The following is a 41,616-nucleotide window of genomic DNA, read 5'->3' on the forward strand; positions in this document are numbered from 1 at the left end:
GCAGCAATCTCGTCCGGAGTCACACACTCCCAACGCCACACCGAGCCGACAGGACACGCACCGCCCCAGCCGACCTGACCAAGCCCTACTAGTGCTGCGACCGGAAAGGTTCACCGGCTTGCGACGCCCGGAGCGGCACCTCGGCGCGTGGTCGCAGCACCCGAGTACATCCAGTACGCGGGTGATGCTCCGCCTTGCGACGCACCGCACCGGACGCCGCGAGCTTCCCGGCAAACCTTGCCGGTCACCGCACCAGCCGTACGGCCCCGGAGGCATCGCCTCCGGGGCCGTACCGCCGTCCGTGGGCTCAGCCCTCGCTGACGCCCAGCCGCTCCAGGATCAGCTCCTTAACACGGGCCGCGTCGGCCTGGCCGCGGGTCGCCTTCATGACCGCGCCGACCAGGGCGCCGGCCGCGGCCACCTTGCCGCCGCGGATCTTGTCGGCGATGCCTGGGTTGCCGGCGATGGCCTCGTCGACCGCCGTACCGAGCGCCGAGTCGTCCGAGACGACCTTCAGACCGCGCTTTTCGACGACCTCGTCCGGGGTGCCCTCGCCCGCGAGGACACCCTCGATGACCTGGCGGGCCAGCTTGTCGTTCAGGTCACCGGCGTTGACCAGCGCGGTGACCCGGGCGACCTGCTCCGGGGTGATCGCCAGCTCGTCCAGTGCCTTGCCCGACTCGTTGGCGCTGCGCGCCAGTTCGCCCATCCACCACTTGCGGGCGGAGGCCGCGTCGGATCCGGCGTCGATGGTGGCGACGATCAGGTCCAGCGCGGCGGCGTTGATGATCGCCTGCATCTCCACCGCGGAGATGCCCCACTCGGTGAGCAGCCGGTTGCGGCGGGCCAGCGGCATCTCCGGCAGCGCGGCACGGATCTCCTCGACCCACTCGCGGGACGGGGCGACCGGGACCAGGTCCGGCTCCGGGAAGTACCGGTAGTCCTCGGCCTCCTCCTTCACGCGACCCGAGGTCGTGGAGCCGGTGTCCTCGTGGAAGTGCCGGGTCTCCTGGACGATCGTGCCGCCGCCGCTCAGCACGGCCGCGTGCCGCATGATCTCGAAACGGGCCGCACGCTCCACCGACCGCAGCGAGTTCACGTTCTTCGTCTCGGAGCGGGTGCCGAACTTGTCGGTGCCGTTCGGGCGCAGCGACAGGTTCACGTCGCAGCGCATCTGGCCCATCTCCATACGGGCTTCCGAGACACCGAGCGCCTTGATGACCTCGCGCAGCTCACGGACGTACGCCCGCGCGACCTCGGGAGCACGCTCGCCGGCGCCCTCGATCGGCTTGGTGACGATCTCGATGAGCGGGATGCCCGCGCGGTTGTAGTCGAGCAGCGAGTGCGAGGCACCGTGGATACGGCCGGTCGCACCGCCCACGTGGGTGGACTTGCCGGTGTCCTCCTCCATGTGGGCGCGCTCGATCTGCACCCGGAAGGTCTCGCCGTCCTCCAGCTGCACGTCGAGGTAGCCGTTGAAGGCGATCGGCTCGTCGTACTGGGAGGTCTGGAAGTTCTTCGGCATGTCCGGATAGAAGTAGTTCTTCCGGGCGAAGCGGCACCACTCGGCGATCTCGCAGTTGAGCGCGAGACCGATCTTGATGGCCGACTCGATGCCGATCGCGTTGACGACCGGGAGCGCGCCGGGCATGCCGAGGCAGGTCGGGCAGGTCTGCGAGTTGGGCTCGGCGCCCAGCTCGGTCGAACAGCCGCAGAACATCTTGGTCTTGGTGCCGAGTTCGACATGGACCTCAAGGCCCATGACGGGGTCGTACGACGCCAGCGCGTCCTCGTACGACACCAGGTCGGTCGTGGTGGTCACGGTGAAACTTCCCTCTCAGCCCAGCAGGACGTCGTCGTCGCCCAGCCGCTTCAGCTCGCGGTAGAGGATGGCGAGGCCGGTGACGATCGCGACGGCGGACACGGTGGCATCGATCAGCCGCAGCGTGTCGTGCTCGGCGCGGGCCTTCTTGATCTGCTTGGCGACACCCACCGCGCCGAACACGGTGGTGGCCATCGACAGGTACGTACCGGACTTCGACTTCTTGAAGCCCTTGGCCTTGGACAGTGCGTTGCTCACAGCGACGGTGCCTCCTCAAGGAGCGGGTGCCCCCACTTTTCCACGAAGGCGGCCTCGACAGCGGCTCCGACCTTGTAAAGGCGGTCGTCCTTCAGCGCCGGCGCGATGATCTGCAGGCCCACCGGGAGGTTGTCCTCCGGGGCGAGACCGCAGGGCAGCGACATGGCCGCGTTGCCCGCCAGGTTGGTGGGGATGGTGCACAGGTCGGCCAGGTACATCGCCATCGGGTCGTCGGCGCGCTCGCCGATCGGGAAGGCGGTGGTCGGGGTCGTGGGCGACACGATCACGTCGACCTGCTCGAAGGCCTTCTCGAAGTCACGCGTGATGAGCGTGCGGACCTTCTGCGCGGAGCCGTAGTACGCGTCGTAGTAGCCGCTGCTCAGCGCGTAGGTGCCGAGCATGATGCGGCGCTTCACCTCGGGGCCGAAGCCCGCCTCACGGGTGAGGGAGGTGACCTCCTCGGCGGAGTGCGTGCCGTCGTCGCCGGTCCGCAGGCCGTAGCGCAGGCCGTCGAAGCGGGCGAGGTTGGAGGAGCACTCGGAGGGCGCGATCAGGTAGTAGGCGGAGAGCGCCAGGTCGAAGGACGGGCAGTCCAGCTCGACGATCTCGGCGCCCAGCTCCTTCAGCAGCTCGACGGACTCGTCGAAGCGCTGGATGACACCAGGCTGGTAGCCCTCGCCGCGGAACTGCTTGACGACGCCGACGCGCATGCCCTCGACGCTGCCGTTGCGGGCGGCCTCGACGACCGGCGGGACGGGCGCGTCGATGGAGGTGGAGTCCATCGGGTCGTGCCCGGCGATGACCTCGTGGAGCAGGGCGGCGTCCAGGACCGTACGGGCGCACGGGCCGCCCTGGTCCAGCGAGCTGGAGAACGCGACCATGCCGTACCGCGAGACCGCCCCGTACGTCGGCTTCACACCGACGGTGCCGGTGACGGAGGCCGGCTGACGGATGGAGCCGCCGGTGTCGGTGCCGATGGCGAGCGGCGCCTGGAAGGAGGCGAGGGCGGCGGAGGAGCCGCCGCCGGAGCCGCCGGGGATCTTGGTGAGGTCCCAGGGGTTGCCGGTCGGCCCGTAGGCGCTGTTCTCGGTGGAGGACCCCATGGCGAACTCGTCCATGTTGGTCTTGCCGAGGATGACCACGTCAGCGGCCTTCAGCCGCTTGGTGAGGGTGGCGTCGTACGGCGGGATCCAGCCTTCGAGGATCTTCGAGCCGACGGTCGTCGGAACGCCCTCGGTGGTGAAGATGTCCTTGAGCGCGAGCGGGACGCCGGCGAGCGGCCCGAGCTTCTCGCCCCTGGCCTTCTTCTCGTCGACGGCGCGCGCCTGGGCGAGGGCGCCCTCGCGGTCGACGTGCAGGAAGGCGTGCACCTTCTCGTCGACGGCCTCGATCCGGGCGAGGTGGGCCTCGGTGACCTCGACGGCCGTGAGCTCGCCGGTGGCGATCTTCGCGGCGGTCTCGGCGGCGGTGAGCCTGATGCAGTATTCGATCTTATTGGCCGTCATGGCTGTCTAGTCCTCCCCCAGGATCTGCGGCACCTTGAAACGCTGCTGCTCCTGGGCCGGGGCGCCGGAGAGCGCCTGCGCGGGGGTGAGCGAGGGACGGACCTCGTCCGCGCGCATGACGTTCGTCAGCGGCAGCGGGTGTGAGGTCGGCGGTACGTCTTGGTCGGCGACCTCGCTGACGCGGGCGACCGCGCCGATGATGTCGTCGAGCTGTCCCGCGAAGTGGTCGAGTTCTTCGGGCTTCAGCTCCAGACGCGCCAGCCGGGCGAGGTGGGCGACCTCCTCGCGCGTGATGCCAGGCATGCAGCGTTCCTCTGGGGTGAGTGTGGGTGGTTTGGAGCCAATCCTATGGGGCGGGGCCCGGTGACCGTGAAACGGTTTCCCCCGGGCCCCGAAACCTCGGCGGCTCACCGGCTCAGTGGCGCTGCTCCCAGGCCACGCTCTTCAGGTAGTGGTTGTCGTACAGCTCCTGCACCTCCAGAAGGCTCTCCAGGGTGACCTCGCCCAGGCGCAGGCGCTGGAGGTGGCGGAAGTACTCGAAGCGCTCCACGCCCGGTGTGATGACGATCAGGATGTCCGCGGTGCTGCCGGGGACGGCGGCGAAGGCGTGCGGCTTGCCGGGCGGGACGACGACCAGGTCGCCGCGCTCGGCGGTGACGACGTCGTCACCGGAGAGCAGTTCGGCGGCGCCGTCGAGCAGGTAGAACATCTCGGCGGAGTTGCGGTGCAGATGCGGCACGGCGCCGTCGGCGCCCTCCCCCAGCGTGACGCGCACGGTGGAGAGCGCCCCACCGGTGGCGCTGCTGTCGGCGAGCAGCTGGACCCGGGTCGGATCACCGCCCATCACCTCGGCGTCGGCCTCCCGCACGATCACGGACTCATCGAACTTCGGTACGAACAACGACATTCCAGAACCCCCTGTTGATGGACGGGCCGTCCCCCCGAGTCGTTCACACGAGGAACAGCGGCATCGTGCTGATCAGCACAACGATCGCGGTGGCGAAGTGGATCCCGTACGCGACCGCCTTCGTCCCGCCGTGGCGCAGCACCGTCAGCGGGTCGCACAGCGGCACGAGTGACACAGAGGGCCTCAACCAGGCCTCGGCCGGGGCACGGCGAAGGCGAGCAGGACGACGCCGACGACGCCGCCAATACGCGGCGATGGTCATGACAGCCCCTTGACTGCATTTCTAGCACCGCTAGAACTTGAAGCGAGGCTAGAAGCACTTCGACAGTTTGGCTAGCGCCGCTGGAATCTCCGCCGTCTCGGCTCAGGCGCGCCGGGAGCACCCGCGGGCAGAACGGGAGCGACTGATCGTCACGGCCGCGCGGAGACGTCCTGGACAGGCCTGCGCGGCGTGGGGACCCTGGTGCGGCGGCCGCCTGCCGGAATGCGCACACGAGGAAAGGCCGGCGCTCCTGGTGACCGAGCGGCGCCCCGCAGCTGGCAGTGCCCCGGACGGGCGCGGGGCTGTGTCCGATGTGCGGCTCCGCCGTGCGGGCGCGAGCGGCCACGCCCGCGGCCGCCGTCTACCCGGCACCCCCACGGCAGACGCCGGACCCCCACGGCAGACGCCGGCCTCTCCACGAAGGGTGAACGGGCGGGGTGGGCGGAGATTTACTCGGCGGCCGGCAACGCGGCCCGCGGTCGCTGCCACCCCCGCGACCCCCGCGCCCGCAGCCACGCCGTCATCTCCTCCGGCGGCATCGCCGCGGCGACCAGCCACCCCTGCACGGCGTCACACCCGAGGTCCCGCAGCCGCTCCCACGTCTCGTCGTCCTCCACGCCCTCCGCGACGACCAGCAGCCCCAGCGAATGCGCGAGGTCGACCGTGCAGCGCACGATCTCCGCGTCCTCGTTGTCCACGGCCAGCCGGGCCACGAAGGACCGGTCGATCTTCAGCTCGCTCACCGGCAGCCGCCGCAGATGCACCAACGACGAGTAGCCCGTGCCGAAGTCGTCCAGCGACATCTTCACGCCGTGCCCGGTCAGGCCCGCGAGGGTGTCGGCGGCCCGCTGCGGGTCCTCGAGCAGCACATGCTCGGTTATCTCCAGCTGGAGCGCCCCCGCCGGGACCCCGTGCCGGGCCAGCCGCGCCGCCACCGAGCCCGCGAAGCCCGGGGTATGGACGTCGCGCGGCGAGACGTTCACCGCGACCGGCACCCGCAGCCCCTGCGCCCGCCAGCGGGCGACCTGGGCGAGCGCGGTCTCCAGGACGTACTCCGTCAGATGGGGCATCAGGCCGGACGACTCGGCGATCGCTATGAACTCGTCCGGCGGTACCTTGCCGCGCTCGGGGTGCACCCACCGCACCAGCGCCTCAAGACCGGCCACCTGCCCGTCGAAGCGCACCTTCGGCTGGTAGTGCAACTGCACCTCGTGCGCGTCCAGGGCGCGGCGCAGATCGCCCAGCAGCCCCAGCCGGTCCGGGGTGTTGGAGTCCCGCTTGGACTCGTACACCTCGACGCCCGTACGGTCCCGCTTCGCCTGGTACATCGCCACGTCCGCCCGGCGCAGCAGTCCCTCCGCGTCCAGCGCGTGGTCGGGGAAGACGGCGACACCCGCGCTGGCCTCCAGGACGAGGGTGAGACCGTCGAGGTCGAGCGGCGAGGAGAGGGCCGTGACCAGGCCCCGGGCGACGCGGGTCGCGGACGTCGTGGAGTCGGCGACCGGCAGTAACACCGCGAACTCGTCGCCGCCGAGCCGGGCCGCCTCCGCACCGCGCGGCAGCGCGGCCCGCAGCCGGTCGGCTATCTGCAACAGCAGCCGGTCACCGGCGAGATGACCGAGCGTGTCGTTGACCGAACGGAACCGGTCGAGGTCGATCAGCATGAGGGCGGCGCGGGCGCCGATGCGTTCGGCGTCGTCGAGGGCGGTCCAGATCCGCTCCAGCAGCCACTGCCGGTTGGGCAGTCCGGTCAGCGGGTCGCGCAGCTGCTCCTCCGCGCGGGCCCGGGCTATCCACAGGGTGGAGTCGAGGGCGACCAGCGGGATGGAGAACAGCGGGAGCAGCAGCGGCTGGGCGACGGCGACCACGCAGATCAGCGGGGCGATGCCGAGCAGTGCGACGGCGACCAGGCCCTGTCGCATCAGGGCGGTGCGGGCGACGGTGGGCACTCCGCCGCCGCGCGGTGCGTGCAGGTACCAGAGCAGGGCGCGGGTGACCGCGAGGTAGGCCACCGCGACGAGGACGACCTCGGGGGCGGCGGCGACGCTCCAACTTGCGGGGTCCCAGGGTGACTCGACGGTCGGTACCCGGCCGAAGACGCCGAGCACCAGCGCGCCGGCGCCGATGCCGAGGATGTCCACCGCGCCGTGCAGGACGCCCTGCCGCCAGCGGTGGCGCCTGGCTATGCCGACCAGGACGACGACGGTGAGGCTGACCATGCCGGCGGGCACCCAGCCGTACAGCAGGAGTACGGCGAGGGTGAGGGCGGCGCCGGAGCCGGTGCCGCCCCACCAGCGGGCACGGCCGAGCAGCACCAGGTGGCCGACGATGATGCCGGTCAGCACGGCCAGCGACCAGCCGACCGTGCCGGACGGGAACAGGGCGTGGTTGTCGGTGAAGGCGCGGTAGAAGCCGGCGCCGAGGGCGAACGCGGCGACCGCGACGACTCCGGCGGGCAGCGGGGGCCAGGACAGGTGCCGTTCGTGCTCGTGGCCGGGCAGGTCGGGCGGCGGCTCGACGGCGGCCAGCGGCAGCGGGTCACGCGCGTCCAGTGCGACGCTCGCCCCCGGTATGCCGACGCGCCGGTCGCCCCGTACCGTCCACCGAGCCCCCCGCCACGCGCTCGCCCGGCGGCGCAGCGGCAGCCGCGCTTCCGGGGCGGCGCTCTCGGTCGGTTCCATTCCCGTCCCTCTCACAGCCGGCGGTGCCCACGCCATGCGGTCCGTGCCCTGCAGGAGCACGGGAATGCCCCAACCGCAGCTGGGCACGGCAGGCGCATATCTCAACAGTAGGCCGCAGAAGGCTTTCACGGGCAGCGGTCGTCGACGGTTGCCCGATTGAGCACCGGCCACCCGTATGCATCTGGTATGCGCCGAACGGGTGGCCTTCAACCGCTACTCCCCGGTCGGAAGGGCGACTTCCGCCGCCGCATCCGGTCCCTGCTCCAAAAGGACGACAAATCCGTCCTCGTTCAGAACCGGAACCTTCACCTGCATCGCCTTGTCGTACTTCGATCCGGGGTTGTCACCCACGACCACGAACGACGTCTTCTTCGATACCGAACCGGTCACCTTGGCTCCGCGGCTCTGCAGGGCGTCCTTGGCGCCGTCCCGGGTGAAGTGCTCCAGGGTTCCGGTCACGACGACGGTGAGGCCTTCCAGCGGACGCGGCCCCTGGTCCTCGCCGGTGGACTGGTCCTCCAGCGGGACTCCGGCGGTCTTCCACTTTCGGATGATCTCGCGGTGCCACTCCTCGGCGAACCACTCCTTGAGCGCCGTCGCGATGATGCCGCCGACGCCGTCGATGTTCGACAGCTCCTCCTCGGTGGCCTGCTCGATGCGGTCGATGGAGCGGAACTCACGGGCCAGTGCCTGCGCGGCGACCGGGCCGACGTGCCGGATGGACAGGCCGTTGAGGAAGCGGGCGAGTGGGCGGGTCTTCGCCTCCTCGATCTTCTGGAGCAGGGCGAGGGTGTTCTTCTTGGGCTCGCCCTTCTGGTTGGCGAAGACCGTGACGACCTTCTCCTCGCCCGTCTTGGGGTCGCGCTTGGGCAGCCCGCTGTCCGGGTCCAGGACGTACGCCTTGATGGGCAGCAGCTTCTCGATGGTGAGGTCGAACAGGTCGCCCTCGTCGACCAGCGGCGGTTGGGCGGGTTCCAGCGGCCGGGTGAGCGCCGCCGCCGCGACCCCGCCGAAGTGCTCGATGTCCAGGCACTCGCGCCCCGCGAGGTAGGAAACGCGCTCTCTCAACTGGGCGGGGCAGGTGCGGGCGTTGGGGCAGCGGAGGTCGATGTCGCCCTCTTTCATGGCCCGCAGCGGTGTCCCGCACTCGGGACACTCGGCCGGCATCACGAACTCCCGCTCGCTGCCGTCCCGCAGGTCGACGACCGGGCCGAGGATCTCCGGGATCACGTCACCGGCCTTGCGCAGCACCACCGTGTCGCCGATCAGCACCCCCTTGGCCTTGACGACCTCCTGGTTGTGCAGGGTCGCGAACTCCACCTCGCTGCCCGCCACCGTGACCGGCTCGACCTGTGCGTACGGCGTGACCCGGCCGGTGCGGCCGACGCCGACCTTGATGTCGATGAGCTTGGTGTTGACCTCTTCCGGCGCGTACTTGTAGGCGATCGCCCAGCGCGGCGCCCGCGCCGTGGAGCCGAGCCGCCCCTGGAGGCGGATCTCGTCGAGCTTGACGACGACCCCGTCGATCTCGTGCTCCACGGAGTGCCGGTTCTCGCCGTAGTAGGCGATGAACTCCCGTACGCCGTCGAGGTCGTCGACCACCCGGTTGTGCGGCGAGGTGGGCAGGCCCCAGGTCTTGAGCAGGTCGTAGGCCTGGGAGAGCCGGGTCATGCCCTCGAAGCCCGCCAGGGCGCCGATGCCGTGGACGACCATGTGCAGCGGGCGGGAGGCGGTGACCCGCGGGTCCTTCTGGCGCAGCGAACCGGCCGCCGCGTTGCGCGGGTTGGCGAACGGCTTGTCGCCGGCCGCGACCAGCCGCTCGTTGAGCTCGGCGAACTTCTCCATCGGGAAGTAGACCTCGCCGCGGATCTCGACCAGGTCCGGCACCGTGTCGCCGTGCAGCCGGTCCGGGATCTCGGCGATCGTACGGACGTTGGGCGTGATGTCCTCCCCGGTGCGGCCGTCACCGCGGGTCGCCGCGCGGGTGAGCCGGCCGTGCTCGTAGGTGAGGTTGACGGCGAGACCGTCGACCTTGAGCTCGCACAGGAAGTGGTACTCCTGGGCGCCCAGTTCCTTGTGGATCCGCTCGGCCCAGGCGGCGAGGTCCTCGTCGTTGAACGTGTTGTCCAGCGACAGCATGCGCTCACGGTGCTCGACCGCCGTGAACTCCGTCTCGTACGCCCCCGCGACCTTCTGGGTCGGCGAGTCCGGGGTGCGCAGCTCGGGGTACTGGTCCTCCAGCGCCTCCAGGGACTTCAGGAGCTTGTCGAACTCCGCGTCGCTGATGACGGGAGCGTCCTTCACGTAGTACCGGAAGCGGTGCTCCTCGATCTGCTCGGCGATCCGCGCGTGCTGTTCCCGTGCCTCCGCGGGCACCGCCGTCTCCGCCTGCTGCTTGTCGCCGGCCACCGTGTTCCTCCCGTTACTCTGGGTTGTCCGCGAGTGATCTCGCCGCCCGGACGCAGTGGGCGAGCGCCTGCCGGGCGTACGCGGGGGAAGAGCCCGCGAGCCCGCACGACGGGGTGACCGTCACGGCCTCCGCGAGAAGCCCTGGTTGCAGCCCCAGCCTGCGCCACAGCGTCCTGACACCCATGACGCTACCGGCAGGGTCTGACAATGCCGTGTCCGTGCCCGGCACGACACCGACGAACAGCTGGGTACCGCCCTCGACGGCCTCACCGATCGCTTCCTCGTCACGTTCGGTGAGGAGCGAGAAGTCGAAGGAGACGGCGGCGGCCCCGGCCCGGCGCAGCAACGCGAAGGGCACGTCGGGGGCGCAGGAGTGGACGGCCACCGGGCCGTCGGCGTGGACGCCCATGACGTCCCGCAGCGTCGACTCGACGACCTGGCGGTCCACGGCCCGGTGGGTGCGGTAGCCGCTGGCGGTCCGCACGTGACCGCGCAGGACGGCGGTGAGGGACGGCTCGTCGAGTTGCAGGACGAGGCGGGCGCCGGGGATCCGGCGCCCGACCTCGGCGAGGTGCAGGCGCAGGCCTTCGCCGAGTGAGGCGGCCAGGTCGCGGCAGGCGCCGTGGTCGGAGAGAACCGCCTCGCCGTTCCGCAGCTCCAGGGCGGCGGCGAGGGTCCAGGGGCCGACCGCCTGCACCTTGAGCGGACCCTCGTAGTCCTGGGTGAACTCCTCCAGCGCGTCGAGGTCCTCCCCCAGCCAGGAGACGGCCCGCCGGGTGTCCCGGCCGGGCCGGTCGCCGAGCCGCCAGCCGCTGGGCTCCACGCGCGCGTATAGCTCGACGAGCAGGCCGGCGGTGCGGCCGATCATGTCGGCGCCGGGGCCGCGGGCGGGCAGCTCCGGGAGGAAGGGGAAGTCCTCGAAGCTGCCGGTCGCGGCCTTGGCGGCCTCTCGGGCGTCGGTGCCGGGGAGGGAGCCGATGGCTGTGGCGGGGCCGAAGGAGGGGGTTGCGTTCACGTGGGAAGCCTAGGGTCGGTGGCCGACGGGGGGGGTGCGGCGGTGGTTGGTGATGTGCGGGCTGTGGGGGCTGGTCGCGCCCACGCGGCGGTAGCCGCATGTGAACACAGCCGCGCCCCTGAAAGCGCTATCCCTGACCCGGCCGGACAGTCAAGTCGTTGATCTCCGCGTCCCTCGGGAGGTCCAGAGCCGTCAGGATCGTGGTCGCCACCGATTCGGGGTCGATCCACTTCGCCGGGTCGTACTCCTTGCCCTCCTGCTGGTGGACCTTGGCCTGCATCGGGCTCGCCGTGCGGCCGGGGTAGACCGAGGTGACCCGGACGCCGTTGCCGTGTTCCTCGTGGCGGAGGGCGTCGGCGAGGGCCTTCAGGCCGTGCTTGGAGGCCGCGTACGCCGACCAGCCCGCGTTGGCGCTGAGGCCGGCGCCCGAGTTCACGAAGAGCACGTGGCCGCGGGCGGCACGCAGTTGGGGCAGGAAGTGGCGGGTCAGCTCGGCCGGCGCGACCAGGTTGACGTTCAGCTGGTGGCGCCAGGACTTCGGGGTCAGCTCGCCGATCTCGCCCAGGTCGACCACGCCCGCGATGTGCAGCAGCGAGTCGACCCGGTCCGGGAGCGACTGGTGCGAGAAGGCCCAGGAGAGCTTGTCCGGGTCCGCCAGGTCGCCCACCAGGGTGCGGGCGCCGGGGAGCCCGGCGGCCAGTTCCTTAGCGCGGCCCGCGTCGCGCGCGTGCAGGACGAGGTCGTCCCCGCGCGCGTGCAGTCGGCGGGCCACGGCGGCGCCGATGCCGGAACCGGCACCGGTGATCACATGAGTTGCCATGAGGGCCATGCTCGCATCAGCCGGCGTCCCGGGCCGCCTCCAGGTGGGCGAGTGCCTCGGCCGGTTCCTCGGCGAAGAACATCAGCTCCGCCAGGGGGCGGGGCAGGAAGCCCTCCTCCTCCATGCGGTGGAACTGCTGCTGGAGGCCGTCGTAGAAACCGGCGGTGTTCAGCAGGACGACCGGCTTGTCCGTGCGGCCGTGCTTCTTCAGCTCCAGGATCTCGGTGGCCTCGTCCAGGGTGCCGGTGCCGCCCACCATGATCACCACGGCGTCGGCCTTCTCCAGCAGGAGCCGCTTGCGCTCGGCGAGGTCGGACGCGATCACCATCTCGTCGGCGCCGGGGCGGACCTTGTTCGCGAGGAACTCGACCGAGACGCCCAGCAGCTTGCCGCCGGCTTCGTGGACACCGTCGGCGACCACTTTCATCAGGCCGACGTTGGAGCCGCCCCAGACCAGGGTGTGGCCGCCCTTGCCGATGAGTTTCGCGAAGTCTCGGGCGGGGCGGGTGTAGCGGTCGTCGAGATCTGCCGCGGAGAGGAAGACACAGATGCGCATGGGGTCAGGGTAGGACCCGTGGTGTGGCGGCTGCGGTGCGTGGGGCCGGTCGCGCAGTTCCTCCCCCAGCCTTCGGCCGGGGGTGCCCCCAGCGCCCCTGAAGGGGCGCTGAAGCAGGCGCCGGGAACAAGTCGGCGTCCGTCAGCGTCAACCTCGTATGGCCTCTGGACACACGATCACCATCGAGCAGTCCCAGCAGCACGTCCGCGTCACGCACGGGGACGTCGTCCTCGCCGAGAGCGACCGGCCCCTCGTCCTGCGGGAGACCGGGTCGCCCGTGCGCTACTACATCCCCGCCGAGGACGTCCGCCTCGACCTCCTCACGCCCTCCGAGACGCACACCGTCTGCCCCTTCAAGGGCACCGCCTCCTACTGGTCCCTGCCGGACGCGCCGGACCTGGTGTGGGCCTACCCCGACCCCAAGTCCGACGTCGCCCAGATCAAGGACCACCTCTGCTTCTACGACGTCGAGGTCACTGGCTGACGCCTGCCGTGTCCGCCGCCCGGACGGTCGACGCGATGGTCGCGGAGCCGACGACGCGGGTGTCGTCGTACAGGACGATCGCCTGGCCGGGAGCGACCCCGCGGACCGGCTCGGTGAACGTGACGCGCAGTTCGCCGCCGGCCAGCTCGGCGCGCACCTCGGTCTCGCCGCCGTGGGCGCGCAGCTGGGCGGTGTAGACGCCGGGGCCGGTGGGGGCGGTGCCGCACCAGCGGGGCTTGATCGCGGTGAGGCCGGTGACGTCGAGGGCGGCGGCCGGGCCGACCGTCACCGTGTTGTCGACCGGCGAGATGTCGAGGACGTAGCGCGGCTTGCCGTCGGCGGCGGGGGTGCCGATCCGCAGCCCCTTGCGCTGGCCGATGGTGAAGCCGTACGCGCCCTCGTGGGTGCCGACCTTGGCGCCGGACTCGTCGACGATGTCGCCCTCGGCCCTGCCGAGCCGCCGGGCGAGGAAGCCCTGGGTGTCGCCGTCGGCGATGAAGCAGATGTCGTGCGAGTCGGGCTTCTTCGCGACCGCGAGGCCCCGGCGCTCGGCCTCGGCGCGGATCTCGTCCTTGGTCGTCAGGGTGTCGCCGAGCGGGAACAGCGCGTGGGCGAGCTGCCGCTCGTCCAGGACGCCGAGGACGTACGACTGGTCCTTCGCCATGTCGGAGGCGCGGTGCAGCTCGCGGGAGCCGTCGGGGAGCGTCACGATCTTCGCGTAGTGGCCGGTGCAGACCGCGTCGAAGCCGAGCGCGAGTGCCTTGTCCAGCAGGGCCGCGAACTTGATCTTCTCGTTGCAGCGCAGGCACGGGTTGGGGGTGCGCCCGGCCTCGTACTCGGCGACGAAGTCCTCGACGACGTCCTCGCGGAAGCGGTCGGCGAGGTCCCAGACGTAGAACGGGATGCCGATGACGTCGGCCGCGCGGCGGGCGTCGCGGGAGTCCTCGATGGTGCAACAGCCCCGCGCGCCGGTACGGAAGGATTGGGGGTTCGCGGAGAGCGCGAGATGGACGCCGGTGACGTCGTGGCCCGCCTCTGCCGCACGGGCGGCGGCGACGGCGGAGTCCACGCCGCCCGACATGGCGGCGAGGACGCGGAGGGGGCGGGTGCGCTGCGGGGTGTCAGTCATAGCCCCTCCAGGGTAAGGGGACGCGGGAACCGGGGCCCGCGAGTATCCGTTGGAGATCACATGGGGGCGACGAGTGGTGATCGGGACCGGCGGATCGGGCGGCGGGCGCTGCTGGTCGGCGGGGCGGCGGCGGCCGTGGGCACGGTGGCGCTGACCAGGGACGAGCTGACGCGGCTGTACTGGCGGCTGCCGGGGGTGCGCAAGGCGCGGGTGGCGGGCGCGGTGGATTTCAGGGGTGCGCGCTGGGTGGCCGCCTCGCCGGCGAACTACCGGACGGCGGACCGGCCGGACGACTATCCGATCGACCGGGTGGTCATCCATGTCACCCAGGGCGGCTACGCGAGCGCGGTGAAGGTGTTCCAGGACCCGGCGCACGAGGCGGCGGCGCACTACATCGTGCGCAAGGACGGGCGGATCACCCAGCTGGTCCGGGAGCTGGACGTGGCCTTCCACGCGGGCAACCGGTCGTACAACGAGCGCAGTGTCGGCATCGAGCACGAGGGTTTCGTGGACCGCCCGGAGGACTTCACCGACGCGATGTACGCGGCGTCGGCGCGGCTGACGGCCGCGATATGCCGGCGGTACGGCATGACCATGGACCGGGAGCATGTGATCGGTCATGTGGAGGTGCCGGGGACGGACCACACCGACCCGGGCAAGCACTGGGACTGGGATCGCTACATGGGTCTTGTACGGCGGGTCGGACAGGCCTGACCGCAGGTTCCGCGTGTGACTGAATCGTTATCCTGTGCTCGCTCTGCGTGCTCTCTGTGTCCGTTGCGTCCCCCACCCCGGGCGCCAGCTGCGCTTGGTCAACTCCGGCTCCTTCCAAGGGAGTTAAGCATCACCAGCAACCATGGCGGCCTCACAGTCCCCCCGCCCTCTTCCTAACTTCGCCTCAGATTCCACACAGAGCTCAGGTCAAACATCCCCGCCATGACCCACACCTCAGAGCCCTCCTTCGAGACGGGCGGCAGCGAAGAGCAGGACACCCGCGGCAGGCGGCGGCGCGCCAAGGGCACGGAGCACTCCAAGGCCGAGCGCGTCACCGGGGCCGAGCACTCCAAGGAGGCGACGGCCAAGCGCGGCAAGGGCGTTCACCGGCGGAAGTTCCTCGGCGGCATGGCCGGGGTCGGCCTGGGCGCCGTCGGCGCGGCGGGCGCGACCTTCGCCCTGCTGACCGACGCGAACGGCAACAAGGCGGGCGCCGCGACCAACACCGCCACCCTCTCCGTCCCGGACCTCCTGGAGGGCACCACCTCCGACAGCACCACCACCTACACGATCGAGGCGCAGACCGGCAGCGCCGAGGTGATCAGCGGGGTCACCAGCACCACCGCGGGCTACAACCAGTCCTTCCTCGGCCCGACCATGAAGTGGACCAAGGGCAACACGGTCCTCCTGAACATCACCAACAGCCTGGGCGAGGACACCACCGTCCACTTCCACGGCGCGCACGTCCCGGCCAAGATGGACGGCGGTCCCCAGGTCGCCTTCTCCGACGGCGAGACCTGGTCGCCGACCTTCGAGGTACTCGACGAGCCCATGACGCTCTGGTACCACCCGCACGCCCTGGGCACCACGGCCAAGCAGGCGGTGCACGGCCTGGCCGGCATGATCATCGTCGACGACGACGACAACACCACCAGCGCCGCACTGCCCACCACCTACGGCACCGACGACATCCCGCTGATCTTCCAGTGCCTGGCCGTGGACGCCGACGGCGACATCAAGTACGACCTCACCGGCTACCTCGGCGGCAACCTGACCTACCCGCTGCTGGTCAACGGCACCAACGTCGACGACACCACGCTCACCTTCTCCGCGACCAAGACCCGGACCCGGTTCCGGCTGCTCAACGCCTCGCCGTCGGACATCATCACCATCCAGCGCAGCGACGGCGGCACGATGTCGCAGATCGCCACCGACCAGGGCTATCTGTCCGCGGCGACGGACGTGACCGAGATCCGGCTGGTGGCCGGCGCCCGCGCCGAGATGGTCATGGACCTCTCGGACGACGTCACCCTCCAGGCGGTCGTCACCACCGGCTGGGTGCGCGGCGGCAGCGGCACGTACGACTTCCTGACGGTCGCCGCCGGCGGCACCGACACCCCGGACGACCTGCCCACCTCGCTGCGGACCATCGACCGGTACGACACCAGCGACTTCACCGCGCGGACCATCACCCTCGGCCAGTCCGGCACGACCATGACCATCAACGGCTCGGCCGGCACGAGCATGAGCTCGATGGCCATGATCAGTACGACGCTGGGCTCCAAGGAGATCTGGACGATCAAGAACGGCACGCAGCTGGAGCACTCGTTCCATCTGCACGACGTGCCGTATCAGCTGATCTCCATCAACGGCGAGGATCCGACCGGTGTGGAACTCGGCTGGTACGACACCTACGAGGTGGTCGGCGGCGGCTCCATCGAGATCGCCATGGAGTTCACCGACTTCGCCGACGACACGTACATGTACATGCTGCACTGCCATCTCCTGCAGCACGAGGACGAGGGGATGATGGCGTCCCTCATGGTCACCGAGAGCTAGCCTGAACCTGCTCTCGGGAAGGCCGCCGCCGGCGGTGGAAGCGCCGGCGGCGGCCTTGTGCGGTCTTCCCCCCGCAGGGGGGCTGGGACCACACCCGGGCCCGACGTACGAAACACCGGCCCGGTGACCACGACGGAGTCGGTCACCGGGCCGGTCGTGGCGTCAACTCGCCTTCTGGGGAAGCGGCTTGGGTCCGATTCCGCGTGTCGCGGAGCACCGTCGAGGCGGCCGGGATCAGCTCAGTCCGGCGGCCCGGGCCCGCTCCACCGCCGGGCCGATCACCTTCGCGACGGCCTCCACGTCGGCCTGGGTGGAGGTGTGGCCGAGCGAGAAACGGAGGGTGCCGCGGGCCAGGTCCGGATCGGTGCCGGTGGCCAGCAGGACGTGGCTGGGCTGGGCCACCCCGGCCGTGCACGCGGAGCCCGTCGAGCACTCGATGCCCTGGGCGTCGAGCAGCAGGAGCAGCGAGTCGCCCTCGCAGCCGGGGAAGGTGAAGTGCGCGTTGGCCGGGAGGCGGTCCACCGGGTCGCCGCCGAGGATCGCGTCCGGTACGGCCGTACGCACGGCGTCGATCAACTGGTCGCGCAGGGCGCCGATCTCGCGGGCGAACCACTCGCGGCGCTCGACGGCGAGGTGCGTCGCGACCGCGAAGGAGGCGATCGCCGGGACGTCGAGGGTGCCGGAGCGGACGTGCCGCTCCTGGCCGCCGCCGTGCAGGACCGGTACGGGGGTGTACTCACGGCCGAGGAGCAGGGCTCCGATGCCGTAGGGGCCGCCGACCTTGTGGCCGGAGACGGTCATCGCGGCGAGGCCGGAGGCGGCGAAGTCCACCGGGGTCTGGCCGACGGCCTGGACCGCGTCGGCATGCAGGGGGACACCGAACTCGCTTGCCACGTCGGCGAGTTCCCGGACCGGCAGGACCGTGCCGATCTCGTTGTTGGCCCACATGACGGTGGCGAGGGCCACGTCGTCGGGGTTGCGGGCGATCGCCTCGCGCAGCACCTCGGGGTGGACCCGGCCGTAGCCGTCGACGGGGAGGTACTCCACCGTCGCGCCCTCGTGTTCGCCGAGCCAGTGGACCGCGTCGAGGACCGCGTGGTGTTCGACGGGGCTGGACAGGACGCGGGTACGGGTGGGGTCGGCGTCGCGGCGGGACCAGTAGAGGCCCTTGACCGCGAGGTTGTCGGCCTCGGTGCCGCCGGAGGTGAAGACGACCTCGCTGGGGCGGGCGCCGAGTGCTTCCGCGAGGGTTTCCCTGGATTCCTCGACCGTGCGGCGGGCCTTGCGGCCGGAGGCGTGCAGGGAGGACGCGTTGCCGGTGACGCCGAGGGTGGCGGTGAGGGTTTCTACCGCCTCCGGGAGCATCGGGGTCGTGGCGGCGTGGTCGAGGTAGGCCATGATGCGGTCGATTCTACGGGGGGCGGGGTGAGGGTCGCCCAGCGCCGTAGGTGGCCTGTGCCGGTGAGCGGGTGCCGGTGGGGTTTGGCTGGTCGCGCCCACGCGGCGGAGGCGCACCTGGACACAGCCCCGCGCCCCTGTCGGGGCGCCTCCCTGAACGCCGCTTCACAGGCGGGTCTACAAGCTCCAGGACACCGTGTTCGAGATCTCCATCGTGATGGCGAGGACCGCCAGGTCCGCGACGCCCAGGGCCAGGCCCAGGTATGCGCGGCCCTTGCGGCTCGTGCCGCGCCACAGCGACACCAGGGCCAGGACGATCGCGATCGGGCCCAGGAACAGGTTCAGGACGAGGAGGCCGAGGAGGCCGAGGATGAAGGACGCCACGGCCATGCCGTCGGCGTCGCGGGTGGCGGATCCGGGACGGGTGGTGGCCGGGGCGGTGAGGTGCAGCATGGCTCAGCTCCTGGAAGTCGTGGTGGACGGTCAGTTGGCCGAGGTGCGGCGCCGGCGGGCGATGCGCTCGCGGAGTGCGAAGACGGCCAGCCAGACGGCGATCACGGCGGCGAGTCCTGCGGTGACGTCGAGCGGCGCGTGGGCCACGGTGCCCAGCACCACGCCGAGCAGCATGAGTGCGGCGACGAGGAACAGCATGGGATTCGATCCCCCCTCCGTTACGTTTGGGTGAACGGTTGTAGTAACAGTTGTTCACTGACTTTGAGTCTAGCAACTCCCACGGCTTTTCAATTCCGGAGAACAGTTGTTAACTGGATGACATGAGTCACACCCTCGGCATCCGACAGGCCCAGAAGCAGAAGACCCGCCAGGCCTTCCTGGACGCGGCGCTGGGGCTGCTGGAGGAGCAGAGCCTGAGCAGCCTGGGACTGCGTGAGGTCACCCGGGCCGTCGGTGTCGCCCCGACCGCCTTCTACCGGCACTTCCGCTCCACCGCCGACCTGGGCGTCGCCCTCGTCGACGAGGCACTCGGCAGCCTGCACCCCATGGTCCGCACGACCGTCTCCACGCCCGGCCCGGAGCGCATCACCCGTGCCGTGCGGCTGATCGCCGACCATGTGGCCGCGCACCCGGCGCACGTGCGGTTCATCGCCCGGGAGCGGCACGGCGGGGTGCAGCCGGTGCGCGAGGCCATCCGGGACCAACTGGCCCGGTTCGCCGAGGAGGTCAAGACCGAGCTGGCCAAGGACCCGGAGGCCGCCGGGTGGAACGACGACGACCTGCTGATGCTCGCCCACCTCTACGTGGACCAGATGCTCATCACCGCGTCCCTGTTCCTGGAGACCCTGGAGTCGCCGGAGCCCTCGGAGGCGGAGCGGCAGCGCGTCACCCAGGTCGCCGCCCGCCAGATGCGGCTGATCAGCCTCGGCCGGCAGCACTGGCTGGACTAGGCCCGGGGACGCGAGGGGGCGGTGCGTCCGGTCGCCGGACGCACCGCCCCTTCTCGTGCCAGGCCCTGGTGTCAGCTCTTCGCGGCCTGCTGGGTCGGTGCCCCGCTGGGCGCCGCACCGCCCGCGCCGGGACCGCCCTGGCCGCCGCCGCAACCACCGCCGCCCTGACCGCCGCCAGGGCCTCCCTGGCCGCCGGCGCCCGGACCGCCGCTCGGCACGCCGGTGGGGGTACCGGTCGGCTTGACGGTGGAGTTGCCCGTGGGCGCACCGGAGGGAGCACCACTCGGCCTCCCGGAGGCGTTGCCCGTCGGCATGCCCGACGGCGCCTGACAGGACTGCGTTTGACCGGAGTTGCCGCTGCCGGAGGACGACGAGTCGCCCGAGCCGCACGCGGTCAGCAGCAGCGGAGACACGGCGAGCAGGGCGACCGCGGGGACGAGACGTACACGCTTCATGAGAGACAGCTCCATAAAGGATGAGGGAGTCCTGAGGCGTGGCACTCAACCAACGGCGCTTAAGGCGTACTTGGGCCCGCACTGTCCCCGGCCTGTGATTCGGGTAAAGGGCGGCTCAAGCCACCTGGCTGACCTGCTTCTTCGCGAACAGCGGCGGTTTACTCGCTGGTACACGTCCGTGACAGAACGGGGTCCCGGCGGATACGTCAGCCGAGGCGGGCCCGGGCCAACTGCCGTGACTGGGCGACCAGTCGGTCCGCGCTGTCCCAGACCTCGGCGTCCTCCTCCAGGAAGCCGCCGGCCAGGTTGCGGGTGGTGACGGAGACGCGCAGCGGGCCCGGGGCGGGGCGGTGGCGGACGTGGACGGTGAGTTCGACCGTGGGGACCCAGCCCTTGAGGCCGATCTCGAAGGCGGTGGGCGGCAGCGCGTCGACCGCCAGGAGCAGGGCCAGGGGGTCGGCGTCACGGCCGTCGGCGAGACCGAACCAGGAGCGCATCTCACCCTTGCCGGAGGGGGCGCCGAGGGCCCAGCCCAGGGTCGACGGATCCAGCTTGAGCATCAGGCGGTCGGTGATGGCGGAGCTGCCGTCGACGGGAGCGGGACCGTCCTCGGGCCCGAAGCACTGGTCCATGGGCGGGATGGCCGGCGGGGTCGCCGTGGTGCGGACGTCGTCGGGGAGGGCGGCGAGGTCGCCGTAGGAGGCGAGCACGCGGACGCGTTCGACCTCGTTGCCGTCGTCGTCGTGCTGGAAGAGCGAGGCCTGGCCGGTGGAGAGGGTGCGGCCGGTGCGGACGGTGTCCGTGCGGATCACGGCCGGGCCCGGCTGGGACGCGGTCAGGTAGTGCGCGGAGATGGTGAACGGGTCCGGGTGCGGCAGCGTGTCCGCGAGGGCCCGGCCGAGGACGGCCAGCAGATAGCCGCCGTTGACGGCGTTGATGATGGTCCAGCCGGCCGAGAGGTCGATGGCGTAGACCCCGGGCGCGCGCCGGGTGACCGCGGTGTCCCGGTCGAACTCGCTGTCGCCGATCACGGCTCGCGTGGAAGCTGCTTCTGGCATGGCTGAACAGTACAAGAAGTGATTACTAAGCGGTAGCTTTTGTGATCTACATACCAGCAGCCCGGCCGGTAAGGGATCCACCCGCCGGGTGAGGTTCCGGCAATTTCTAGGTAAGTGTCCGGACACGTCCGTAACCCGGAGCCGGGAATTCCCCTCTATGGGGACATGAGCCTCACCGGGACTCCGTTCCTCTACACGACCATCGTCCTGTCCGTGGTCGCCCTCATACTGCCGCTCGTCCTGTGGTCGAGGCTGCGCGGGCCCCAGGCCATGCGCGCCGCGGCCCGGGTCCTGATGCTGCTCTTCGCACAGGCCACCGCGGTGACGCTGATCTTCGTAGTGGTCAACAACCAGAACGACCTGTACGACAACTGGGCCGACCTGCTCGGCACCGGCGACCACGTCCAGCAGGCCGCGAACCTCGGCCGGGACGGGACCGGCGGCATAGCGCTGAAGCGGTTGCCCAAGGTGAGGCAGACCTTCACGGCGGCCGAGGGAGCGGCCATGCACGCGGCCGGCGGGGTACGGGTCACCCAGCTCGAGGGCCGGGTCTCGGGCGTGAACGCCGAGGTCTACGTCTGGCTGCCGCCCCAGTACGGCGAACCGGCGTACCGCAACCACAGGTTCCCGGTGGTGGAGCTGCTGCCGGGCTACCCCGGCTCGGCCAAGGCCTGGTTCGGTTCGCTGAAGGTGCACGAGCAGCTGCTGCCGCTGATGAGGAGCGGCAGGGTCGCGCCCTTCATCCTGGTCGCCCCGCGCACCAACCTGCTGGCCGGTGTCGACACCGGCTGCGCCAACATCCCGGGCACGGTGAACGCCGACAGCTGGCTCAGCATCGACGTACCGAAGATGGTGACCGACAACTTCCGTGCCGCCGCGGCTCCGGCGAACTGGGCGGTCGCCGGCTACTCGGCGGGCGCGCACTGCGCGGTCAAGCTGGCCGTGGCCCACCCCGACCGCTACCGGGCCGCGGTCAGCCTGTCCGGCTACAACGACCCGATCGGCGAACGCAATTCGCTCGCCGCGCAGAGCGTGACCCTGCGCGAGCGGAACAACCCCTATCTGCTGCTCAGGAAGGCGGCCACGCCGCCCCGGATCGCCCTCTACCTCTCCGGTGAGTCCGGCGACGGCTACCAGGCCGGAGTGGCGCTCGAACAGCTCGCCAAGGCCCCGACCACCGTGCACGTGGTGTTCCTGCCGCGCAGCGCGGGCGGCCACAACATGGCGCTGTGGCGGCCCCAGGTGCCGGCGGTCTTCGAATGGCTGACGGTCAACATGGGCCAGAGCCGTGCCCGGTCGGGTCCTACTCCTCGCGAACCGTCGTCCGCCGGTTCCACGCACGCGGCGCTCGCCAGTGGAACCGCATCGCGAGCAGGCGCAGCACGAAAGCGGTGACGACCGCGAGCCCGCTGGTGAACGGGGTCAGCGTGTCGTAGTGGATGCACAGCGCCACCATCGTCGCCCCGACGATCGCCGGGACCGCGTACAGGTCCCGGTCCCAGCGCAGCAGCGAGGGAACCTCGTTGGCGAGCACGTCCCTGAGCACACCGCCGCCGACCGCGGTGGCGAGCCCCAGGGCGACCGAGGCGGTCAGGTTGAGGCCGTAGGAGTACGCCTTCGTGGTGCCGGTGACGCAGAACAGGCCGAGGCCGGCCGCGTCGAAGACCAGGACCGACGACTGGATGCGCTCGACGTGCGGGTGCAGGAAGAACACCACGAGCGCCGTGAGCAGCGGAGTGATGAAGTACCCCAGGTCCGTGAAGGCGGCCGGGGGCACCGCCCCGATGATCACGTCCCGGAAGATCCCTCCGCCCAGCGCGGTGACCTCGGCGAGCACGGCGATGCCGAAGACGTCGAAGTTCTTGCGGACGGCCAGCAGCGCGCCGGAGATGGCGAACACGAAGATGCCGATGACGTCGAGCGTGTGCTGGACGGAGGGAGAGAAGAGTTGCTGGAGCTGCACCCTGACATTGTGACCTGTCAGGCTGCATGAACCTTACAAAGCCAGGCTCACAGGGCGGGTTTCCCTGGGGTGAACAGCCAGGTCTGGAACAGGTCGTCGAGCTGCTGTCCGGAGACCTTCTCGGCCAGCTCGATGAAGTCGGCCGTGTTCGCGTTGCCGTAGCGGTGCAGCTTCGTCCAGGCGGGGAGGAGCTTGAAGAACGCGGTGTCCCCGATCCGTTCGCGCAGCATCTGGAGGGTCATCGCACCGCGCTGGTAGACGGCGGAGGCGAACATGGTGTCGCGCTGCGGGTCGGCGACGGTGATCTGCCAGAAGGGGTTGTCGGCGGCCCGGGAGTTGTAGCCGGCGAGGAAGGAGTCGTGCGCGGAGCGGGTGCCCTGGTGCTCCGCCCACAGCCACTGGGCGTAGGTGGCGAAGCCCTCGTTGAGCCAGATGTCCTTCCACTGCGCCACGCTCACCGAGTCGCCGAACCACTGGTGGGCCAGTTCGTGCACGATCGTCGTCTCGTTGCGCACCGCCGAGTAGGCCGGCTTGCTCTGCACCTCGAGCGAGAACCCGGCCTCCGGCATGTCGTCGACGATCGCGCCGGTCTCCTCGAACGGGTACGGCCCGAAGACCTGCGACCAGTAGTCGGTGGCGGCGGCCGTCACGGCGTACACGTCGACGCTGTTGCTGTTCGCGAGGACCGGGTCGATGGCGACGTAGATCGGGATGCCCGAGGGCGTCTTCCCCGTCCGCACATCGAACTTCCCGATGGTGGCGGTGGCGAGGTAGGTCGCCATGGGCCTGTTCTCGCGCCAATGGCTGTACGTCGAGGCGCCCTTGTCGTACGTCGAGACCAGCCGGCCGTTGGAGACGCCGGTCAGGCCCTTGGGCGCCTTGATCCGGATGTCGTAGGTGGCCTTGTCGGAGGGGTGGTCGCTGGACGGGAACCAGGTGGAGGCGGCGTTGGGCTCGCAGGCGACGAAAACGCCGTCGGCGGTCTTCATCCAGCCGTAGTCGGAGCCGAAGACGATGGGGCCGTTGAGGGCCTCGGGTATCCCGCCGTAGGTGACGGAGACGGTGAACTCGTGTCCCTTGGACAGCGGGGTCCTCGGCGTGACGGTGATCTCGTCGCCGGTGCGCGTGAACTCGGCGCGTCTGCCGTTCACTTCGACGCGCGTGACCTCCAGCTTCTGGAGGTCGAGATCGAAGGAGGAGAGGTTCTGGGTGGCGCGGGCGGTGAGGGTGGTACGGCCGTCCAGGCGGTCGGTGTCCGGGGCGTAGGCGACGTCGAGGTCGTAGTGACGGGCGTCGAAGCCGCCGTTGCCGAGCTGCGGGAAATAGGGGTCACCGATGCCGTCGGCGCCCGGGGCGGGGGCGGGGGCGGCCGCGATGACGAAGGAGGCGGCTGCCGCGGTCGCGACAGCCGCCAGACGTGCCGAACGGGAGAGGCGCATGAGTCGTCCCTTTCGAGCGTGCTGGTCAGCGAACAGACACGGTCGACTCTGCGCCCTCCCGTTAGGGCATGTACATGCCTTTACCCAGTTGTGTCATGGGCTACTTGTCCGTTGACTCCTGGGAGTTCTGCGACTCGGCTGAGGAGGCGTCAGAAGCCTCGGCCTCGGCCGCCGTCTCCGGTGCCTCCGCCTCGGCCGCCGTCTCCGGTGCCTCCGCCTCGGCCGCCGTCTCCGCCTCCAGTGCGGCCACCGCCGCCGACGTCTCCGCCGACTCCGCCAGCACCTCGTCGGCGACCAGCTCGGCCGCCTCCTTGGCCACGGTCAGCAGCACCGTGTCCTGCGGGGCCTGGTCGGCGAAGTTCTCCGGGTGGTGGCAGGCGACCTGCTGGCCGGGCTTCAGCTCGATCAGCCTGGGCTCGGTCGTCTTGCAGATCTCCGTCGCCTTCCAGCACCGGGTGTGGAAGCGGCAGCCGCTCGGCGGGGAGATCGGCGAGGGCACGTCGCCCTTGAGCAGGATGCGGTCGCTCTTGGCGTTCTTGCGCCGCGGGTCCGGGATCGGCACCGCCGACATGAGCGCCTTGGTGTACGGGTGCATCGGCGCCTTGTACAGCGACTCGCGGTCGGCCAGCTCCACGATCTTGCCGAGGTACATCACCGCGATCCGGTCCGAGACGTGCCGGACCACCGAGAGGTCGTGCGCGATGATCACGTACGTCAGGCCGAGCTCCTGCTGGAGGTCGTCCAGCAGGTTGACGACCTGGGCCTGGATCGACACGTCCAGCGCGGAGACCGGCTCGTCCGCCACCACCAGCTTCGGGTTCAGGGCGAGCGCGCGGGCGATGCCGATGCGCTGACGCTGACCGCCGGAGAACTCGTGCGGATAGCGGTTGTAGTGCTCGGGGTTGAGGCCCACGACCGACAGCAGCCGCTGCACCTCCGCCCTGACGCCGCCGGGGGGCGTGACGCCCTGGAGCTTGAAGGGGGCGCTGATGATCGTGCCGATGGTGTGGCGCGGGTTCAGCGAGGAGTACGGGTCCTGGAAGATCATCTGCACATCGCGGCGCAGCGGACGCATGCCGCCCACCCCGAGGTGCGTGATGTCCTTGCCCTCGAACTCGACCGTGCCGCCGGTCGGCTCCAGCAGCCGGGTGATCAGCCGGCCCATCGTCGACTTGCCGCAGCCCGACTCGCCCACGACGCCCAGCGTCTCACCGGCCTTGACCTCGAAGTCGAGACCGTCGACCGCGTGCACGGCGCCGACCTGCCGCTGGAGCAGGCCTTTCCTGATCGGGAAGTGTTTCTGGAGCCCGGTCACCTTCAGCAGGGTCTCGCCGGGGGCGGCGTCCTTGGTGAGGGTGGCACCTTCGCTCTGCGCAGGGATGGTCACCGCTTTGTCCTCGCTCACAGCTTCGGCGCAATCTCTTCGGTCCAGATCCGCTCCCGCTGCTCCTGCGTCATGTGGCAGGCGGCCCAGTGCTGGCTGCCGACCTCGGTCAGCTCGGGGCGGACCGTGCGGGTGACGTTGTCCTTCGGGACGTCGGCGTACGGGCAGCGGGGGTTGAAGGCGCAGCCGGACGGGACGTTGATCAGCGAGGGCGGGGAGCCCTTGACCGGGATCAGGCGCTCCTGCTGCTCACGGTCCAGGCGCGGCATCGAACCCAGCAGGCCCCAGGTGTAGGGGTGGCGGGGCTCGTAGAACACCTTGTCGGCCGGTCCGCGCTCGATGCACCGGCCGCCGTACATCACCAGGATGTCGTCGGCCAGCTCGGCGACGACGCCCAGGTCGTGGGTGATGACGATGACCGCGGAGCCGAACTCCGTCTGCAGGTCCCGGATCAGGTCGAGGATCTGCGCCTGGACGGTCACGTCCAGGGCCGTCGTCGGCTCGTCCGCGATGAGCAGTTCGGGGTTGTTGACCAGCGACATCGCGATCATCGCGCGCTGGCGCATACCGCCGGAGAACTCGTGCGGGTAGCTGTCGACACGCTTGTCGGGCTGCGGGATGCCCACCCGGTCGAGCATCTCGACCGCGCGCTTCTTCGCGACCTTCTTGGTGACGTCGTGGTGGATCCGGTACGCCTCCACGATCTGCTGGCCGATCGTGTAGTACGGGTGCAGCGCGGACAGCGGGTCCTGGAAGATCATCGCCATCTCGCGACCGCGCAGCTTGCGCACGTGGTCGGGGTCGGCGGAGAGCAGCTCGGTGCCGTCCAGCCAGATCTCGCCGGAGATCTGCGCCTTGCGCTTGCCGTACTGGCCGGCGGTGTGCAGGCCCATGATGCCGAGCGAGGTCACCGACTTGCCGGAGCCGGACTCGCCCACGATGCCGAGGGTCTTGCCCTTCTCCAGCGTGAAGCTGAGCCCGTCGACGGACTTGACCAGGCCGTCGTCGGTCGGGAAGTGCACCTTGAGGTCGCGCACCTCCAGGAAGGAGGTCGGGGCGGCGGAGCCGGAGGTGGGCTCACCCAGGGCGGCTCCGCTCTTGCTCAGGTCGGTCATGTCAGCCTCACTCGGGGGTCGATCACGGCGTACAGGATGTCCACCACGAGGTTGGCGAGCAGCACGGCGAGAGACGTGATCAGCGTGACGCCCAGGATGATGGGCAGGTCCTGGTTCCGGATGGCGTCGAGCACCGCGCGGCCGAGGCCGGGCAGGTTGAACGTCGACTCCGTCAGGATGGCGCCGCCGATGAGGGCGCCGAGGTCCATGCCGAGCATGGTCAGGATGGGGGTCATCGTGGAGCGCATGGCGTGCTTGCCGATGACGACCTGCTCCTTGAGGCCCTTCGCGCGTGCCGTGCGGATGTAGTCCTCGCCGAGGATCTCCAGCATGGTGGCGCGGGTGATCCGGGCGTACATCGCCGCGTACAGGAAGGCGAGGGTGATCCAGGGCAGGATCATGCCGCCGAACCAGCCGCTGACGCTCTGGTCGAGTGGCACGTACTGCGCGTCGATCCATTTCAGCCCGAAGGCGAAGATCGCCAGGCTGAGCAGACCGGTGAAGTAGATGGGGAGGGAGACACCCGCCAGCGCGACGACCATCGCACCGCGGTCCCAGATGGTGCCCCGCTTGAGCGCGGAGAGCACACCGGCCGCGACACCGAAGACCAGCCACAGCACGGCGGCACCGAGCGCGAGTCCCAGGGTCACCGGGAAGCGGTCGGTGAGCACCGGCCAGACGGCCTGCTCGCTACGGAAGGAGTAGCCGAAGCAGGGCGCGGCGCAGTGGGTGACATCGCCACCGCCGGAGTAGGTGCGTCCGACGAAGATGCCCTTGAAGAAGTGCCAGACCTGGGCGTAGATCGGGTCGCTCAGGCCCAGCTTCTGCCGTACGGCCTCGACGGCTGCCGGGTCGGCCTGCTTGCCCACGAAGCTCGTGGCGATGTCGACGCCCGCCCACTTGGGGACGAGGAAGAAGATGCCGAAGACCACCATGACGATGACCACGAGCATCACTGCGGCGGCGAACAGCCGCCTGATGAGGTAAGCGAGCACAGCTTACGGCCCGCCGCGGGGCCGCGGGCCACCGGAGATTGTCCGATGGCCCGCGACCACGCCGCGCCGGCCTTCACCTGCCTTTCGTGCCTGTACGGCGGGTGTGCCGGTTTACTTCTTCGGGTTCTTCAGACCGAGGTTGACGAAGTCGTACGTACCGCTGTAGTTGTCCGTCGTGTAGACGTTCGCGAGGTTGTCGCTGCGCCAGTTGATGAACTTCTCGAAGGTGAAGGGCAGGTAGTACGCGCCCTCCATGATCTTGTGGTTGATCTCGGTCGAGAGCTTGGTCTTGCCCGCGTCGTCCAGCGTGGTGACGTACTGGTTGAACAGACCGTCGATGGTCTTGTCGTTGATCAGGGCGAAGTTGTTGTTACCGCTCTGCGCGATGTACTTGCTGTCCCACAGCGGCAGACCGAAGCCCTGGACGGTCGGGAAGTCCGGGCCCCAGCCCATGATGATGATGCCGTAGCCCTTCTTCTTCACGTTGGCGGGGCTACCGATGATGCCGGTGGTCTGCGAGCCGTCGAACTGGTCGATCTGGGCGTTGATGCCGATCTTCTTCAGAGACGCCTGGAGCGACTGGGCCGTGGCGACCTCGACCGGCTTGTTGTTGCGCACCGCGATGGTGGTCGAGAAGCCGTTCGGCTTGCCGCACGCCTTCAGGGCCGCCTTGGCCTCGGCGACGTTGCCGTTCTTGTTCGCGCCGGCGATCTTGTACGGGTCGTACTTCTGGCCCTCGGCGCCCGGGACGGACGGCGGGAGCATGTTGGTACCGATGTCACCACCGGCGATCGGGCCACCGCGCGCGGTCTGCAGCGAGACGTGGTCCGCGCCGAGGATCACGGCCTTGCGGCACTCGACGTTGTCGAACGGCTTCACGCTCTGCGGGAAGGTCGCGTAGCGGATGTAACCCGAGACCGGGTTGTCCAGGTTGGCCTTGTGCTCCTTCAGGGCGGTGGTGCGGCCCTGCGGGGACATGCCGGTCTGGTTGATGTCCAGGTCCAGGTCACCGTTGAGCAGGCGCTGGTCCAGCTGGTTGGCGTCCGAGAAGAACTGGACGGTGATCTTGTCCGGGTACGCCTTGCGGACCGGGTCCGAGGACTGCTTCCAGTTCGTGTTGCGCACCAGCGTCAGGCTCTTGCCGGGGCTGTAGGACTCGAACTTGTAAGGGCCGGAGGAGAACGGCTTCAGGCCGTACTTGGACTTGGTGTCCATGTCCTGGCGGACCGGGGAGGCCGAGACCAGACCCAGCACCTCCTGGAAGTCCGAGTTGGCCTTGGGGAGGTGGAAGACGATCGTCTTGTCGTCCGGCGTGGTGATCGCCTTCAGGCCCAGCTTGTCCTTGGACGTGTCCTTGTAGGGACCCTTGTACTCGCCCTTGGGGTCCAGGAAGTCCTTCAGGTACGTCGGACCGCCGGACAGCACGTCCTGCGCCCACACCCGCTCGATGCCGTACTTCACGTCCTTGGACGTGATCGGCTTGCCGTCCTCCCACGTGATGCCGTCACGCAGGGTGTACGTGTAGGTCTTGCCGCCGTCCGTGACCTTGGCGAGACCGGTGGCGAGGTCCGGGGTGAGCTCGGCGCCGGCCTTGCCCGGCTCCGCCTTGCCCGTGACCAGCTGGCGGCTGTAGTAGCGCGCGAAGTCCCACATGAAGCCGTAGTAGCCACGCGTGGTGTCCCACGAGTCGGCGTCCTGGGCACCGCCGAAGCGCAGCGTGCCGCCCTTCTTGACCAGGGAGGCCTGGGCGACCTTGTTGTTGGCGGCGTCGAAGCCGGCAGCGCCGTTCTTCGAACCGCCGCCGTTGTCGTCGCTGCTGCCGCCGCACGCCGCCGTGGTCAGCAGTGCGGCGACCGCAGCAGCGGCGGCAAATGCCTGCTTACGCCGCCCTGAGGTGCGTTGGGTAGTCACGATCTCGGATCCTCCGGATTAGATGAGAGACCCCGTGTTGCTGCCACGGGACGCTTTGGGTACGGCTTGTTCAGCGGGACGCCTTCGGGTCCAGCGCGTCGCGCACGCCGTCGCCGAAAAGGTTGAAGGCGAGGACGGTGATGAAGATCGCCACACCCGGGACCACCATGTACATGGGGTCCGACTCGTAGTAGTCGATGGCGCTCGACAGCATCTGCCCCCAGGACGACGTGGGCGGCTTGACGCCCACGCCCAGGAAGCTGAGAGCCGCCTCGGTGAGGATGTTGGTGGGGATCATCATCGTCGTGTACACGATGATCGGCGCGACCAGGTTGGGCAGCAGTTCCTTGAACAGGATGTAGAACCGCCCGGCACCCAGCGATCGGGCGGCCTCGACGTACTCGCGCTCACGCATCGAGAGCGTCTGGCCGCGCACCACGCGTCCGATGTAGGGCCAGCCGAAGAAGCCGATGACCAGGATCATCACGAAGACGCGCACGTTGGACCCGGACAGGCCCAGCATGTTGTTCGGCATGACGGAGACCAGGGCGATCGTGAACAGGAGCTGCGGGAAGGCCAGCAGGCCGTCCATCACGCGGCTGATGAGCGAGTCCACCCAGCCGCCGAAGAAGCCCGCCAGGATGCCCAGCACGGTGCCCAGGACGACCGCGACGAGGGCGGACAGGAAGCCGACCAGCAGCGAGACGCGGGCGCCGTAGAGGATGCGGGCGAGGATGTCGCGGCCGTTGACCGGCTCGACGCCCAGCAGGTGGTCGCCGCTGATGCCGCCCAGGGACCCCTTGGGGGTGCCGAACAGCGGGTCGATCAGGCTCTCGTTGTAGGCGTCCGGGTCCTGACCGAGCAGGTGGGTGATCACTGGCGCGAGCAAGGCGACCACGACGAGGACGAGGACGACGATGCCGCCCGTGAGGGCGAGCTTGTCCCGCTTCAGGCGCTCCCAGGCGATCCGGCCCAGGGAGCGCCCCTGCACGACCTTCTCACCGGCGGCGGCAGCCGCCTCTTCGGCCGCACCCGGGGCCGCTTCCGCGGTCGGCTCGTGCAATGGTGCCGTCATCTGGCAGGGACCCCTCTCAACCGGCGGTAGCCGGCTTGCACTTGCCGCTGGTAGCGGCATGATCACTCTCTCCTGGGCAGGGGTGAACACCCCTTGGAGCGCGAGTCTTCAACGCTGTGGCGACCAGTTGCCAGAGTTGGCGGTGAATGGATGCGTAACCGTGATGCGAGCAAGGCGTTTCGTTATCCGAACGACGGGTAACACATGCCGGACAAGGGCAAGCCTGGCAAAGCGTCACATAATCGGACTAAAAACCCTTGTCTACACGCGGAGACTCCCTCGGTGACACGCCCTCACTCCGGGTCCCGCCGAGCGCCATGTGGCCTGGAACACAGAAAAGCCGATCCAGAAATCCCGGTCGGCGACGATCGCGCCACGGGGCCGGCCGCGCCACTCGATCACGCCGTGTACCAGGCGAACGCCGAGGGAATTTCGGTGGAGCACGGCCTCAGTGTGCCCGGAACGCGTTAAGGCCAGGTGACGCCCAGGGTGGAATTCCAGGAGCTCCGCCTCGACAAGGCCCACTACGGCGTCTTCCCCGTTCGTCACCGCGAAGTTCTTCCACTCCACGTCAGTACGCGCCGGGCGCCGGCGGATACCCGTATCCGGCCACCGGCGCCGGTGGCAGGGCCGCATGCGCCTCACGGTCGTAGAACGGCCGTGCCGTCGCCCGCATCCACATCACCACCGGGTCGTACTCGTCGGTCATGGCGACCGTCGAGACGGGCAGTCCGTCCGGCACCGCCCCGACGGACTGCTGCATCATCGCCCGTACCGAGTCCACGGCCGGCGGCGACGTGTCGTACACGTCGAGCCCGATCGCCAGATACGGCGCGCCGAGCGCCGGCTGCACCCAGGCGCGCCGCAGGGAGCGGATCGCGGGGGTACGGTGGGCGTTCTGCGACAGCAGCGCGTAGAACTGCGGGATCTCGATGGCCGGTTCCACGAGCCGTAGCGGCCCCGCGGGCTGGCGGTCCAGGCCGGTCGCGATCCGGCGCAGATCCAGCCAGGGGATGCCGACGCCACCGCCCGGGGCGTGCGGGTTGAGCCACAGGCCGAAGTGGTCGGGATAGAGCGTGCGGGCCACGTCGAGGCCGTCGACCACCTCGTACGAGCGGTTCCAGCCGCTCGCCGACAGTTCCTGGGCCGAGGTCACGCAGGGGGCGTAGCCGTGGCCGTCGACCTCCATGTTCCCGTACTGGGCGTCGGGGGAACCGCCCTGGCCGTGCCAGAGCAGCATCCAGATCTGGCCGGAGGAGGGCGTGGCCAGGGCGCGGAGGAGTGCCTCGTAGGCGTCGTAGCGCCCGGGGGTTACCTGGCGCAGCATGTGCTCGACCTGTCCGGTCGCCGCGGTGCCGCTGGCGCTCACGTGTTACCGCCCCTTCATTGAATTGCCCCGCGTTGGAGGTCGCCCCGCGTTCGGAGACAGCTTAAGCGCCGAGGGGGTTGGCGCCGATGGTCCGTCGGCGGGCGCGGGTTCGTCGCGTTCCTCGCGCCCGCGCGGCGGAGCCGCGGACCGGCACAGCCCCGCGCCCCGGCGGGGCGCCTTCAGTGGCCGTACTGATAGAAGGGGCGAACGTTCTCCCGCATCCAGTGGCCCACGGGGTCGTCCGCCACATCGAGCAGGACCAGGTTCACCGGCCACTTCACGGGGACCCGGCCGAGAGCCTTGCCCAGCGCCTCCAGGGGCAGCGCCCTGATGTCCCCGTCCCAGTGGGTCAGTTCGACGCCGACGAACATCACGGGGTCCGCCGTCTCGACCGCGGCCAGGCAGCGGCGGGCGGTGGCGACCACACGGATCCCCGCGAACTCGGCGGAGGCCGCGGCCAGGAAGTCCATCGGGTCGTCCTGCCAGTCCGGTTCGAAGAGCCGGACCCGGCCGCCCGAGGCGGGGCCGTCCAGTTCGCTGCGGCCGGACCGGCACAGCTCGGCGACCGCCTCCGGCGGCAGCGGGACGCCCACCACTCCGCCGGGGTTCACGGCGATGCCGACCTGCGGGGGCAGACCGCGGGCGAACTCGACGGCGGGGGCGATCGTGTACGACAGATGGGAGCCGACCACCTGGCGGAACTGCTCCTCGGAGCTGAACACCGGGACGTACACCCCGCCCTGGATCTCCGTGGTGGGCAGGTCCAGCGGGCCGCTGTGCGGGCCGCCGCCCTCCGGTAGCGGGATCCACAGGTAACTGCGGGCCAGTACCTCGATGAGCCGGCCCGCCGCCGCGGGGACGCCGAGGGAGGCCGACAACACCTCCTCCAGCTCGTTACCGGGCCAACCGCCGTGCGGGTGGGGGTGCGCCTGTGCCGGGAAGTCCGCGGGAATGTCCGCCGGGAAGTCCATCTGCCTACCGCCTGCTGGAAACCACTGCTGCTGAGGCTGAAAAGGCTAGCGGGTGGCTGTGACAATGCCTCACCCCGTGAGCCGCTCCACTTTCCGGAATGCCTCACCCGGCGGGCTTCGCCGCCTCCCGGAAGGCGATCCGGCACAGCGCGTCCGCCGCGTCCCGGTCCAGGAGCACCGCCGAGCCCACCCCCTCGGGCAGCCCGCCCTGCTCCACCGCGCGCACCAGGCGGCCGGCGGCGTGCCGGTGACGCAGGAACGCGTACCGGGAGACGCCCCGGCCGCGCTCGCGCTGCCCGTCCAGTGCCGTGCCCGGCGTGACGTCCAGGAGCAGCAGGTGCAGGGTGCCGCCGCGGCGGCGGGCCTCGCGGGCCAGCCAGTCGCGCACCCAGGCCTGGGTACCGCAGTCGTGCACCACCACGCCCTCGCCGGTGCGCAGCGCGCGGCGCAGTCCGGCGTAGTGCGCGAGGCGGACCAGCGGGCGGTAGAGGGCGTACGGCAGGAAGCGGGCCAGTCGGGCGTCCCAGCGGTCACGGGTGTCCTGCGAGTCGATCCGTCTTCCCTCGACGGTGCGGTGCATCAGGGTGGACTTGCCGCTGCCGGGCAGCCCGGTGACCACGACCAGGTCACGGGGGCCGAAGAGCAGGCCGTGCGGGCCGCGGCCGGCGCGGTCGCGCAGATCGCGGACGACCGGCGCCATGGGGGTCCCCCCGCGCGAGCGCAGCCGAGCGTGGGGGAGCTTCGCGCCCCGCTCGCGGGCCGGGGCCGTCGGCTGCCCGGGCAGGGCGATGCCCGTCGTCGCGTATGACGTGGTCCTTGTCACCGTGATCGTCCTCCCTGGGGGTTCAGGAAAGGTTCTCCCCACTTAACGTAAAGAGAAGGTAATGCACGGTGTCTCGCGGTTCCGTCCGCTTCCGGCCACAGGCCTGTTACAAAGCTCCGCCCGGCATGCGATGATGTGCCCGCCAACTGCATACCGGCCGTTTGAATCCGCGCGGGAGAGTCCCCAGCAGCCTTCGCTGGGGCGCCGAAGGAGCAAGTCCCTCCCTTGAATCTCTCAGGCCCCGTTACCGCGCGGGCGAGGCACATCTGAAAAGCGGGCCGCCGTGTCGGTGGCCCCACCCAAGGTGCAAGCCGTGACCATCGGTGTGGTCAGGGCGAACCTCTCAGGTTCCGATGACAGATGGGGAGGACAGACCTCGCCTGTCATGCCCTGGGATCTTTGGGAGACGACCGACCGATGAGCAGTTCCGATTCCGCCGCACTCCGCCGTACCGCGCTCGATGCCCTGCATCGCTCGCTCGGCGCCACCATGACCGACTTCGCCGGCTGGGACATGCCCCTGCGCTACGGATCCGAGCGCGACGAGCACGTCGCCGTACGGACCAGGGCCGGGCTCTTCGACCTCTCCCACATGGGCGAGATCGCCGTGACCGGCCCCCAGGCCGCCGCCCTGCTGAACCACGCCCTGGTCGGCAACATCGCCTCCGTCGGCGTCGGGCGCGCCCGCTACACCATGATCTGCCGGGCCGACGGCGGCATCCTCGACGACCTGATCGTCTACCGGCTGGCCGAGACCGAGTACCTGGTGGTGGCCAACGCCTCCAACGCCCAGGTGGTCCTCGACGCGCTGACGGAGCGTGCCGCCGGGTTCGACGCCGAGGTGCGGGACGACCGGGACGCGTACGCGCTGATCGCCGTCCAGGGGCCGGAGTCGCCGGGGATCCTGAAGTCGCTGACCGACGCCGACCTGGACGGCCTGAAGTACTACGCCGGGCTGCCCGGCACCGTCGCCGGGGTCCCCGCGCTGATCGCGCGCACCGGCTACACCGGCGAGGACGGCTTCGAGCTGTTCGTGAAGCCCGAGCACGCGGTGGAGCTGTGGCAGGCGCTGACCGAGGCGGGCTCCCCGGTGGGCCTGGTGCCCTGCGGGCTGTCCTGCCGGGACACCCTGCGCCTGGAGGCGGGCATGCCGCTCTACGGGCATGAGCTGACCACCTCGCTGACCCCCTTCGACGCCGGGCTCGGCCGCGTGGTCAAGTTCGACAAGGACGGCGACTTCGTGGGCCGCGAGGCGCTTCAGGAGGCCGCCGACCGTGCCGCGGCCGAGCCGCCGCGGGTGCTGGTCGGCCTGGTCGCCGAGGGCCGCCGGGTGCCGCGCGCCGGGTACCCGGTGGTGGCCGACGGCGAGGTGATCGGCGAGGTCACCTCCGGCGCCCCCTCCCCGACGCTGGGCCGGCCGATCGCCATGGCCTACGTCGACGCGGCGCACTCGGCGCCGGGCACGGCGGGCGTGGGCGTGGACATCCGGGGCAGCCACGAACCGTACGAGGTCGTGGCGCTGCCGTTCTACAAGCGCCAGAAGTAGACCCGCGGCGCCAGAAACAGATCCACGGGGAGACACTGAGCGCGGCAGCGCGTGACCCTGCGCACATTTCCGCTGCTCACGCGTGTTTCCAGCAGTCCCCTTTCACCAGCACTCCCCCGCGTACAGGAGAATTCAGGCCATGAGCAACCCCCAGCAGCTGCGTTACAGCAAGGAGCACGAGTGGCTGTCGGCCACCGCGGACGGCGTGGCGACGGTCGGCATCACGGAGCACGCGGCCAACGCGCTCGGTGACGTCGTCTTCGTCCAGCTCCCGGCCGTCGGCGACACCGTGACCGCGGGCGATTCCTGCGGCGAGCTGGAGTCGACCAAGTCGGTCTCCGACCTGTACTCGCCGGTCACCGGTGAGATCACCGAGATCAACGAGGACGTCGTGGACGACCCGTCCCTGGTGAACTCGGCCCCCTTCGAGGGTGGCTGGCTGTTCAAGGTGCGTGTCGCGGACGAGCCGGCCGACCTGCTCTCCGCCGACGAGTACACCGCCTTCACCGCCGGCTGAGGGCCGCCAAGACACCGGCTGAGGAGTCGTAGAACCAGATGTCCGTTCTGAACACGTCCCTGCACGAGCTCGACCCGGAGGTCGCGGCCGCGGTCGACGCCGAGCTGGCGCGCCAGCAGTCCACCCTGGAGATGATCGCCTCGGAGAACTTCGCTCCGGTCGCGGTCATGGAGGCGCAGGGCTCGGTACTCACCAACAAGTACGCCGAGGGCTACCCGGGCCGCCGCTACTACGGCGGCTGCGAGCACGTCGACGTCACCGAGCAGATCGCCATCGACCGGGTGAAGGAGCTGTTCGGCGCCGAGTACGCCAACGTGCAGCCGCACTCCGGTGCCTCCGCCAACCAGGCGGCTCTGTTCGCGCTGGCCCAGCCCGGCGACACCATCCTGGGCCTCGACCTCGCCCACGGCGGCCACCTGACCCACGGCATGCGCCTGAACTTCTCCGGCAAGCAGTTCGACGTCGTGGCGTACCACGTCGACGACTCCGGCCTGGTCGACATGGCCGAGGTGGAGCGGCTCGCCAAGGAGCACCGGCCGAAGGTGATCATCGCCGGCTGGTCGGCGTACCCGCGGCAGCTGGACTTCGCCGAGTTCCGGCGGATCGCCGACGAGGTCGAGGCGTACCTGTGGGTCGACATGGCCCACTTCGCCGGCCTGGTGGCCGCCGGGCTGCACGAGAACCCGGTGCCGTACGCCGATGTGGTCACCTCCACCACCCACAAGACGCTCGGCGGTCCCCGCGGCGGCATCATCCTGGCCCGCCAGGCCTTCGCGAAGAAGCTGAACTCCTCCGTCTTCCCGGGCTTCCAGGGCGGTCCCCTGGAGCACGTGATCGCGGCGAAGGCGGTCTCCTTCAAGGTCGCCGCCTCGGAGGAGTTCAAGGAGCGCCAGCGTCGTACCGTGGAGGGTGCGCGCATCCTCGCCGAGCGGCTCACCGCGCCCGACGCCCGCGAGGCCGGTGTGAACGTCCTGTCCGGAGGTACGGACGTCCACCTGATCCTCGTCGACCTGCGCGAGTCCGAGCTGGACGGGCAGCAGGCCGAGGACCGTCTCCACGAGGTCGGCATCACGGTCAACCGCAACGCCGTCCCGAACGACCCGCGCCCGCCGATGGTCACCTCGGGTCTGCGGATCGGCACCCCGGCGCTGGCCACGCGCGGCTTCACGGCCGAGGACTTCACCGAGGTCGCGGACGTGATCGCCGAGACGCTGAAGCCGTCCTACGACGCGGCGGCCCTGAAGGCCCGGGTCCAGGCCCTGACCGGCAAGCACCCGCTGTACCCCGGTCTGAACAAGTAGTTCCCCGGCGGGGGCACCCGATGGCGTGTGCCCCCGCCCTTTTCGGAGGAGTTCCCGTGGCCATCTCGGTCTTCGACCTGTTCTCGATCGGCATCGGCCCGTCGAGCTCCCACACCGTCGGCCCGATGCGCGCGGCCCGCATGTTCGCACGCCGCCTGCGCAACGAAGGGCTGCTGGACTCCGTCACGTCCATACGTGCCGAGCTGTACGGGTCGCTCGGTGCGACCGGCCACGGCCACGGCACCCCGAAGGCGGTGCTGCTCGGCCTGGAGGGCGCCTCGCCGCGCACGGTCGACGTGGAGAGCGCGGACGACCGGGTCGAGACGATCAGGACCACGGGCCGCCTGTCGCTGCTCGGCGAGCACGAGATCGCGTTCACCTACGACGCGGACCTGAAGCTGCACCGCCGCAAAACGCTCCCGTACCACGCGAACGGCATGACCCTCTGGGCGTACGACGCGTCCGGGGCGGAGCTGCTGACCAAGACGTACTACTCGGTCGGCGGCGGGTTCGTCGTCGACGAGGAGGCGGTCGGCGCGGACCGCATCAAGCTGGACGACACGGTCCTGAAGTACCCCTTCCGCACGGGCGACGAGCTGCTGCGCCTGACGAAGGAGACGGGTCTGTCGATCTCCGCGCTGATGCTGGAGAACGAGCGGGCCTGGCGTACCGAGGAGGAGATCCGCGAGGGGCTGCTGGACATCTGGCGGGTGATGCAGGCGTGCGTCGCGCGCGGGATGTCGCGGGAGGGGATCCTGCCGGGCGGTCTGCGGGTCCGCCGTCGTGCCGCCATCACCGCGCGCCAACTGCGCGCCGAGGGCGACCCGTTGGCGCACGCGATGGAGTGGATCACGCTCTACGCGATGGCCGTGAACGAGGAGAACGCGGCGGGCGGCCGGGTGGTGACCGCGCCCACGAACGGCGCGGCGGGCATCATCCCCGCCGTCCTGCACTACTACATCAACTTCGTCCCGGGCGCCGACGAGGACGGGGTCGTCCGCTTCCTGCTCGCCGCCGGTGCGATCGGCATGCTCTTCAAGGAGAACGCGTCCATCTCCGGCGCCGAGGTCGGCTGCCAGGGCGAGGTCGGCTCCGCCTGCTCGATGGCGGCCGGCGCGCTGGCCGAGGTGCTGGGCGGCTCCCCTGAGCAGGTCGAGAACGCGGCCGAGATCGGCATGGAGCACAACCTCGGCCTCACCTGCGACCCGGTCGGCGGCCTGGTCCAGATCCCCTGCATCGAGCGCAACGGCATGGCCGCGGTCAAGGCGGTCACCGCGGCCCGCATGGCGATGCGCGGCGACGGCTCGCACAAGGTGTCCCTGGACAAGGTCATCAAGACCATGAAGGACACGGGCGCCGACATGAGCGTCAAGTACAAGGAGACGGCCCGGGGCGGCCTGGCGGTGAACATCATCGAGTGCTGATGAGGTAGGTCCTGACCACCGCTTTTGTATCTTTCGGCGCTGTCCGGGCCGTCCCTGCCCGCACGCCGAACCGGATCGAGGCTCCACGGCCGGGCGGTGGCCCGGGGCGGCGTCGCGCACGCCCCGTCGCTCCGGGAACGGCTCAGAGGGTCTTCTCGACGACGAAGTCGCACAGCTCCTCGAATACGGCACGCGCCGGTGAGTTCGGCAGATTGCGGATCTCCTGCCGGGCGATGTTCGCCCATTTCCGCACGTCCGCCCGTGCCATGTCGATGGCCGGATGCTCCTGGAGGAGCTTCAGTGCCTCGGCGTGCAGGGTGTCATCGGTCAGCTGACCGGACCGCAGCAGCTCCACGAGCCGTGTGTCCGCGGCGAGGGACGAGCGCAAGGCGTAGATCATCGGCAGGGTGGGGACACCCTCGCGGAGGTCGGCCCCCGGGGGTTTGCCGCTCTGGTCGGCCCCGCTCGTGACGTCGAGCACGTCGTCGGACAACTGGTACGCGATGCCCCAGGCTTCGCAGGCCCTCCTTATGCACGCGGTGATCTCGCCCGGCGCGCCCGAAAGGAGACTGCCGAGTTCGCCGGAGGCGGCGAACAGGGACGCGGTCTTGTTGCCCAGGACGCCGATATGGTGATTCAGCCTGTCATCCTCGGACGACGGGCCCGCCGTCTCGGCCGACTGGCCCTCGCAGAGCCGGACGAAAGTCCTCGCATGGAGCCGGGTCGCCTCGTCCCCGAGTTCCGCCACCAGTTGAGAAGCACGTGAAAAGAAGAAGTCGCCCGTCAGTACGGCAACCGAAGTGCCCCACACAGCATGTGCGCTCGGCACCCCCCGCCGGATCGTGGCCTCGTCCATGACATCGTCGTGATATAGCGTCCCGATGTGGGTCAGCTCCACGGAAACCGCTCCGGACAGGATGCGCCGCTCATCCCACCGATTCCCGAACTGGGAGCCCAGAAGCACCAGAAAAGGCCTCAGGCGTTTTCCACCGGCAGTGATCAGGTGGCGCGACGAGGCGGCCAGCAGCTCCAGGTCCGTCTCCACCGCCGCCAGCAGCTGCTCTTCGACCAGTTTCATGTGCCGGGTGAGTTCGTCGGCCAACTCCGCATCGGCAACTTCCACAGGCAAAGCAGTGCTCATGCAGCTCTCCAACCGTGACCGACCAGCACTATGGCGATGAACTCACCTAATCATCCTGGCCACTTGGGCGTCCAGCTTGCACACCCGTTGCCGCACTCGCCGCCGCGGCCACTTCCGTCGGCGCGGGTGGCCGGCGGCGCAGGCCTCTGACCTCGGGAACCAACGGAGCGACGGCGCTGAGGGTCACAATGAGAGCGCCGCTACAGGTGAGAACGACGGGCATACCGAACCCCTCGACCAGCCCGCCGGCGGCCGCGGTACCGAGAGGGCTGAGCGCGTAATTCCCGAGCGCGTCGTAGGCGGAGATACGGGAAAGCTCCTCCGGTGGAATCTCCTGTTGCAGTGCGATGGCCCAACCGACTTCGAAGACTTCCAGGCACGCTCCCGCCAGGAAGGACAAGGCGATATCGACCGGTTCCGTCAAGGGAATGGCGAGGGCGAAGAACACCAAGGACAGGGCGGGAAAGGACAGAATGCCCGCCAGGAGTATGCGGCGCGGCCGGAACCTGAGCATCACCATGCCGCCCACGACGGCCCCGAAACCGTAGGCGGCCACGATGAATCCCCAGCTGTTCGCGCCGTCGAGGTACCGATGGGAAGCCAGCGGGCCCAGCACGCTGATCAGCGCCGAGCTCGCCGTGGTGACGACCGCGGACAGCGTCACGGTCACCCACAGCCAGCGTCGGGAAATGAACGTGCGCCATCCCTGGCGAAGTTCGGAAACCATGCCTGATTTCCGTCCCTGGGGGAGGTTGGTGAAGTTCATGCGAAAGCGCAGGAGCGCGGCGATCGCAAAACTGGCGGCGTCGATGGCGAGACCCCACCCCGAGCCCCAGAGCGCGACGAGCAGGCCGCCGAGCGCGGCACCGCCGATCGACGCCGTGTTGCGGCACACGCGGTCCAGCGCGACAGCCTTCTGCCGCAGGCCGGACGGCACCGTGTGCGGGAGCAGCCCCTGTGCCGCCGGATAGCTGACGGCTACGCCGATGCCGCCGACCCCGGACAGCGCGGCCAGGTGCCAGACCTGGGCGTGACCGGTGAGGAGCAGACCGGCCGCGACACCTTCGGCGGCGGCCTGGACGACGTTCGCCGCGACCAGGACCCGGTGGCGGGGCCAGCGGTCCGCGATCACTCCGCCGATCAGCAGGAAGGCGACGAGAGGGAAGAGTTTCGCGGTCGCGACGAGCCCGACGTCGCCGGCCGATCCACCGACGCCGAGGACCGCGAAGGGAATCGCGACTGCCGCGACCGATGATCCCGTAACAGAAATGGTATTGCAGGTTACGAGCAGCCGAAAATTACGACTCCGGAGCGGGTTTCGTAAGACGGACATTTCAAAGAGCCTGCACTTGCCGTGTCTCCTTCGCGCGAAGCATGTCCGATTCCTCTTGTGAATCTTCTGCGAAAAATGTCCGTCGCCGAACAGCTCAACGAGGCCGGTCAATCATTGAACTCTGGGCCCTGGTGGCTGTCAAGGAGCCCTTGATTGCGTCAGTGAGGAATGCCGCAGCACGGAGTGATCTTGGTCACTCTCGATCGTTCACAAGGTGCGGGAAGTCTGGGCGGGCCCCCTCCAATTTCCCTGTTCTGGCTGTACGCGGAGGGTTCGCGACCCGCTCCCCTGCCCCGCTTCACCCGTCACGTCAAGCACTGTCGCCACACAATGTGCGCTGCTAAGGTCCGCTGACCGAAAGGCTGTTCAGAAGACAACCTCTCAGGGGGAGTCAGGGTGAACTTCGAACTCCGCAAGGTTGCGTTGTCGTACGGGCAGCGTCGGTTGTGGCTCGCCGATCAGGCTGCCCCGGGGAGTCTGGCCTACAGCACTCCGTTCATTCTCCGGTTACGGGGCCGGGTGCGCCCTGAAGTGGTGCGGGCGTGCTTGAGCGAGATCGTTCGACGGCATGAGGTGCTGCGGACGACGTTCGTTG

38 protein-coding genes, 1 pseudogene and 1 riboswitch are annotated in these 41,616 nt (G+C 69.8%); of the genes and pseudogenes, 10 read left to right on the forward strand and 29 right to left on the reverse strand.

Annotation, left to right across the window (positions count from 1 at the left end; genetic code table 11):
- Positions 1-307: 307 nt before the first annotated feature.
- The 11 genes and pseudogenes from gatB to AB0N16_RS40630 form a co-directional block, all read right to left on the reverse strand.
- Complete coding sequence (gene gatB, locus AB0N16_RS40580; protein ID WP_365805857.1) at positions 308-1,822, reverse strand: Asp-tRNA(Asn)/Glu-tRNA(Gln) amidotransferase subunit GatB; 1,515 nt, start codon at positions 1,820-1,822, stop codon at positions 308-310.
- Positions 1,823-1,837: 15 nt separating this feature from the next.
- Positions 1,838-2,080, reverse strand: a complete 243-nt coding sequence (locus tag AB0N16_RS40585) for a hypothetical protein (protein ID WP_351739584.1) — start codon at positions 2,078-2,080, stop codon at positions 1,838-1,840.
- Positions 2,077-3,585, reverse strand: coding sequence for an Asp-tRNA(Asn)/Glu-tRNA(Gln) amidotransferase subunit GatA (gene gatA / locus AB0N16_RS40590; protein WP_365805858.1), 1,509 nt, complete (start codon positions 3,583-3,585; stop codon positions 2,077-2,079). The genes AB0N16_RS40585 and gatA overlap by 4 nt, the downstream gene beginning before the upstream one ends.
- A 6-nt stretch (positions 3,586-3,591) precedes the next feature.
- A complete protein-coding gene (gene gatC, locus AB0N16_RS40595) occupies positions 3,592-3,888 on the reverse strand; it encodes an Asp-tRNA(Asn)/Glu-tRNA(Gln) amidotransferase subunit GatC (RefSeq protein ID WP_018544665.1) in 297 nt (98 codons plus the stop codon).
- 112 nt (positions 3,889-4,000) lie between these two features.
- Positions 4,001-4,492, reverse strand: coding sequence for a cupin domain-containing protein (locus AB0N16_RS40600; RefSeq protein WP_365805859.1), 492 nt, complete (start codon positions 4,490-4,492; stop codon positions 4,001-4,003).
- 43 nt (positions 4,493-4,535) lie between these two features.
- Positions 4,536-4,732: pseudogene (locus AB0N16_RS40605) on the reverse strand (DUF4267 domain-containing protein); the annotation flags it as partial.
- Between the two features lie 471 nt (positions 4,733-5,203).
- The gene (locus AB0N16_RS40610) at positions 5,204-7,435 is read right to left on the reverse strand and encodes a bifunctional diguanylate cyclase/phosphodiesterase (RefSeq protein WP_365805860.1); all 2,232 of its coding nucleotides are present in this window, start codon (positions 7,433-7,435) and stop codon (positions 5,204-5,206) included.
- A gap of 213 nt (positions 7,436-7,648) precedes the next feature.
- Positions 7,649-9,844 (reverse strand): NAD-dependent DNA ligase LigA, encoded by a 2,196-nt coding sequence (gene ligA, locus AB0N16_RS40615; protein WP_365805861.1) that lies wholly within the window; start codon positions 9,842-9,844, stop codon positions 7,649-7,651.
- Between the two features lie 13 nt (positions 9,845-9,857).
- Complete coding sequence (locus AB0N16_RS40620; RefSeq protein ID WP_365805862.1) at positions 9,858-10,859, reverse strand: methionine synthase; 1,002 nt, start codon at positions 10,857-10,859, stop codon at positions 9,858-9,860.
- Positions 10,860-10,986: 127 nt separating this feature from the next.
- Positions 10,987-11,688 (reverse strand): SDR family oxidoreductase, encoded by a 702-nt coding sequence (locus tag AB0N16_RS40625; RefSeq protein WP_365805863.1) that lies wholly within the window; start codon positions 11,686-11,688, stop codon positions 10,987-10,989.
- Positions 11,689-11,695: 7 nt separating this feature from the next.
- On the reverse strand, positions 11,696-12,235 hold the full coding sequence (locus tag AB0N16_RS40630) for a TIGR00730 family Rossman fold protein (RefSeq protein ID WP_365805864.1): 540 nt from the start codon (positions 12,233-12,235) through the stop codon (positions 11,696-11,698).
- Between the two features lie 157 nt (positions 12,236-12,392).
- Between AB0N16_RS40630 and AB0N16_RS40635 the strand changes: the two genes are divergently transcribed.
- The gene (locus AB0N16_RS40635; protein WP_365805865.1) at positions 12,393-12,719 is read left to right on the forward strand and encodes a DUF427 domain-containing protein; all 327 of its coding nucleotides are present in this window, start codon (positions 12,393-12,395) and stop codon (positions 12,717-12,719) included.
- On the opposite strand, the gene mnmA is transcribed toward AB0N16_RS40635, so the two are convergent.
- Positions 12,709-13,848 (reverse strand): tRNA 2-thiouridine(34) synthase MnmA, encoded by a 1,140-nt coding sequence (gene mnmA, locus AB0N16_RS40640; RefSeq protein WP_365805866.1) that lies wholly within the window; start codon positions 13,846-13,848, stop codon positions 12,709-12,711. The genes AB0N16_RS40635 and mnmA overlap by 11 nt on opposite strands.
- 60 nt (positions 13,849-13,908) lie before the next feature.
- Here mnmA and AB0N16_RS40645 point away from each other — a divergent pair, with 60 nt between their 5' ends.
- The gene (locus tag AB0N16_RS40645; protein ID WP_365805867.1) at positions 13,909-14,562 is read left to right on the forward strand and encodes an N-acetylmuramoyl-L-alanine amidase; all 654 of its coding nucleotides are present in this window, start codon (positions 13,909-13,911) and stop codon (positions 14,560-14,562) included.
- Between the two features lie 222 nt (positions 14,563-14,784).
- Entirely contained in the window at positions 14,785-16,401 is a 1,617-nt protein-coding gene (locus AB0N16_RS40650) for a multicopper oxidase domain-containing protein (protein WP_365805868.1), read from the forward strand.
- Between the two features lie 234 nt (positions 16,402-16,635).
- Here the strand turns inward: AB0N16_RS40650 and AB0N16_RS40655 are convergent, their stop codons facing one another.
- The 3 genes from AB0N16_RS40655 to AB0N16_RS40665 form a co-directional block, all read right to left on the reverse strand.
- Entirely contained in the window at positions 16,636-17,799 is a 1,164-nt protein-coding gene (locus AB0N16_RS40655) for a cysteine desulfurase family protein (RefSeq protein ID WP_365805869.1), read from the reverse strand.
- Between the two features lie 177 nt (positions 17,800-17,976).
- Positions 17,977-18,249 (reverse strand): DUF4190 domain-containing protein, encoded by a 273-nt coding sequence (locus AB0N16_RS40660; RefSeq protein ID WP_365805889.1) that lies wholly within the window; start codon positions 18,247-18,249, stop codon positions 17,977-17,979.
- Between the two features lie 33 nt (positions 18,250-18,282).
- Positions 18,283-18,450: a hypothetical protein gene (locus tag AB0N16_RS40665; RefSeq protein WP_351323447.1), complete on the reverse strand. Its 168-nt coding sequence runs from the start codon at positions 18,448-18,450 to the stop codon at positions 18,283-18,285.
- 122 nt (positions 18,451-18,572) lie between these two features.
- Here AB0N16_RS40665 and AB0N16_RS40670 point away from each other — a divergent pair, with 122 nt between their 5' ends.
- Complete coding sequence (locus AB0N16_RS40670) at positions 18,573-19,202, forward strand: TetR family transcriptional regulator (RefSeq protein ID WP_351710965.1); 630 nt, start codon at positions 18,573-18,575, stop codon at positions 19,200-19,202.
- Positions 19,203-19,273: 71 nt separating this feature from the next.
- Here the strand turns inward: AB0N16_RS40670 and AB0N16_RS40675 are convergent, their stop codons facing one another.
- Positions 19,274-19,657 carry a hypothetical protein gene (locus AB0N16_RS40675; RefSeq protein ID WP_365805870.1) on the reverse strand — a complete coding sequence of 128 codons (384 nt, stop codon included), beginning with the start codon at positions 19,655-19,657 and terminating at the stop codon, positions 19,274-19,276.
- A 206-nt stretch (positions 19,658-19,863) separates the two neighbouring features.
- Complete coding sequence (locus AB0N16_RS40680; protein WP_365805871.1) at positions 19,864-20,715, reverse strand: thioesterase family protein; 852 nt, start codon at positions 20,713-20,715, stop codon at positions 19,864-19,866.
- A gap of 165 nt (positions 20,716-20,880) precedes the next feature.
- On the opposite strand from AB0N16_RS40680, the gene AB0N16_RS40685 reads away from it, so the two are divergent.
- Positions 20,881-22,110, forward strand: a complete 1,230-nt coding sequence (locus AB0N16_RS40685; protein ID WP_365805872.1) for an alpha/beta hydrolase-fold protein — start codon at positions 20,881-20,883, stop codon at positions 22,108-22,110.
- Here AB0N16_RS40685 and AB0N16_RS40690 read toward each other — a convergent pair.
- The 10 genes from AB0N16_RS40690 to AB0N16_RS40735 form a co-directional block, all read right to left on the reverse strand.
- Entirely contained in the window at positions 22,019-22,678 is a 660-nt protein-coding gene (locus AB0N16_RS40690) for a trimeric intracellular cation channel family protein (RefSeq protein ID WP_362575031.1), read from the reverse strand. The two genes, AB0N16_RS40685 and AB0N16_RS40690, sit on opposite strands and share 92 nt — an antisense overlap.
- 47 nt (positions 22,679-22,725) lie before the next feature.
- The gene (locus AB0N16_RS40695) at positions 22,726-24,117 is read right to left on the reverse strand and encodes a M1 family metallopeptidase (RefSeq protein ID WP_365805873.1); all 1,392 of its coding nucleotides are present in this window, start codon (positions 24,115-24,117) and stop codon (positions 22,726-22,728) included.
- A 100-nt stretch (positions 24,118-24,217) separates the two neighbouring features.
- Positions 24,218-25,504, reverse strand: coding sequence for a dipeptide ABC transporter ATP-binding protein (locus AB0N16_RS40700; RefSeq protein WP_365805874.1), 1,287 nt, complete (start codon positions 25,502-25,504; stop codon positions 24,218-24,220).
- Positions 25,505-25,518: 14 nt separating this feature from the next.
- On the reverse strand, positions 25,519-26,616 hold the full coding sequence (locus AB0N16_RS40705) for an ABC transporter ATP-binding protein (RefSeq protein WP_365805875.1): 1,098 nt from the start codon (positions 26,614-26,616) through the stop codon (positions 25,519-25,521).
- Positions 26,613-27,611 (reverse strand): ABC transporter permease, encoded by a 999-nt coding sequence (locus AB0N16_RS40710; RefSeq protein WP_365805876.1) that lies wholly within the window; start codon positions 27,609-27,611, stop codon positions 26,613-26,615. The genes AB0N16_RS40705 and AB0N16_RS40710 overlap by 4 nt, the downstream gene beginning before the upstream one ends.
- Positions 27,612-27,722: 111 nt before the next feature.
- Positions 27,723-29,522, reverse strand: coding sequence for an ABC transporter substrate-binding protein (locus AB0N16_RS40715; protein ID WP_365805877.1), 1,800 nt, complete (start codon positions 29,520-29,522; stop codon positions 27,723-27,725).
- 70 nt (positions 29,523-29,592) lie between these two features.
- On the reverse strand, positions 29,593-30,597 hold the full coding sequence (locus AB0N16_RS40720) for an ABC transporter permease (protein ID WP_365805878.1): 1,005 nt from the start codon (positions 30,595-30,597) through the stop codon (positions 29,593-29,595).
- A 571-nt stretch (positions 30,598-31,168) separates the two neighbouring features.
- Complete coding sequence (locus AB0N16_RS40725) at positions 31,169-31,966, reverse strand: enhanced serine sensitivity protein SseB C-terminal domain-containing protein (RefSeq protein ID WP_365805879.1); 798 nt, start codon at positions 31,964-31,966, stop codon at positions 31,169-31,171.
- A 179-nt stretch (positions 31,967-32,145) separates the two neighbouring features.
- On the reverse strand, positions 32,146-32,937 hold the full coding sequence (locus tag AB0N16_RS40730) for an enhanced serine sensitivity protein SseB (RefSeq protein WP_365805880.1): 792 nt from the start codon (positions 32,935-32,937) through the stop codon (positions 32,146-32,148).
- 103 nt (positions 32,938-33,040) lie between these two features.
- Positions 33,041-33,760: an AAA family ATPase gene (locus AB0N16_RS40735; RefSeq protein WP_365805881.1), complete on the reverse strand. Its 720-nt coding sequence runs from the start codon at positions 33,758-33,760 to the stop codon at positions 33,041-33,043.
- A gap of 162 nt (positions 33,761-33,922) precedes the next feature.
- A riboswitch (glycine riboswitch) is annotated at positions 33,923-34,020 on the forward strand.
- A gap of 157 nt (positions 34,021-34,177) precedes the next feature.
- Here AB0N16_RS40735 and gcvT point away from each other — a divergent pair.
- From gcvT to AB0N16_RS40755, 4 genes are all read left to right on the forward strand, one after another.
- Positions 34,178-35,305, forward strand: coding sequence for a glycine cleavage system aminomethyltransferase GcvT (gene gcvT, locus AB0N16_RS40740; RefSeq protein WP_365805882.1), 1,128 nt, complete (start codon positions 34,178-34,180; stop codon positions 35,303-35,305).
- Positions 35,306-35,444: 139 nt separating this feature from the next.
- On the forward strand, positions 35,445-35,822 hold the full coding sequence (gcvH, locus tag AB0N16_RS40745) for a glycine cleavage system protein GcvH (RefSeq protein ID WP_365805883.1): 378 nt from the start codon (positions 35,445-35,447) through the stop codon (positions 35,820-35,822).
- A 38-nt stretch (positions 35,823-35,860) separates the two neighbouring features.
- Positions 35,861-37,123, forward strand: coding sequence for a serine hydroxymethyltransferase (gene glyA, locus AB0N16_RS40750; RefSeq protein ID WP_365805884.1), 1,263 nt, complete (start codon positions 35,861-35,863; stop codon positions 37,121-37,123).
- A 56-nt stretch (positions 37,124-37,179) separates the two neighbouring features.
- The gene (locus tag AB0N16_RS40755) at positions 37,180-38,547 is read left to right on the forward strand and encodes an L-serine ammonia-lyase (RefSeq protein ID WP_365805885.1); all 1,368 of its coding nucleotides are present in this window, start codon (positions 37,180-37,182) and stop codon (positions 38,545-38,547) included.
- A gap of 142 nt (positions 38,548-38,689) precedes the next feature.
- Here AB0N16_RS40755 and AB0N16_RS40760 read toward each other — a convergent pair whose 3' ends face one another.
- Both AB0N16_RS40760 and AB0N16_RS40765 read right to left on the reverse strand, forming a co-directional pair.
- On the reverse strand, positions 38,690-39,700 hold the full coding sequence (locus AB0N16_RS40760; RefSeq protein WP_365805886.1) for a polyprenyl synthetase family protein: 1,011 nt from the start codon (positions 39,698-39,700) through the stop codon (positions 38,690-38,692).
- Between the two features lie 34 nt (positions 39,701-39,734).
- Positions 39,735-41,132: an MFS transporter gene (locus tag AB0N16_RS40765; RefSeq protein ID WP_365805887.1), complete on the reverse strand. Its 1,398-nt coding sequence runs from the start codon at positions 41,130-41,132 to the stop codon at positions 39,735-39,737.
- Positions 41,133-41,417: 285 nt separating this feature from the next.
- Between AB0N16_RS40765 and AB0N16_RS40770 the strand changes: the two genes are divergently transcribed.
- Positions 41,418-41,616: condensation domain-containing protein (locus tag AB0N16_RS40770; RefSeq protein WP_365805888.1), on the forward strand; the 199-nt coding region annotated here is incomplete at its 3' end.

It is taken from the genome of Streptomyces sp. NPDC051105 (assembly GCF_040682795.1).
Taxonomy (GTDB): domain Bacteria; phylum Actinomycetota; class Actinomycetes; order Streptomycetales; family Streptomycetaceae; genus Streptomyces.

Excerpts from the sequence above, each read along its gene's own strand:
- gatA (WP_365805858.1), bottom strand. The coding sequence starts at position 3,585 with ATGACGGCCAATAAGATCGAATACTGCATCAGGCTCACCGCCGCCGAG.
- gatC (WP_018544665.1), bottom strand. The coding sequence starts at position 3,888 with ATGCCTGGCATCACGCGCGAGGAGGTCGCCCACCTCGCCCGGCTGGCG.
- AB0N16_RS40600 (WP_365805859.1), bottom strand. The coding sequence starts at position 4,492 with ATGTCGTTGTTCGTACCGAAGTTCGATGAGTCCGTGATCGTGCGGGAG.
- AB0N16_RS40610 (WP_365805860.1), bottom strand. The coding sequence starts at position 7,435 with ATGGAACCGACCGAGAGCGCCGCCCCGGAAGCGCGGCTGCCGCTGCGC.
- AB0N16_RS40625 (WP_365805863.1), bottom strand. The coding sequence starts at position 11,688 with ATGGCCCTCATGGCAACTCATGTGATCACCGGTGCCGGTTCCGGCATC.
- AB0N16_RS40630 (WP_365805864.1), bottom strand. The coding sequence starts at position 12,235 with ATGCGCATCTGTGTCTTCCTCTCCGCGGCAGATCTCGACGACCGCTAC.
- AB0N16_RS40635 (WP_365805865.1), top strand. The coding sequence starts at position 12,393 with ATGGCCTCTGGACACACGATCACCATCGAGCAGTCCCAGCAGCACGTC.
- mnmA (WP_365805866.1), bottom strand. The coding sequence starts at position 13,848 with ATGACTGACACCCCGCAGCGCACCCGCCCCCTCCGCGTCCTCGCCGCC.
- AB0N16_RS40645 (WP_365805867.1), top strand. The coding sequence starts at position 13,909 with ATGGGGGCGACGAGTGGTGATCGGGACCGGCGGATCGGGCGGCGGGCG.
- AB0N16_RS40650 (WP_365805868.1), top strand. The coding sequence starts at position 14,785 with ATGACCCACACCTCAGAGCCCTCCTTCGAGACGGGCGGCAGCGAAGAG.
- AB0N16_RS40655 (WP_365805869.1), bottom strand. The coding sequence starts at position 17,799 with ATGGCCTACCTCGACCACGCCGCCACGACCCCGATGCTCCCGGAGGCG.
- AB0N16_RS40665 (WP_351323447.1), bottom strand. The coding sequence starts at position 18,450 with ATGCTGTTCCTCGTCGCCGCACTCATGCTGCTCGGCGTGGTGCTGGGC.
- AB0N16_RS40670 (WP_351710965.1), top strand. The coding sequence starts at position 18,573 with ATGAGTCACACCCTCGGCATCCGACAGGCCCAGAAGCAGAAGACCCGC.
- AB0N16_RS40675 (WP_365805870.1), bottom strand. The coding sequence starts at position 19,657 with ATGAAGCGTGTACGTCTCGTCCCCGCGGTCGCCCTGCTCGCCGTGTCT.
- AB0N16_RS40680 (WP_365805871.1), bottom strand. The coding sequence starts at position 20,715 with ATGCCAGAAGCAGCTTCCACGCGAGCCGTGATCGGCGACAGCGAGTTC.
- AB0N16_RS40685 (WP_365805872.1), top strand. The coding sequence starts at position 20,881 with ATGAGCCTCACCGGGACTCCGTTCCTCTACACGACCATCGTCCTGTCC.
- AB0N16_RS40695 (WP_365805873.1), bottom strand. The coding sequence starts at position 24,117 with ATGCGCCTCTCCCGTTCGGCACGTCTGGCGGCTGTCGCGACCGCGGCA.
- AB0N16_RS40705 (WP_365805875.1), bottom strand. The coding sequence starts at position 26,616 with ATGACCGACCTGAGCAAGAGCGGAGCCGCCCTGGGTGAGCCCACCTCC.
- AB0N16_RS40720 (WP_365805878.1), bottom strand. The coding sequence starts at position 30,597 with ATGACGGCACCATTGCACGAGCCGACCGCGGAAGCGGCCCCGGGTGCG.
- AB0N16_RS40730 (WP_365805880.1), bottom strand. The coding sequence starts at position 32,937 with ATGGACTTCCCGGCGGACATTCCCGCGGACTTCCCGGCACAGGCGCAC.
- gcvT (WP_365805882.1), top strand. The coding sequence starts at position 34,178 with ATGAGCAGTTCCGATTCCGCCGCACTCCGCCGTACCGCGCTCGATGCC.
- gcvH (WP_365805883.1), top strand. The coding sequence starts at position 35,445 with ATGAGCAACCCCCAGCAGCTGCGTTACAGCAAGGAGCACGAGTGGCTG.
- glyA (WP_365805884.1), top strand. The coding sequence starts at position 35,861 with ATGTCCGTTCTGAACACGTCCCTGCACGAGCTCGACCCGGAGGTCGCG.